General features: G+C 70.2%; 55 protein-coding genes (2 of these 55 only partly in view). 27 read left to right on the plus strand and 28 right to left on the minus strand.

Going from position 1 to position 55,772, the window contains the following annotated elements:
- Nucleotides 1-213: the start of a YsnF/AvaK domain-containing protein gene (locus ELI80_RS04555; protein WP_136649845.1), read on the minus strand. It extends 315 nt beyond the left edge of the window; only the first 213 of its 528 coding nucleotides appear in the window; the start codon lies at nucleotides 211-213; its stop codon lies beyond the left edge, outside the window.
- A gap of 129 nt (nucleotides 214-342) precedes the next feature.
- Nucleotides 343-1,671 (minus strand): FliI/YscN family ATPase, encoded by a 1,329-nt coding sequence (locus tag ELI80_RS04560; RefSeq protein WP_136649846.1) that lies wholly within the window; start codon nucleotides 1,669-1,671, stop codon nucleotides 343-345.
- Nucleotides 1,672-1,764: 93 nt separating this feature from the next.
- Here ELI80_RS04560 and ELI80_RS04565 point away from each other — a divergent pair, with 93 nt between their 5' ends.
- The 10 genes from ELI80_RS04565 (at nucleotide 1,765) to ELI80_RS04610 (ending at nucleotide 7,738) form a co-directional block, all read left to right on the plus strand.
- Complete coding sequence (locus ELI80_RS04565; protein WP_136649847.1) at nucleotides 1,765-2,148, plus strand: FlgB family protein; 384 nt, start codon at nucleotides 1,765-1,767, stop codon at nucleotides 2,146-2,148.
- A gap of 8 nt (nucleotides 2,149-2,156) precedes the next feature.
- Entirely contained in the window at nucleotides 2,157-2,546 is a 390-nt protein-coding gene (flgC, locus tag ELI80_RS04570; protein ID WP_136649848.1) for a flagellar basal body rod protein FlgC, read from the plus strand.
- Nucleotides 2,547-2,557: 11 nt separating this feature from the next.
- Nucleotides 2,558-2,842 carry a flagellar hook-basal body complex protein FliE gene (gene fliE, locus ELI80_RS04575; RefSeq protein ID WP_136649849.1) on the plus strand — a complete coding sequence of 95 codons (285 nt, stop codon included), beginning with the start codon at nucleotides 2,558-2,560 and terminating at the stop codon, nucleotides 2,840-2,842.
- A 5-nt stretch (nucleotides 2,843-2,847) separates the two neighbouring features.
- The gene (locus ELI80_RS04580; protein WP_136649850.1) at nucleotides 2,848-3,114 is read left to right on the plus strand and encodes a flagellar biosynthetic protein FliQ; all 267 of its coding nucleotides are present in this window, start codon (nucleotides 2,848-2,850) and stop codon (nucleotides 3,112-3,114) included.
- 1 nt (nucleotide 3,115) lies between these two features.
- Complete coding sequence (locus tag ELI80_RS04585; protein WP_136649851.1) at nucleotides 3,116-3,829, plus strand: flagellar hook-basal body complex protein; 714 nt, start codon at nucleotides 3,116-3,118, stop codon at nucleotides 3,827-3,829.
- A gap of 36 nt (nucleotides 3,830-3,865) precedes the next feature.
- The gene (gene flgG / locus ELI80_RS04590; RefSeq protein WP_136649852.1) at nucleotides 3,866-4,651 is read left to right on the plus strand and encodes a flagellar basal-body rod protein FlgG; all 786 of its coding nucleotides are present in this window, start codon (nucleotides 3,866-3,868) and stop codon (nucleotides 4,649-4,651) included.
- Nucleotides 4,651-5,067 carry a flagellar basal body P-ring formation chaperone FlgA gene (gene flgA / locus ELI80_RS04595; RefSeq protein ID WP_136649853.1) on the plus strand — a complete coding sequence of 139 codons (417 nt, stop codon included), beginning with the start codon at nucleotides 4,651-4,653 and terminating at the stop codon, nucleotides 5,065-5,067. The genes flgG and flgA overlap by 1 nt, the downstream gene beginning before the upstream one ends.
- 11 nt (nucleotides 5,068-5,078) lie before the next feature.
- Nucleotides 5,079-5,834, plus strand: coding sequence for a flagellar basal body L-ring protein FlgH (gene flgH / locus ELI80_RS04600; RefSeq protein ID WP_136649854.1), 756 nt, complete (start codon nucleotides 5,079-5,081; stop codon nucleotides 5,832-5,834).
- A 10-nt stretch (nucleotides 5,835-5,844) separates the two neighbouring features.
- Nucleotides 5,845-6,534: a hypothetical protein gene (locus ELI80_RS04605; protein WP_136649855.1), complete on the plus strand. Its 690-nt coding sequence runs from the start codon at nucleotides 5,845-5,847 to the stop codon at nucleotides 6,532-6,534.
- 82 nt (nucleotides 6,535-6,616) lie between these two features.
- Entirely contained in the window at nucleotides 6,617-7,738 is a 1,122-nt protein-coding gene (locus tag ELI80_RS04610; protein WP_136649856.1) for a glycosyltransferase, read from the plus strand.
- 155 nt (nucleotides 7,739-7,893) lie between these two features.
- Here the strand turns inward: ELI80_RS04610 and secA are convergent, their stop codons facing one another.
- On the minus strand, nucleotides 7,894-10,599 hold the full coding sequence (secA, locus tag ELI80_RS04615; RefSeq protein ID WP_136649857.1) for a preprotein translocase subunit SecA: 2,706 nt from the start codon (nucleotides 10,597-10,599) through the stop codon (nucleotides 7,894-7,896).
- Between the two features lie 226 nt (nucleotides 10,600-10,825).
- On the opposite strand from secA, the gene ELI80_RS04620 reads away from it, so the two are divergent.
- From ELI80_RS04620 to ELI80_RS04665, 11 genes are all read left to right on the plus strand, one after another.
- Entirely contained in the window at nucleotides 10,826-11,665 is an 840-nt protein-coding gene (locus ELI80_RS04620; RefSeq protein WP_136649858.1) for a peptidylprolyl isomerase, read from the plus strand.
- Nucleotides 11,666-11,677: 12 nt separating this feature from the next.
- Nucleotides 11,678-13,102 carry a bifunctional glutamate N-acetyltransferase/amino-acid acetyltransferase ArgJ gene (gene argJ / locus ELI80_RS04625; RefSeq protein WP_236641325.1) on the plus strand — a complete coding sequence of 475 codons (1,425 nt, stop codon included), beginning with the start codon at nucleotides 11,678-11,680 and terminating at the stop codon, nucleotides 13,100-13,102.
- 4 nt (nucleotides 13,103-13,106) lie between these two features.
- A complete protein-coding gene (gene mutT / locus ELI80_RS04630; RefSeq protein WP_136649859.1) occupies nucleotides 13,107-13,526 on the plus strand; it encodes an 8-oxo-dGTP diphosphatase MutT in 420 nt (139 codons plus the stop codon).
- Between the two features lie 147 nt (nucleotides 13,527-13,673).
- Complete coding sequence (locus ELI80_RS16510) at nucleotides 13,674-13,802, plus strand: hypothetical protein (protein ID WP_268939838.1); 129 nt, start codon at nucleotides 13,674-13,676, stop codon at nucleotides 13,800-13,802.
- Nucleotides 13,803-14,169: 367 nt separating this feature from the next.
- A complete protein-coding gene (locus ELI80_RS04635; protein WP_136649860.1) occupies nucleotides 14,170-15,798 on the plus strand; it encodes an amidohydrolase in 1,629 nt (542 codons plus the stop codon).
- Nucleotides 15,799-15,864: 66 nt separating this feature from the next.
- A complete protein-coding gene (locus ELI80_RS04640) occupies nucleotides 15,865-17,472 on the plus strand; it encodes an ABC transporter substrate-binding protein (RefSeq protein WP_136649861.1) in 1,608 nt (535 codons plus the stop codon).
- A 97-nt stretch (nucleotides 17,473-17,569) separates the two neighbouring features.
- Nucleotides 17,570-18,505: an ABC transporter permease gene (locus ELI80_RS04645; protein ID WP_136649862.1), complete on the plus strand. Its 936-nt coding sequence runs from the start codon at nucleotides 17,570-17,572 to the stop codon at nucleotides 18,503-18,505.
- A gap of 3 nt (nucleotides 18,506-18,508) precedes the next feature.
- Complete coding sequence (locus ELI80_RS04650) at nucleotides 18,509-19,324, plus strand: ABC transporter permease (RefSeq protein WP_136649863.1); 816 nt, start codon at nucleotides 18,509-18,511, stop codon at nucleotides 19,322-19,324.
- 43 nt (nucleotides 19,325-19,367) lie between these two features.
- Nucleotides 19,368-20,291: an ABC transporter ATP-binding protein gene (locus tag ELI80_RS04655; RefSeq protein WP_136649864.1), complete on the plus strand. Its 924-nt coding sequence runs from the start codon at nucleotides 19,368-19,370 to the stop codon at nucleotides 20,289-20,291.
- Nucleotides 20,288-21,253 carry an ATP-binding cassette domain-containing protein gene (locus ELI80_RS04660; protein WP_136649865.1) on the plus strand — a complete coding sequence of 322 codons (966 nt, stop codon included), beginning with the start codon at nucleotides 20,288-20,290 and terminating at the stop codon, nucleotides 21,251-21,253. Before ELI80_RS04655 ends, ELI80_RS04660 begins: the two co-directional genes overlap by 4 nt.
- The gene (locus ELI80_RS04665) at nucleotides 21,250-22,767 is read left to right on the plus strand and encodes a M81 family metallopeptidase (RefSeq protein ID WP_136649866.1); all 1,518 of its coding nucleotides are present in this window, start codon (nucleotides 21,250-21,252) and stop codon (nucleotides 22,765-22,767) included. Before ELI80_RS04660 ends, ELI80_RS04665 begins: the two co-directional genes overlap by 4 nt.
- A gap of 56 nt (nucleotides 22,768-22,823) precedes the next feature.
- Here the strand turns inward: ELI80_RS04665 and infB are convergent, their stop codons facing one another.
- The 6 genes from infB to pip form a co-directional block, all read right to left on the minus strand.
- Nucleotides 22,824-25,379, minus strand: coding sequence for a translation initiation factor IF-2 (infB, locus tag ELI80_RS04670; protein ID WP_136649867.1), 2,556 nt, complete (start codon nucleotides 25,377-25,379; stop codon nucleotides 22,824-22,826).
- Nucleotides 25,369-26,004: an RNA-binding protein gene (locus ELI80_RS04675; protein ID WP_136649868.1), complete on the minus strand. Its 636-nt coding sequence runs from the start codon at nucleotides 26,002-26,004 to the stop codon at nucleotides 25,369-25,371. The genes infB and ELI80_RS04675 overlap by 11 nt, the downstream gene beginning before the upstream one ends.
- A 15-nt stretch (nucleotides 26,005-26,019) precedes the next feature.
- Nucleotides 26,020-27,666: a transcription termination factor NusA gene (gene nusA, locus ELI80_RS04680; protein ID WP_136649869.1), complete on the minus strand. Its 1,647-nt coding sequence runs from the start codon at nucleotides 27,664-27,666 to the stop codon at nucleotides 26,020-26,022.
- A 3-nt stretch (nucleotides 27,667-27,669) separates the two neighbouring features.
- Nucleotides 27,670-28,389: a ribosome maturation factor RimP gene (gene rimP / locus ELI80_RS04685; RefSeq protein ID WP_136649870.1), complete on the minus strand. Its 720-nt coding sequence runs from the start codon at nucleotides 28,387-28,389 to the stop codon at nucleotides 27,670-27,672.
- Between the two features lie 202 nt (nucleotides 28,390-28,591).
- Entirely contained in the window at nucleotides 28,592-29,305 is a 714-nt protein-coding gene (locus ELI80_RS16180; protein WP_201740554.1) for a hypothetical protein, read from the minus strand.
- 34 nt (nucleotides 29,306-29,339) lie between these two features.
- On the minus strand, nucleotides 29,340-30,317 hold the full coding sequence (gene pip / locus ELI80_RS04695; protein WP_136649899.1) for a prolyl aminopeptidase: 978 nt from the start codon (nucleotides 30,315-30,317) through the stop codon (nucleotides 29,340-29,342).
- A gap of 64 nt (nucleotides 30,318-30,381) precedes the next feature.
- On the opposite strand from pip, the gene ubiG reads away from it, so the two are divergent.
- Nucleotides 30,382-31,122, plus strand: coding sequence for a bifunctional 2-polyprenyl-6-hydroxyphenol methylase/3-demethylubiquinol 3-O-methyltransferase UbiG (gene ubiG / locus ELI80_RS04700; RefSeq protein WP_136649900.1), 741 nt, complete (start codon nucleotides 30,382-30,384; stop codon nucleotides 31,120-31,122).
- Between the two features lie 56 nt (nucleotides 31,123-31,178).
- On the opposite strand, the gene ELI80_RS04705 is transcribed toward ubiG, so the two are convergent.
- The 5 genes from ELI80_RS04705 to ELI80_RS04725 all read right to left on the minus strand — a co-directional run bounded on the left by ELI80_RS04705 (nucleotide 31,179) and on the right by ELI80_RS04725 (nucleotide 34,254).
- Nucleotides 31,179-31,574 carry a MarR family winged helix-turn-helix transcriptional regulator gene (locus tag ELI80_RS04705; protein ID WP_136649901.1) on the minus strand — a complete coding sequence of 132 codons (396 nt, stop codon included), beginning with the start codon at nucleotides 31,572-31,574 and terminating at the stop codon, nucleotides 31,179-31,181.
- A gap of 50 nt (nucleotides 31,575-31,624) precedes the next feature.
- Nucleotides 31,625-32,497, minus strand: coding sequence for a carbon-nitrogen hydrolase family protein (locus ELI80_RS04710; RefSeq protein WP_136649902.1), 873 nt, complete (start codon nucleotides 32,495-32,497; stop codon nucleotides 31,625-31,627).
- A 36-nt stretch (nucleotides 32,498-32,533) separates the two neighbouring features.
- Entirely contained in the window at nucleotides 32,534-32,791 is a 258-nt protein-coding gene (grxC, locus tag ELI80_RS04715; protein ID WP_136649871.1) for a glutaredoxin 3, read from the minus strand.
- 77 nt (nucleotides 32,792-32,868) lie between these two features.
- Complete coding sequence (locus tag ELI80_RS04720; RefSeq protein ID WP_236641326.1) at nucleotides 32,869-33,702, minus strand: glucosamine kinase nucleotide-binding domain-containing protein; 834 nt, start codon at nucleotides 33,700-33,702, stop codon at nucleotides 32,869-32,871.
- A 105-nt stretch (nucleotides 33,703-33,807) separates the two neighbouring features.
- Nucleotides 33,808-34,254 (minus strand): pyridoxamine 5'-phosphate oxidase family protein, encoded by a 447-nt coding sequence (locus ELI80_RS04725; RefSeq protein ID WP_136649872.1) that lies wholly within the window; start codon nucleotides 34,252-34,254, stop codon nucleotides 33,808-33,810.
- A gap of 154 nt (nucleotides 34,255-34,408) precedes the next feature.
- On the opposite strand from ELI80_RS04725, the gene ELI80_RS04730 reads away from it, so the two are divergent.
- From ELI80_RS04730 to ELI80_RS04745, 4 genes are all read left to right on the plus strand, one after another.
- Entirely contained in the window at nucleotides 34,409-35,521 is a 1,113-nt protein-coding gene (locus tag ELI80_RS04730; RefSeq protein WP_136649873.1) for a carboxynorspermidine decarboxylase, read from the plus strand.
- Nucleotides 35,522-35,566: 45 nt separating this feature from the next.
- Nucleotides 35,567-36,796, plus strand: coding sequence for a saccharopine dehydrogenase family protein (locus ELI80_RS04735; protein ID WP_136649874.1), 1,230 nt, complete (start codon nucleotides 35,567-35,569; stop codon nucleotides 36,794-36,796).
- A gap of 103 nt (nucleotides 36,797-36,899) precedes the next feature.
- Complete coding sequence (locus ELI80_RS04740) at nucleotides 36,900-38,246, plus strand: AI-2E family transporter (RefSeq protein ID WP_236641327.1); 1,347 nt, start codon at nucleotides 36,900-36,902, stop codon at nucleotides 38,244-38,246.
- Between the two features lie 82 nt (nucleotides 38,247-38,328).
- Nucleotides 38,329-38,769 carry a cupin domain-containing protein gene (locus ELI80_RS04745; protein ID WP_136649875.1) on the plus strand — a complete coding sequence of 147 codons (441 nt, stop codon included), beginning with the start codon at nucleotides 38,329-38,331 and terminating at the stop codon, nucleotides 38,767-38,769.
- Nucleotides 38,770-38,772: 3 nt separating this feature from the next.
- On the opposite strand, the gene rpe is transcribed toward ELI80_RS04745, so the two are convergent.
- From rpe to ELI80_RS04805, 12 genes are all read right to left on the minus strand, one after another.
- Nucleotides 38,773-39,459 (minus strand): ribulose-phosphate 3-epimerase, encoded by a 687-nt coding sequence (gene rpe / locus ELI80_RS04750; protein ID WP_136649876.1) that lies wholly within the window; start codon nucleotides 39,457-39,459, stop codon nucleotides 38,773-38,775.
- A 142-nt stretch (nucleotides 39,460-39,601) separates the two neighbouring features.
- Nucleotides 39,602-40,660, minus strand: coding sequence for an AI-2E family transporter (locus ELI80_RS04755; RefSeq protein ID WP_136649877.1), 1,059 nt, complete (start codon nucleotides 40,658-40,660; stop codon nucleotides 39,602-39,604).
- A 191-nt stretch (nucleotides 40,661-40,851) separates the two neighbouring features.
- Nucleotides 40,852-42,372 carry a class I adenylate-forming enzyme family protein gene (locus tag ELI80_RS04760; protein WP_136649878.1) on the minus strand — a complete coding sequence of 507 codons (1,521 nt, stop codon included), beginning with the start codon at nucleotides 42,370-42,372 and terminating at the stop codon, nucleotides 40,852-40,854.
- Complete coding sequence (locus ELI80_RS04765) at nucleotides 42,369-42,809, minus strand: PaaI family thioesterase (protein WP_236641328.1); 441 nt, start codon at nucleotides 42,807-42,809, stop codon at nucleotides 42,369-42,371. The genes ELI80_RS04760 and ELI80_RS04765 overlap by 4 nt, the downstream gene beginning before the upstream one ends.
- Nucleotides 42,810-42,853: 44 nt before the next feature.
- On the minus strand, nucleotides 42,854-43,852 hold the full coding sequence (locus ELI80_RS04770; protein WP_136649880.1) for an acyl-CoA dehydrogenase family protein: 999 nt from the start codon (nucleotides 43,850-43,852) through the stop codon (nucleotides 42,854-42,856).
- A gap of 14 nt (nucleotides 43,853-43,866) precedes the next feature.
- On the minus strand, nucleotides 43,867-45,063 hold the full coding sequence (locus ELI80_RS04775; protein WP_136649881.1) for an acyl-CoA dehydrogenase family protein: 1,197 nt from the start codon (nucleotides 45,061-45,063) through the stop codon (nucleotides 43,867-43,869).
- Nucleotides 45,064-45,074: 11 nt separating this feature from the next.
- Entirely contained in the window at nucleotides 45,075-46,250 is a 1,176-nt protein-coding gene (locus ELI80_RS04780; protein ID WP_136649882.1) for an acetyl-CoA C-acyltransferase, read from the minus strand.
- Nucleotides 46,247-48,355 (minus strand): 3-hydroxyacyl-CoA dehydrogenase NAD-binding domain-containing protein, encoded by a 2,109-nt coding sequence (locus tag ELI80_RS04785; protein WP_136649883.1) that lies wholly within the window; start codon nucleotides 48,353-48,355, stop codon nucleotides 46,247-46,249. Before ELI80_RS04785 ends, ELI80_RS04780 begins: the two co-directional genes overlap by 4 nt.
- Nucleotides 48,356-48,357: 2 nt before the next feature.
- Complete coding sequence (locus ELI80_RS04790) at nucleotides 48,358-49,164, minus strand: IclR family transcriptional regulator (protein WP_136649884.1); 807 nt, start codon at nucleotides 49,162-49,164, stop codon at nucleotides 48,358-48,360.
- Between the two features lie 10 nt (nucleotides 49,165-49,174).
- Entirely contained in the window at nucleotides 49,175-50,512 is a 1,338-nt protein-coding gene (locus ELI80_RS04795) for a TRAP transporter large permease (RefSeq protein ID WP_136649885.1), read from the minus strand.
- Between the two features lies 1 nt (nucleotide 50,513).
- The gene (locus ELI80_RS04800; protein ID WP_136649886.1) at nucleotides 50,514-51,026 is read right to left on the minus strand and encodes a TRAP transporter small permease; all 513 of its coding nucleotides are present in this window, start codon (nucleotides 51,024-51,026) and stop codon (nucleotides 50,514-50,516) included.
- A 107-nt stretch (nucleotides 51,027-51,133) separates the two neighbouring features.
- Nucleotides 51,134-52,192, minus strand: a complete 1,059-nt coding sequence (locus ELI80_RS04805; RefSeq protein WP_136649887.1) for a C4-dicarboxylate TRAP transporter substrate-binding protein — start codon at nucleotides 52,190-52,192, stop codon at nucleotides 51,134-51,136.
- 223 nt (nucleotides 52,193-52,415) lie between these two features.
- Here ELI80_RS04805 and ELI80_RS04810 point away from each other — a divergent pair, with 223 nt between their 5' ends.
- Entirely contained in the window at nucleotides 52,416-52,715 is a 300-nt protein-coding gene (locus ELI80_RS04810) for a GNAT family N-acetyltransferase (RefSeq protein WP_136649888.1), read from the plus strand.
- Nucleotides 52,716-52,811: 96 nt separating this feature from the next.
- Here ELI80_RS04810 and ELI80_RS04815 read toward each other — a convergent pair whose 3' ends face one another.
- Entirely contained in the window at nucleotides 52,812-53,219 is a 408-nt protein-coding gene (locus ELI80_RS04815) for a hypothetical protein (protein ID WP_136649889.1), read from the minus strand.
- A 65-nt stretch (nucleotides 53,220-53,284) separates the two neighbouring features.
- On the minus strand, nucleotides 53,285-55,772 hold the 3' portion of the coding sequence (locus ELI80_RS16330; protein ID WP_136649890.1) for a M10 family metallopeptidase C-terminal domain-containing protein. The gene runs 833 nt beyond the window's last position; 2,488 of the gene's 3,321 nt are visible here — the last part of the coding sequence; the start codon falls outside the window, past its right edge; it ends in the stop codon at nucleotides 53,285-53,287.

A 55,772-nucleotide genomic window follows, 5' to 3' on the forward strand; every position in this document is an offset into this window, starting at 1 on the left:
GACGTCGTCGATGGAATCCGTCACCGTCCGCACCCGGACGAGGCCAAGCTCCTCGCGAACGATCTCGACGCTCGCGAACTCCTCGGCCAGCTCCAGCGTCTGGCGGGAGCCTTCCAGATCGGCGCGGTCGTGGATCCTTGCCGGGCTGTCCAGCCCCGTAGGAGTGGCCGTGTCCGCTACGCCTTGACGTGGATCGCGGGTAAGATCGGACATGGCCACCCCTTTGGGTAAAACTGTGATCGTCAACGTACCGGGCGCTGGTCCCGGTGTGCGCTTCCCAACCCCTTGAGCGGGTGAAAGTTCCGCCCGTCCGAAGGGTCGCGCGTGACTGCCCCCAGCGCATCAGCTTCGGGTCGCGGGCGGGGGACGCCGGCCGCCCTCCAGCGCCTGCGCGAGAAGGCGGAAGCTGTCGTCGGTGCCCGCCGCCGTCCGCGCGACGAAGGCATCGAGGGCGGGATAGAGCCGAACCGCCTCGTCCAAGGCCGCGTCGGTTCCCTGCGCGTAAAGACCCGCGCGGATCATCAGCTCGGATTCCGCATAGGCTCCCAGCGCCGCGCGGGCGCGGCCGATCAGCGCGTTCTCGGCCGGGGTGGCGGCGTGCGGCAGCGATCGCGACACCGACCGCAGCACGTCCACCGCGGGAAACCTGCCGCGTTCGGCGATCTTGCGGTCCAGGACGACGTGCCCGTCCAGGACGCCGCGCAGGATGTCGGCGACCGGCTCCTCCATGTCCGACCCCGCGACCAGCACGCTGAAGATCGCGGTGATGTCGCCCGACCTCTCCGGTCCCGGTCCCGACCGCTCGGCCAGGGCCATGATCATCTGCGAGGTCGAGGGCGGGAAACCGCGATAGCTCGGCGCCTCGCCCGCGGCGAGCGCGATTTCCCGGTGCGCCTCGGCAAAGCGGGTGATCGAATCGGCCAGGAACAGGACGTGGCGGCCCTGGTCGCGGAAATGCTCGGCCACCGCCATCGCCGCCCAGGCGCAGCGGCGGCGGATCAGCGGCGGCTGGTCCGAGGTCGCGGCGACCACGACCGCGCGCGCCATCCCCTGGGGGCCGAGCGTGGTTTCCACGAACTCGCGCAGCTCGCGGCCGCGCTCGCCGACCATGGCGATGACGACCACGTCCGCCTCCACCCCGCGCGCGAGGGCCGACAGGAGCGTCGACTTGCCCACGCCCGACCCGGCGAACAGCCCGATCCTCTGCCCCCGGACAAGCGGCAGCAGCGTGTCGAAGACGGCGAGGCCGGTCGACAGGCGACGGCCCAGCCGGTTGCGCCGGGCGGCAGGGGGTGGCGGGGTCTGGAACGCCCGCTCGACCCGGCCCGGCGGCAGCGGGCGGCCATCGAGGGGCCGCCCGAACGGATCGACGATGCGCCCGACCCACGCATCTGACGGCGCGATCGCGGGCGCGAACAGAAGCTCCGCCGCGGCGCCCACCGACAACCCGTCCGCCGCGCCCTCGGGCAGCACCTCGGCGTGATCGGATCCCAGCCCCACGATTTCGCCGCCCAGGGCCCCGTCCCCCATGCTCACCCGGTCGCCGATCGAGGCGTGGCGGCCGAGCCCGGTCACGACCACGATGCCCGCCCGGATCGCGCTGACCTGCCCGAAGACGCGCGCCACACGCAGGCGGCGGATGCGGGCGGCGACGGCTTCGGCTGCGTCCATGATCTGTCCTCTGGTTCGTGAATCCTGCGTCTCTCAACCGTTTGTAAACCATCCGCGGTTAAGACCCGGTTTATCGGACAAGAGGAGAAGCCCTTGCTGGACAGAATCGGGATCATGCGGATGGCGGGCCAGATGAGCGCCCATGCCGCCGCGCGCCAGGCGTCCGTCGCCCGCAACGTGGCGAACGCCGACACGCCCGGATACCGGGCGAAGGACCTTCGCGACTTCACCGAAAGCTACACCGCGCCCGGCGCGGCGATGCGCGCCACCCGGCCCCTGCACCTTGCGTCGGGTTCGGACGTCGGCGCGGGCCGCGCGCTGGTCGACGCGGGCGGCGAGCCCTCGCCCAACGGCAACACCGTCTCGATCGAGGACGAGCTCGTCCGCCAGGCCGACGCCAAACGCCAGTTCGACCTCTCGCTCTCCGTCTACCAGTCCGGGCTGTCGCTGTTGCGCACCAGCCTCGGCCGGCGCTGAGGCAGGTCATGGCCGAACTGACCGCCACCGCCATCGCCGCGTCTGGGATGAAGGCGCAGTCCGTGCGCCTGCGCCACATCTCGGAAAACATCGCCAACGCCGACACGCCCGGCTACCGCCGCAAGCTGGTCGAGTTCGAGCCCCAGCGCGCCCACGGCCGCGACACCGGCGCCGTGGCCGCCGGCCGCAGCCAGCACGACCGCGCCGCCCTGCCCGAGATCTACGATCCGGGCAACCCGATGGCGGGCGAGGACGGCTACTACCTCGGCTCGAACGTGGACCTCGTGGTCGAGATCGCCGATTCGCGCGAGGCGAGCCGCAGCTACGAGGCCAACCTCAAGGTGTTCGAGCAGTCGCGCCAGATGTCGTCCGCCCTTCTTGACCTGATCCGCCGCTGAGGAGCGTTGCCATGATCCAGAACGCCGTTTCCGCCTACACCGCCGCCCGCCCCGCCGTGGCACCCTCCGCGACGCCCGGCACCGGCCTGGGCCAGGCCTTGTCGGGGGCCGCCGCCGACTTCACCCAGGTCATGGCGCAGACCGACATCGCCGCGGAGGGCGCGATGACGGGGGCCACGGACACCCACCAGCTGGTCCAGTCCATCGCCGAGGCGCAGCTGGCGCTCGAGACGGCGGTGGCCATCCGCGACAAGGTGGTCGAGGCCTACCAGGACATCCTGCGGATGCCGGTCTGACGATCATGGACGAAACGCAGATCTTCGACATGATGCGGCAGGCGCTGTGGATTTCGGTGCAGATGTCGGCCCCGCTGCTGACGGTGGCGCTGGTCGCGGGGGTGGTGATCGGCCTGTTCCAGGCGCTGACCTCGGTGCAGGAGATGACGCTGACCTTCGTGCCCAAGGTCGGCCTGATGCTCGCCGTCTTCTGGGTCACGATGAGCTTCATGACGACGCTGCTGTCGGGGTTCTTCACCGACCAGATCCTGCCGCTGGTCGGGGGCGGCTGAGATGGACAACGCGATCTACGCCACGCTGACCCGGCAGTCCGGCCTCATGCGCGAACTGCGCGCGGTCGCCAACAACGTCGCCAACGCCGACACCACCGGCTTCCGGCGCGAGGGGGTGGTGTTTTCCGAGCACATGACCCCGCTCGACCGGCAGGGCGCGACGCTGTCGATGGCGAACGCGCGCGGCCGCGACGTGGACCTGCGCCCCGGCTCGCTGGCCGGGACCGGCGGAACCTGGGACCTCGGGCTCGAGGGCGAGGGCTTCTTCATGGTGGCGACGCCGCAGGGAAACCGGCTGACCCGCGCCGGGGCCTTCATGCCCTCGGCCGACGGGCAGGTCGTGAACGGCGACGGCCATCCCCTGCTCGACGACGGCCAGGCGCCGATCGCGATCCCGCCCGGCGCGCGCGCCGTCTCGGTCGCGCCCGACGGCACGGTCGCGGCGGACGGCGAGCCGGTGGGCCGGGTCGGCATCTTCGCCCCCGGCGCCGCCCGGGACATGCGCCACTACGGCGGCACGCTGTTCGGCGCGGACGGCGCCCGGCCCCTGCCCGAAGCGAAGCTGCGCCAGGGCTTCCTTGAAGGATCGAACGTCGATCCGATGCTGGAAATCGCCCGCATGGTCGAGGTCCAGCGCGCCTACGAACTCGGCCAGTCCTTCCTCGACGCCGAGGACCAGCGCATCCGCGCCGCCATCTCCTCGCTGACGCGATGACCCCGAACGCCCCCGATCAACCCGAAAGGTGACAGGATGAAGGCCCTTCACATCGCCGCCACCGGCATGAGCGCGCAACAGACGCGGGTCGAGGTGATCTCGAACAACCTCGCCAACATGTCGACCACCGGCTACAACGCCCGCCGCGCGGAATTCGCGGACCTCGCCTACCAGCAGGCCACCCGCCCCGGCACGATCACGGGCGCCGAGGGGACGATGGTCCCGGCCGGCGTCCAGCTCGGCTTGGGCGTGCGCCCGACCTCGGTCACGATCACGCTCGCGCAGGGCTCGCTCGCGCAGACCGGGGGCGATCTCGACATCGCGATGGACGGGCCGGGCTACCTGGAGGTGACGCTGCCCTCGGGCGGGTCGGCCTACACCCGCGACGGCGCGCTGAAACGCTCGGCCGACGGGCAGATCGTGACCTCGGACGGCTTCCCGCTCGCCCCCGGCATCACCATCCCGGCCGAGGCGCGCAGCATCTCGATCAGCGCCACGGGCGAGGTCAACGCCTTCTTCGACGGCCGGGTCGAGCCGGAGAACCTCGGCCAGATCACCCTCGCCGGCTTCGTCAACGAGAAGGGGCTGGAGGCGACGGGGTCGAACCTCTTCGTCGAAACGACCGCCTCGGGCGCCCCCACGATCGGGCTGCCGGGCGAACAGGGCCTCGGCACGCTGCGGCAGGGCTACCTGGAGGACAGCGCGGTGGACCCGGTGCGCGAGATCTCCGAGCTCATCAAGGCGCAGCGCGGCTACGAGCTGAACGCCAAGGTCATCACCGCCGCCGACCAGATGATGGGCGCAACGGTGCAGGTGCGCTGATGCTGCGTCTTGCGATCCTGCTGTCCCTCGCGCCTCTCGCCGTCCAGGCGGGCGGCACCATCGCCGGCCGGAACCTTCCCGCGGGCACGGTCCTGTCGGCCGCCGACATCGCGCTGGACCCTGCCGCGACCGGGATCGACCCGGCGCTCGCCGTGGGCCAGCAGACCCGCGTCGCCGTCTATGCCGGCCGACCCATCGGCGCGGGGCAGCTCGCGCCCCCGACCCTCGTCTCCCGCAACCAGGTCGTCACCCTGCGCTACGAGCGCGCGGGCCTGTCGATCGAGACCGAGGGCCGCGCCCTCGGCGCCGGGGGCGAGGGCGAGGTGATCCGGGTCATGAACCTGTCCTCGCGCGCCACGCTCAACGCGCGCGTCAACGCGGACGGAACCCTGTCCGTCGCCGAACGCCCGAACTGAAGGAAACTGCCATGCCCTGTCCCCGTACCCGCGCCGCCGCCCGGCTGCCGGTCCTGATCCTCTGCGCCGCGGCGGCCCTGTCGGGCTGCGCCCGCGTCGCCAATGTCGGCCAGCCGCCGCGCATGTCCGAGCCGCGCGCGACCGAGGAATTCCAGGCGATGACCGAACCGCAGATCATCTTCCCCGACCAGCCGGTCCGGCCCGACGCCTCGGCCTCGCTCTGGACCAACCAGCCCATGTCGCTGGTGGGCGACCGCCGCGCCTCGACCCGGGGCGACATCCTGACCGTGGTGATCGAGATCGACGACCGCGCCGAGATGTCGAACTCGAGCGGCCGCCAGCGCGCGGCGGGCGAGAAGGTCTCCATCCCCTCGCTCGCCGGCCTGCCGCAGCGGATCGACGAGATCCTGCCCGAAGGCGCCAGCATGGAGGAGCTGGCCGAGGCGAAGTCGTCGTCGTCCTACAAGGGCAGCGGCTCGATCTCGCGCCGTGACAAGCTGACGCTGCGGGTCGCCGCGACCATCGTGGACACGCTGCCGAACGGCATCCTGCGCATCCAGGGCACGCAGGAGGTGCGGGTGAACTACGAGATGCGTGAACTGACCGTGAGCGGCTTCGTCCGCCCCTCGGACGTCGACCGCCGGAACGAGATCGCCTACGACCGGATCGCGGGCGCGCGCATCTCCTATGGCGGGCGCGGCCAGATCAGCGACGTCCAGCAGCCGCGCTACGGCCAGCAGCTGGCCGACATCGCGCTGCCCTACTGAGGGCGCGGCGATGATCCGCAAGGTGATGGGCCTGGCGCTTCCCGTGGTCGCCTTCCTCGTCGGCGCGGGCGCCGGCGACTTCCTGAAGGGTGACGATGACGCCGGCGCCTCGGCCGGCGCGCATGCCACGGCCGAAGGGCCGGGGGGGCATGGACCGGGAGCGGCAGAAGCTGGCGGTGGCGGAAAGGACGAGGCGGCGGCCAACGCGCATGGGACCGCCGCGGAAACCCCTGAGGACGGCGGGGCCGAACCCGCCGGGGCAGAGGGTGGCCACGGCGGCAAGGCATCGGGGCACGGCGCGTCGGATGGCGGCGGGTCGCATGACGGGGCGTCGCACGGCGGCGGGTCGCATGGGGGCGGGTCGGCTGCGACCGGCGACACGACCTGGTTCCAGTTCCCGCAGCAGTTCTTCGTGCCGGTGATGAGGAACGGCCGCCTCGAGTCGACGATGGTGCTGAGCCTGTCGCTCGAGATTCCCGCGGCTGCCGCCGAGACGGCCTATGCTCACGAGATCAAGCTCCGCGACGCGATGCTGCGGCAGCTGCTGATCCACGCCAACACCGGCGGCTTCGACGGCAACTTCACCGCCGAGCCGCAGCTGCGGACGCTGCGGGCCGACCTCGTGAAGACGGCGCAGGCGACGATCCCCGAGGTCGGGGCCGTGCTGATCGGCGACATCGCGCGGCAGGACGCGCGCTAGGCGGCGGGTCGGCAGCCCGGCACGGCGGGGATGACGCGATCCGCCGCTGGCATGTTGCCCGGCCATTGGGTAGCGGGGCGTCATGGACAGAGGTTCGACCGATCCCGCCCAAGACCGCCGCTGCGCCCCGCACCGGCCGGCGGCGTCGACCGCCGTCACCGCGGCCGGCCTCGGCCGGGGCGAGGACGGGCCGGCAGCTGCGACGGTCGCCATCCTGCTCGCCTCGTTCAACGGGGCGCGCTACCTGCCGCGGCAGCTCGACAGCATCGCGGCGCAGGACTGGCCGGCGTGGCGGCTCGTCGTGTCGGACGACGGCTCGACCGACGCGACCCGCGACGTGGTGCGGGACTTCGCGAAGGCTCATCCGGGGCGCTGCATCGAACTGATCGAGGGACCGAGGCGGGGGGCCACGCAGAACTTCCTGTCGCTCATCGCGCAGGTGCGCCCGGGCGAATGGCTGGCGTTCTGCGACCAGGACGACGCATGGCTGCCGCATCGCCTGTCGCGGGGGATGCAGGTGATCGGAGGGTGTCCGGCCGGTGCAGGCGAGAACGAGGACGGGCCCGGCGCGGGGGACGGGGGGGAACGCGTCAATGCCGGTCCCGCCGCGACCTCGTCGCGGACGATCATCTGCGACGACGACCTTCGCCCCCTGACGCCTGCGCCGCTGTTCCGGCGGCCCCCGTCGTTTCGCAACGCCCTGGTGCAGGCCTGCATGCCGGGCAACACCTTTCTCGCCAACCCGGCGGCCGCGGCGCTGCTGCAGCAGGGCGCGGCGGCGGCCGCCCGGGCCGGCGTCGTCTCGCATGACTGGTGGGCCTACCAGCTTCTCGCCGGCGCCGGGGCGCGGCTCATCCGCGACCCCGAGCCGACGGTGCTCTACCGCCAGCACCGCGGCAACGTCATGGGGCGCAACGACACCCTGCGGGCGCGGCTCAGGCGCGTGGCGATGCTGGGGGCGGGCGATTTCGGCGGCTGGGTGCGCGACAACGTGACCGCCCTGCAGGGGGCGCGGCACCTGCTGACGGACGCCAACCTTGCGGCACTCGACGGGTTCGAGGCGGCGCTGCGCGCGCCGGGCCCCATCGCGGCGACGCGGCTGGCGCGGTTGGGAATGTACCGACAGACCAAGGCGGGAACGGCGGCGCTGCTGGCGGCAGCCGCGGCGGGGCGGCTGCGACCGATCGGTCCGCGTCAGGTGTAAAGCCACCGCGCCACATGATTCCGGCCGACGCGGCAAAGCCGGAACGGGCGAAGGGGAGAGGTCTGTTTCAAACCGTCTTCCTGCTGCCTTCCCGCTGCCGTCGCAGGCTGGCCGCTCCGCGCGGAGCGGGGCCGGGAAAACCCGGCCCCTTCCCCTCAGGCCAGACGGCCGTGGCAGTTCTTGAACCGCTCGCCCGAGCCGCACGGGCACGGGTCGTTGCGGGACGGGTTGCCCCAGGTCGCCGGGTCGCTCTCGTCGAAGCCGGGGGCGCGGGCCGATGGCTCGCCGCCGTCCGCGTCGGCGTGCTCGGGGCGCATGTCCGCCTGCGCCTGCGCGCGCTGGTCCTGGTACTGGCGCATCATCGCCTCGCGCTCGGCGTCCGTCAGCGGGCGGATCCGGGCGAGGTTCTGCGTCACGTCGCCGCGGAGCCCGTCGAGCAGCCCCTCGAACAGCTGGAACGCCTCGGTCTTGTATTCCGACAGCGGGTCGCGCTGCGCGTAGCCCCGGAAGCCCACGACCGAGCGCAGGTGCTCGAGCGTCACGAGGTGCTCGCGCCACTTGGCGTCGATCTGCTGCAGCAGCACCTGCTTTTCGATCTGGGCCATGCTCTCGGCCCCGAACTGCTCGGCCTTGCGGGCCATGTACGCGTCGGTCGCCTCGACGATGCGGGTCCGGATGGCGTCCTGGTCCACCCCCTCCTCGGCGCCCCACTCCATCACCGGCAGGTCCATGTTCAGCCGCTCGGCCAGCGCCGCCTTGAGACCGGCGAGGTCCCATTGCTCGGGGTAGCTGCGCGCGGGCATGTGATCGTCGATCAGGTCGTCGATGACCTGGGCGCGCATGTCGGCCGCGATGTCGCCCACGTCGCCCGATTCCATGATCTCGCGGCGCTGCGAGAAGATCGCCTTGCGCTGGTCGTTCATCACGTCGTCGAACTTCAGGAGCTGCTTGCGGATGTCGAAGTTGCGCCCCTCGACCTTGGCCTGCGCGCGCTCCAGCGACTTGTTCACCCACGGGTGGACGATCGCCTCGCCGTCCTTCATCCCGAGCGTCGACAGCACCTTGTCCAGCCGCTCGGACCCGAAGATCCGCATCAGGTCGTCTTCGAGGCTCAGGAAGAACAGTGACCGGCCGGGGTCGCCCTGACGGCCCGACCGGCCGCGCAGCTGGTTGTCGATCCGGCGGCTTTCGTGGCGTTCGGTGGCCAGCACGAACAGCCCGCCCGCGTTCAGGACCGCCTGCTTGTCGGCGGCGTGCTCGGCCTCGATCCGGGCGCGCAGCTCGTCGGGGTTGGCCTCGGGGTTCTCGGCCAGCGCCTGCATCACCTTCATCTCGACGTTGCCGCCAAGCTGGATGTCGGTGCCGCGCCCGGCCATGTTGGTCGCGATGGTGACCGCGCCGGGCTTGCCGGCCTCGGCCACGATATAGGCTTCCTGCTCGTGCTGGCGCGCGTTCAGGACGTTGTGCGCGATCCCCTCGCGCTTGAGCATGTCGGACAGCATCTCCGACTTCTCGATCGAGGTCGTGCCGACCAGCAGCGGCTGCCCGCGGCCGTGCGCCTCGCGGATCGCCTCGATCACGGCGGCGTATTTCTCGGCCGCGGTGCGATAGACGCGGTCGTGTTCGTCGACCCGCTGGATCGGGCGGTTGGTCGGCACCTCGACCACGCCCAGCTTGTAGATCTCGGCGAACTCGTCCGCCTCGGTCGCCGCCGTCCCGGTCATCCCGGCGAGCTTCTCGTACAGGCGGAAGTAGTTCTGGAACGTCACGCTGGCGAGCGTCACGTTCTCGGGCTGGATCTCGACGCCCTCCTTGGCCTCGATCGCCTGGTGAAGGCCGTCCGACAGCCGCCGCCCTGCCATCATCCGGCCGGTGAACTCGTCGATCAGCACCACCTCGCCGTCCTTGACGATGTAGTTCTGGTCCCGGTGGAACAGCTTGTGCGCACGCAGGCCCTGGTTGGCGTGGTGCACGATCGTGGTCGATTCCGGGTCATAGAGGGTCTGACCCTGGGGCAGGACGCCGGCCGCCTGCAGGCGGCGTTCCAGGAACTCGTTGCCTTCCTCGGTGAAGGTCGCGTTCCGGGTCTTCTCGTCGACCTTGTAATGCTCGGGCGCGAGTTCCGGCATGAAGGCGTCGAGCACGCGGTAAAGTTCGCTGCGATCCTGGCTCGGGCCCGAGATGATGAGCGGCGTCCGCGCCTCGTCGATGAGGATCGAGTCGACCTCGTCCACGATCGCGAAGAAATGGCCGCGCTGGCTCATCTCCTCGATCGAGCCCTTCATGTTGTCGCGAAGGTAGTCGAAGCCCAGTTCGTTGTTGGTGGCGTAGGTCACGTCGGCGCGATAGGCCGCGCGCTTTTCCGCCTCGTCCTGGAACGGGTAGACGACGCCGGTGGTCATGCCCAGCTGCGCGAAGACCTTGCCCATCCATTCGGCGTCGCGTTTCGCGAGGTAGTCGTTGACGGTGACGACGTGGACGCCCTTGCCCGCCAGCGCGTTGAGATAGGCCGGGAAGGTCGCGACCAGCGTCTTGCCCTCGCCCGTCTTCATCTCGGCGATGTTGCCTTCGTGCAGGAAGATCCCGCCCATCAGCTGGGTGTCGAAGGCGCGCAGGCCGAGCGCCCGGCGCGCGCCCTCGCGGCAGTTGGCGAAGGCTTCCGGCAGCAGCCGGTCGAGGCTTTCGCCCGACTGGGCGCGGCCCTGCAGCTCGCGCGTCTTGCCGATCAGGTCGTCGTCCAACATGGCCTGGAACCGGGGCTCGAGCGCGTTGACCTGCGCGACCAGCGGGCGCACCGATTTCACCTTGCGGTCGTTGGGAGTGCCAAAGACCTTCTTCGCCAGATTGCCGATGCCGAGCATGTTGTCCTTCGTGAGGGGAAGCGCAGGTGTTGCCACTTGCCCGCACCGATGGCCTTGCCCTATCAGAGGGCCGGAAAAAGCGGCGGCGGGCGCGCATGATTTCGGTTGCGCCGGATGTAGGCCCGCCCCGCCCCACTGTCAACGCCGCCGCCCGTGGCGGCCATCCGTGCGCCCGCGGGTTTCGTGATCGTCTCGTGATCCGCGGCCGTGCCTGAAAGGAAGACCCATGATCCGTCCGCTCCTTGCCGCGCTGGCCCTGTCCACCGCGATGATCGTCGCCCCCGCCGGCGCGCAGGACGCCGCGACCGTCGTCGCCACCGTGAACGGCGAGGCGATCACGCTGGGACAGATGGTCGCGATGAAGGATTCGCTCGACGAGCAGTCGAAGGCCGGGCTGGACGATGCCGCGCTGTGGAACCTGATGCTGGACCAGATGGTCCGCCAGACCGCCGTGGCGCAGGAAGGCGCGAAGGCCATGACCCCGCGCGACACCGCCGTCCTGGAACTGGAACGCCGCGGCTATCTGTCGACCGCCGCGCTGCAGCGCGTGGCCGAGGCCGAGCCGTCCGAGGCGGATCTGAAGGCCGCCTACGACAAGGCGTTCGGCGCAAGCGTCGCGCCCAAGACCGAATACAACGCGGCCCACATCCTCGTCGCGACCGAGGACGAGGCCAAGGCGATCGTGGCCGAGCTGGAAGGCGGCGCCGACTTCGGCACCGTCGCCGAGGAAAAGTCGTCCGACAACTCGTCGGCGAACAAGGGCGACCTCGGCTGGTTCACCCCCGACATGATGGTCGAGCCGTTCGCCAACGCCGTCGTCGCGCTGGAAAAGGGCCAGGTTTCGGCCCCCGTCCAGTCGCAGTTCGGCTGGCACGTCATCAAGCTGCTGGACGAGCGCACCCAGGCCGCCCCCGCCTTCGACGAGGTCCGCGACCAGCTGGCGACGCAGGTCCGCCGCGACCGCGTGGCGGCCGAGATCGACCGCCTGGCGGGCGCGGCCAAGGTCGAGAAGACCGAGGGGCTGGACCCCGCGCTTCTCGGCTCGACCGACATCACCGGGAACTGAGGCGGGCACGCGATGGCGAAGGACGGGAAGAAAGCCGACAAGAAGGCCGAGAAGGCCGCCCGGAAGGCTGCCGAGAAGGCCGCGAAGGTCGCGGCCGCAGCTGGCGGCAAGAAGGGCGGGTCAGGCAAGAAGGGCAAGTCGGGCGACAAGAACCGGGCGGGCAGCAAGGGCGGCGACGGGACGCCCGCCGCCAAGCAGGTCATCGTCTCGCCGCTCGACCCGGCCGTCTTCCCCGAGCTTCCCGTGATCGACGGGGTCGAGTTCGCCGCCGGCGCCGCCGGGGTGAAGTACCAGGGGCGCACGGACGTGATGCTCGTGCGGCTGGCGCCCGGCACCGCCATCGCGGGCGCGTTCACGAAGTCGTCGACCCGCGCCGCCTCGATCCTCGACTGCCAGGCCAAGCTGAAGGGTATCGCCGACAGCAGCACCGGGGCCGCGATCATCGTGAACTCGGGCAATGCCAATGCCTTCACCGGCGCCCAGGGGCAGAATGCCGTGGACACCGTCACCGCCGCCGTGGCCGAGGCGCTGAAGGTGCCCGCGAAGCGCGTCTTCTCCAGCTCGACCGGCGTGATCGGCGAGCCGCTGCCCGCCGCCCGCATCGCCGGGATCGTGGGCGACCTCGCGAAGGCGCTCGACGACGAGGGCATCGCCGCGGCCGCGCGCGCGATCATGACCACCGACACCTTTCCCAAGGGCGCCTCGGCCGAGATCGAGGGCGACGGCGGCATGATCCGCATCGCCGGCATCGCCAAGGGGTCGGGCATGATCGCGCCCGACATGGCGACGATGCTCGTCTACATCTTCACTGACGCGGCCGTCCCGGCGAACCTTCTGCAGCGGATGCTGTCGAACCAGCTGGACACGACCTTCAACGCGATCACGGTGGACAGCGACACCTCGACCTCGGACGCGCTGATCCTGGCGGCGACGGGGCGCTCGGCCGCGAAGCCCATCACCGACATGCGCGAAAAGCCCGCCCGCGACTTCCAGGCGGCGCTGCACGGCGTGATGCTGGACCTCGCGCAGCAGGTGGTGCGGGACGGCGAGGGCGCGACCAAGTTCGTCGAGGTGCAGGTCACGGGCGCGATGACGCAGGACGACGCGCACAAGGTCGCGATGGCGGTGGCGAACTCGCCGCTGGTCAAGACGGCGATCGCGGGCGAGGACGCGAACTGGGGCCGCGTGGTGGCGGCGGTCGGGAAATCCGGCGCGCAGGCCGAACGCGACAAGCTGTCGATCCGGTTCGGGGACATGGTGCTGGCGGAGAAGGGCTGGCGCTCGCCGTCCTACGACGAAGCCGAGGCAAGCGCCTACATGAAGCAGGATCGGCTGGTGATCGGCGTGGACCTGGGGCTCGGGCGGTTCCGGCGGACGGTGTGGACCTGCGACCTGACGCACCGCTACATCGACATCAACGCCGACTACCGGTCCTGACCCGATGGCGGACGCGCCTTTTCCGCGGCGGCTGCTGCTCGTCGCCGCCGTCGCGCTGATCGACGCCGACGGGCGGGTGCTTCTGGCGCAGCGCCCGGCGGGCAAGCAGCTGGCGGGGCTGTGGGAGTTTCCGGGCGGCAAGGTCGATCCGGGCGAGACGCCCGAGGCCGCGCTGATCCGCGAACTGGACGAGGAGCTGGGGATCGAGACGTGGAACTCGTGCCTCGCCCCCCTGACGTTCGCCAGCCACGCCTATGATGACTTCCACCTGCTGATGCCGCTGTTCGCCTGCCGGCGATGGTCGGGGGTGCCGCAGGGGCGCGAAGGGCAGGCGCTGGCCTGGGTGCCGGCGCGCAGGCTGGCCGAGTACCCCATGCCGCCCGCGGACCTGCCGCTGATCCCGATCCTGCGCGACTGGCTTTGAGCCGGCGTTGGGGGCTGTGCCCCCCGTGCAACATTTGTGCGAAGGCCGCGAGAAAAATTCACAGGAAGGTCGGCCAACCCGCCAGAAAGTAATTTGTTCCTCATCATATCGCGTCATAGTGGTGTCACACGAAGGAGGAGGACCGCCGTGATTCGAACCATAACCGTGGGCAGCTGCATTTCGGTACAGGGCCAGTTTGAAAGCGATCTTGGCGACGGCCGGATCGCCGTGCGGGTCGGCCAGCAGACCTACCTCGGCAAGCCCGTCCAGCGCTGAAGGCGCGCAAGCGCCAGGGCCTGAAAGACATAGTGTGGGGGCCGGACAATTGTCCGGCCTTCATGCGTTTCACAGCGTGCGGCCCCCGGTCGGAGATTCGCCCTGCCCCGCCGCTTGCGGGACGGATCTCGACCGCGAAGCCCTTGTGCAGCCCGCGGCGCGCCCATCCGCGCGGCCCGCGCCTGCTCCGCCCCGCCTCGCCCCGATGCCCGCAAACCAGGCCGCAGCCGTTCTGCCCGCGGCTTCCGCCAGATTGCCTGCCGAGCCCGCTTGACAGAAACCCGTCCCACCGCGGTAAGCTCGGATCCTGCGGCAGACGTTTCAATGGGGAGGGGAACGCTTTGACTTCCAAGTGGATTTCGCGCAGGTGAGCGTCGCGACGCTGGCCTTGAGGAACGGGCGCGTGTGGTGCGGCTACGGGCTTCCCATCGCGCAGGCGGTCGCCATCCACGGCAACCGGATCCTCGCAACCGGCAGCGATGACGAGATCGCGGCCCTGACCGGACCCGACACGAAAGTCGTCGATCTGGGCGGCAGGCTGGCAACGCCGGGGCTGAACGACGCCCACCTGCACCTGATCTCCACCGGGCTGATCCAGGGCTGGGTCGATGCGACCGCCGCCGCGGCGCCGACGCGGGATGCGCTTTACGACGCGCTGCGGAAGCGCGCGGCCGAGACCCCCAAGGGGGCTTGGGTGCTGGGGCGCGGCTTCGACCAGACCCGCTGGCCGGACGGGCAGATGCCCACCGCGGACGAACTGGACGCGGCCCTGCCCGACCACCCGGTCGCGCTGGTGCGGGCCTGCGGGCACATCACCATCGGGAACTCGGCGGCGCTGGCGCTGGCCGGGATCACCGCCGACACGCCCGACCCGGACGGCGGCGTGATCGGGCGCGCGGGCGGGCGCCTGACCGGGCTTCTGGCGGAAAACGCGGCCGACGCGCTGCGCGCCGCCCGCCCCGCGCCGACGCTCGAGGAAATCATCCGGGCGATCGAGGCCGGCGGGCAGCTGCTCGCCCGGTTCGGCATCACCTCGTGCATGGACGCCGCCGTCGGCCAGATCGACGGCATGACCGAAATCCGCGCCTATCACCTGGCAAGCCGTGACGGGCGGCTTCCGGTCCGCGTGTGGGCCACGCTGCTGGGCGATCCCGGATCGTCGATCGTGGAGCCGTGCCACGACGCGGGCCTCGTCACCGGGGTCGGCAACGACATGTTCCGCATCGGCGGGGTGAAGATCTTCACCGACGGATCGGCCGGCGGCCGCACCGCATGGATGACCAGGCCCTACGCCGGGCAGCCCGACAACTACGGCGTTCAGATGCTGCCGGATGACGAGCTGTTCGCGCTGGTCGACCGCTATCACGGCATGGGCTACACGCTCGTCTGCCACGGGATCGGGGACGCGGCGATCGATCAGCTGGTGCGCGCCTACGAACGGGTCCGCGCGGCCGATCCGGACCACGGCTTCCGCCACCGGATCGAGCATTGCGGCTATGTCGACGACGCGCTGAACCGGCGGATGATCGCGGCGGGCATCCTGCCCGCGCCGCAGCAGGTCTTCATCCACGATTTCGGCGACGGCTACGTTGCCGTGCTGGGGCCGGAGCGTGCGCTCAACAGCTATCCGATCGGGACCTGGGACCGGCTGGGGATGAAGCCGTCGACCGGCAGCGATTCCCCGGTGTGTTCCCCCGACCCGTTCCCGAACCTGCACGCGATGCTGACGCGGCAGACGATCAACGGGACCGTGCTGAACCCGGACGAGGCGCTGACCGCCGAGGCGGCGCTGCGCGCCTATACCGAGCACGGCGCCTATTCGACGGGCGACGAGGACGTGAAGGGGCGGCTTCTGCCGGGCATGCTCGCCGACATCGCCGTGTTCTCGCGCGACCTGCTGACCGCCCACCCCGGCGATATCCTCAACGACACGCGCTGCGAGCTGACCGTCCTCGACGGCCGGATCGTCCACGACCTGCTGGAGGGCGCCGCCTGAAGCCGGGGCCGGCCCACGGACCAACGTCAACGGGGACGCAAGGCCCCAACAGGGAGAGTATCGGACATGCTGAACAGACTGAGCCTCGCGGCCGCGCTGACACTGGCCACCGCGCTTGCCTCTGCGACCTCGGCGCTGGCGCAGGCGGACACGCCGCAGCCCGGCGGCAAGCTGGTCTTCGTGGCGCCCTACGGCGGGTCGATCACCTCGCTCGACATCACGGCGACCCCCCACGCCCAGGACGAGATCGTCGCCAAGGCGATGAACGCCTCGCTCTACAGCTGGAACGCGGACACGAACCAGCCCGAGCTCGAGCTGGCCGAGTCAGTCGAGAAGTCGGCGGATGGCAAGACCTACACCTACAAGCTGCGCGACGCGACCTTCCACAACGGCGCGAAGCTGACCGCCGACGACGTGATCTACAGCTACAACCGGCTGGGCGACCCCAAGCGCGCGCTGCCGGGCGCTGAGCAGATCCTGCGCATCGCGGGGGCCGCGGAGTACCAGGCCGGGACGGCGGACTCGATCTCGGGCCTGAAGAAGATCGACGACCGCACGGTCGAGATCACGATGACCGACATCAACGATCCGGGCTGGCAGCTGATGTCGAACTTCGCCCCCATCTACAGCAAGGACTACCCCGAGGATCAGCTGGCGTCGAAGCCGAACGGCCTGGGGCCGTTCAAGCTCGCGAACTACGTCCCCGGCGCCAAGGTCGAGCTGGAGAAGTTCGACGGCTACTACGAAGAGGGCAAGCCCTACCTCGACAGGCTCGACATCATGCTGATGGAGGAAGCGGCGGCCCGCGACGTGGCCTTCCGCAACGGCGAGATCGACGTGAACGTGCTGGGGCCGACGCAGTACGCGGCCTATCGGGCAGAGCCCGCGCTGGCCGAGAATCTGCTGGAGGTGGCCGAGGTCTATACCCGCAACATCGGCTTCAACCCCAAGGTCGAGGCGTTCAAGGACAAGCGCGTCCGGCAGGCGATCAACTACGCGATCGACAAGGACCTGATCGTCACGAAGCTTTTGAAGGACAAGGCCTATCCGGCCGTGTCGTGGCTGCCGGTGTCGTCGCCGGCCTTCGACAAGGACGCCAGGCCCTATCCGTTCGACCCCGAAAAGGCCAAGGCGCTGCTGGCCGAGGCGGGCTATGCCGACAACCTGTCGTTCTCGGTCACGGCGCAGCCCAACGAAAGCTGGGGGATCCCGATCGTCGAGGCGATCATCCCGATGCTGGCCCGCGTGGGGGTCACCGTGACGACCGACCCGGTGGACGGCTCTGTCTTCAGCGACAAGCTGCTGGCGGACGACTTCCAGGCCTACATCTGGTCGAACTCCTCGGGGCCCGACCCGCTGCACTACCTGCGCTGCTTCCATTCCAAGACGCCGCAGAGCGCCTGCAACTACGTCAAGTTCTCGAACCCCGAGTTCGACGCCCTGCTGGATCAGGCCGGGGCCGAGCCCGACCACGACAAGCAGACCGCGCTGCTGAAGCAGGCCAACAACATGCTGCAGGACGAAGCACCGGTCTGGTTCTTCAACTACAACAAGGCGGTGATGGGCGTGCAGCCGTGGGTGCACGGGCTCAAGCCGAACTCGGTCGAGCTGGCGATCCAGGACTACCAGGACGTCTGGATCGACGACACCGCGCCCGCGTCGCGCCGGCAGTGAGGGGCCGGCCCACCCTGCCGATGTCGGGGGCCGCTTGCCGGCCCCCTTCTGCCGATCGGCGCGCCCCGGCCCGGCACGCCGGGGGGAGTGACGGGCGATGATGGGGTTCGTCCTGCGCCGGGTACTGCAGATGATCCCGACGATCCTCGCGGTCGTGCTGATCATCTTCTTCATCTTCAGCGTCGTGCCCGGCAGCTTCCTCACCAGCCTGATGGCCGAGGGCCGCAACATGACGAACGCGGACGTGCTGGCGCAGATGAACGCGCAGTTCGGCCTGGACGACCCGATCCCGGTCCGGCTGTGGAACTATGTTTCGGGCCTGCTGCAGTTCGACCTCGGGATCTCGTACCGCACGCGCGAGCCGGTGACGTCGGTGCTTGGTCCCCGGCTCTGGCCCTCGGTCCAGCTGGCGATCGCCGCGATGACCTTTGCGGCCGCGGTGGGCATCCCGCTGGGCTTCATGGCCGCGCTGCGGCCGGGAAGCCTGTTCGACAGCCTGACGATGGTGACGGCCGTGTCCGGCCTGTCGGTGCCGGAGTTCTGGCTGGGCCTGCTTCTGATGTATGTCTTCGCGCTGCAGCTGGGCTGGCTGCCGAGCTTCGGCTACCAGGAAAACAGCCTGCGCCACCTGGTCCTGCCCGCCATCGCGCTGGGGGTGTCGCCGATGGCGCTGCTGGCGCGGACGACGCGGGCGGGCGTCCTCGACGTGATGAACGCCGACTTCGTCCGCACCGCGCGGGCCAAGGGCGTGAGCGAGCCGCGCCTCGTCCGCGCCCACATCACCCGCAACGTCCTCGTGCTGGTGCTGACGACGATGGGGCTGCAGATCGGGTCGCTGATGGGGCAGGCCATCGTGATCGAGAAGCTATTCTCGTGGCCCGGCATCGGGTCGCTGCTGGTCGATAGCGTGTCGGTCCGCGACATCCCGGTGGTGCAGGGCGCGGTGCTGGTGATCGTGCTGTGGTTCCTCGTGATCAACATGCTGGTGGACATCGCCTATGCGCTGATCGATCCGCGCATCAAGGTGGCCTGACGCATGCGCTTCAACTTCGTGTTCGGCCTTTTCCTGGTGTCCGTCGTGGTCCTCGCCGCACTGCTCGCCGGGCTGCTGGCGCCGTTCCATCCGATCATGGACGCGGACCTGATGTCGTCCGAGCTGCCCCCCGGCGCCCCGCACTGGATGGGCACCGACGCGCAGGGGCGCGACGTGCTATCGCGCATCCTCTACGGCGCGCGGGTGTCGCTGATGGTGGGGGTCGTGTCGCAGATCATCAATTCCACCATCGGCGCGGCGCTGGGGATCTCGGCGGGGTATTTCGGCGGCGTCTGGGACGATTTCGTCAACGGGCTGACGAACGTGATGCTGGCGATCCCGTCCCTGGTGTTCGCGCTGGCGATCATGGCGGTGCTGGGGCCGGGGCTGCCGAGCCTGCTGATCGCGCTTGGCCTCACCAACTGGTCCTGGACCTGCCGGATCGCCCGCGGGTCCACCCTGTCGCTGAAGTCGCAGAGCTTCGTGCTGGCGGCAAAGGCCGCGGGCTTCAGCGACTGGAACATCATGCGCACGCAGATCCTGCCCAACATCGTAGGGCCCCTGCTGGTCATCGGCACGCTGGGGATCGGCAGCGCCGTGCTGGCCGAGGCGGCGCTGTCGTTCCTGGGCATCGGCATCCGCCCGCCGACGCCCAGCTGGGGCAACATGCTGACCGACGCGCGCGAATTGCTGCGGACCGCGCCCTGGGCCGCGATCTTTCCCGGCCTTGCCATCTTCGTGACGGTGCTGGGCTTCAACCTGCTGGGGGACGGCCTGCGCGACATGCTGGACCCGCACATGCGGACCCGCCGGGAATGAGGGGGCGGCGATGAAGGCAGCGACAAGGACGAAGGACGGGCACATGCCCAACCCCGACCCGCTTCTGTCGGTGCGCGACCTGCGGGTGCAGGTCGGCCGGCGCGGGCCGCAGATCCTGCACGGCATCAACCTCGACATCCTGCCGGGCGAGACGTACGGCCTCGTCGGGGAATCCGGCAGCGGGAAAAGCGTCACTGGCCTGTCGATCATGGGGCTTCTGAAGCGGCCCCTGAACGTCAGCGCAGGCTCAATCCACTACCAGGACCAGAACCTGCTGAAGCTCGCGCCACGCGCGCGCAGGCGGCTGCGCGGCGACCGGATCGCGATGATCTTCCAGGAACCGATGACGGCGCTGAACCCGGTCGCGTCCATCGGCACCCAGATCGCCGAGATGTTCGTGATCCACCGCGGCCTGGACTGGCCCGCGGCCCGCAGGCGCGCGGTCGAGGCGCTGGACAGCGTGCAGGTCCCCTCGCCCGAGGAACGGGCCCGCGCCTATCCGCACCAGCTGTCGGGCGGCATGCGCCAGCGGGTGATGATCGCGATCGCGCTGGCCTGCCGCCCGGACCTCCTGATCGCGGACGAGCCGACGACGGCGCTCGACGTGACCGTGCAGGCGGGGGTCCTGAAGCTCATCGACGAACTGTGCCGGGCCGAGGGGACGGCGGTGCTGCTGGTCAGCCACGACCTTGGCGTGATCGCCAACATGTGCCAGCGCGTGGGCGTCATGGATCGCGGCCGGCTGATCGAGGAACAGGACACCGTCGCGCTGTTCTCGAACCCGCTCCACCCCTATACGCGCGGGCTGCTGGCGGCGCGCCCGCGCCTTGGCTCGCGGGTCGAGGGCGGGCGCAAGCGCCTGACCGAACTGGAGGAGATCGTGCCGCCGAACGCCCGCGGCCACGACGCGCCGACGCTGGTCACCCCCCGCGGCGTCAGGGCCGCGCGGGCGGAGGCGACGGCATGACCGGACCCGCCCCGCTGCTGGAGATCCGCGACCTGTCGGTCCACTTCGCCCGGCCCCGTCCGACGATCTTCCACCCGGCCGAGATGCTGCGCGCCGTCGACCATGTCGACCTGACGCTGCACGAGGGCGAGTGCCTCAGCATCGTGGGCGAATCCGGCTGCGGCAAGTCCACCACCGCGCTGGCGGTGATGGGGCTGCAGGAACCGACCGCCGGCACCGTCCTTTACCGCGGCAAGCCCCTGAACGGCCCCGGCGCGCCCGGCCGGAAGGAACGCGCGCGGATCGCGCAGATGGTGTTCCAGGACCCCTTCGCCTCGCTCAACCCGCGCATCAGCATCGGCCGGATGCTCCTGGCGCAGCTGTCGCTACACGGCATCGCCTCGGGGTCCGAGGCGCGCGACCGCGTCGCCGAGATGCTGACCCGCGTCGGCCTGTCGCCCGACCACGCCCGGCGCTTCCCGCACGAGTTTTCCGGCGGCCAGCGCCAGCGCATCGGGATCGCCCGCGCGCTGATGCTCGACCCGCGCATCCTCGTCCTTGACGAGCCGCTGTCGGCGCTCGACGTGTCGATCCAGGCGCAGATCATCAACCTGCTGATGGAACTGCAGGAACGGCTGAAGCTGTCCTACATCATGATCTCGCACGACCTCAGCGTGGTGGAACACGTGAGCGACCGCGTGGCCGTCATGTATTTCGGCCGCGTGGTCGAGGAAGGCGGCTGGAAGCAGGTCTTCACGACCCCGACCCACCCCTATACCCGCCGCCTGATCGACAGCGTGCCCGACATGGACGCGGTGCTGGCCCAGCGGCGCGAGCTGCCCCCGCCCGCGCCGGTCCCGGACGGGGCGCGCTTCTCGCCCGACATCTCGGCCCGGCCCGACCCGCGCACGATGCCGGAGCCGAGCCACCTCGCCACGATCGGCCCGGACCACCGGGTGCGGCTTGCGGGAAAGGCGCCGTGACCTTCACCGTCCTCACCGCCGAGTTCATGCACGAAAGCAACACCTTCTCGCGCCTGCCCACGGCCCTGGGGATGTTCCGCGCCGACACCCTGCTGATGGGCGACGAGGCGATCGCGGTGCGGCGGGAAGCGAACACCGAGCTTGCCGGCTTCCTGGACGTGGGCCGCGCGCGCGGCTGGTCGGTGATCCACGCGGTATCCGCCCACGCGACGCCCGGCGGTCGTGTGACGAAGGACGCCTATGACCACATCGCCGGCGCGATCCTGGCAGCGGCGCGGAACAACCGCGACCGGCTGGACGGGATCGCGCTGGGTCTGCACGGCGCGATGGTGCCGGATTTCACCGACGACGGCGAAGGCTGGCTGCTCGCCCGCCTGCGCGAGATCGTCGGCCCCGATCTGCCCATCGCGGTGACGCTGGACCTGCACGCGATGGTGTCGGCGGACATGGTGCGCGACGCGCAGATCCTCGTGTCCTATCGCACCTATCCGCACATCGACATGCGCGAGACCGGCGCCAAGGCGGCAGCGCTGCTGCACCGGACGATGGCGGGAAAGATCGCGCCCCGCACCTTGCGCGCCCATGTCCCGATGCTGGACGAAGCGAACGCGGGCCGTACCGACATCCCCGCGACACGCGCGCTGTATGACCGCGCCGCCGCGGCAGAGACGGGCGGCGTGCTGGCGGTGTCGGTCAATGCGGGCTTCACCGGCGCCGACGTCGCCTGTGTCGGGCCGACGGTTCTGGCGGTCCACGACAGGAACGACCCCTCCGCCGAGGCAAGGGCGCGCGAGGTGGCGCGCGATCTTGCGGCGCGGATCTGGGACGGGCGGCGCGCGGGCGGCAACGTGTTCCTGGACGTGGAACAGGCGGTCGCCGAGGCGGTCGCGTGGAACGGGGACGGCCCGCTGGTGATCGCCGACTACGCCGACAATCCCGGCGCGGGCGCCTATGGCGATGCCACCGCGCTGCTGGAAGGGCTGCTGGACGCGGGCGTCGATGGCGCGGTGTTCGCCCCCATGGTCGACGCGCAGGCGGCGGCGGAGCTGCACCGGCACGCCGAAGGCGACAGCGTGACGATCGACCTGGGCGGGAAGAACGATCCCGCCTTCGGCGGCGGGCCGCTGCGGCTGACGGGGGTGATCGAGCGTCTCTCCGATGGGGCCTACATCGGCGACGGCCCGATCCAGGGCGGTCTGCCGCACAGCTTCGGGCCGACCGCCGTCCTGCGGGTGGACGGCGTGCGGGTGCTGGTCGTGACCGAGACGATGCAGATGGTCGATCTTCAGCAGCTGCGCGCCTTCGGGATCGAGCCGGCGCAAGCGCGCGTGCTGGTCCTGAAGTCCATGCAGCATTTCCGCGCGGCGTATCAGCCGATCGCCAGTCGCGTGATCGTCTGCGACGCGGGCGGTCTTGCGACCCCGCAGGCAAGCCGCCGTTCCTATGTCCGCGCCCCGCGCCCGCTGTGGCCGCTGGACCGGGACTTCGACTTCACCGCGGCGACCGACCCCTGAGCCGGCATGAAAAAAGGGCCGCAACCGCGGCCCCTTTCGCTGTCTGGCGTGCGGGATCAGAGCTTCCGCTCGACCTCCTCGCGTTCGAAGATCTCGATGATGTCGCCCTTGCGGATGTCGTCGTAGTTCTCGAACGCCATGCCGCATTCCTGGCCGGACTGGACTTCCTTGACCTCGTCCTTGAAGCGCTTGAGCGTCTTCAGCGTGCCCTCGTGGATCACGACGTTGTCGCGCAGCAGGCGCACGCCCGCCGAACGGCGCGCCACGCCTTCGGTCACGAGACAGCCGGCGACGTTGCCGACGCCCGAGACGCGGAACACTTCGCGGATCTCGGCATAGCCGATGAAGTTCTCGCGCACCTCGGCCTTGAGCATCCCCGACGCCGCCGCCTTGATGTCGTCCACCAGGTCGTAGATGATCGAGTAGTAGCGGATCTCGACCCCCTTCTGGTTGGCGGAGTTGCGGGCCGGGGCGTTGGCGCGGACGTTGAAGCCGATGACCGGCGCGTTCGACGCCTCGGCCAGGCCCACGTCGCTCTCGGTGATCGCGCCGACGCCCGAGTGCAGCACGCGGACGCGCACCTCCTCGTTGCCGACCTTTTCCAGCGCCTGCACGATGGCCTCGGCCGAGCCCTGCACGTCGGCCTTCACGACCACGCCCAGTTCGGCCACGTTCAGGTCCGCCTTAGCCTTGGCCATCAGCTGTTCCAGCGTGGTCGCGGCACCGGCGGCGGCGCGCTTGTCCTTGGCGGCCGAGATCCGGTAGTCCGCGATCTCGCGGGCCTGCGCCTCGGTTTCCACGACGTTCAGCACGTCACCGGCCTCGGGCGTGCCGTTCAGGCCCAGCACCTCGACCGGGGCCGAGGGGCCGGCGGTCGGGACGCGCTCGCCCTTGTCGTTGATGAGCGCGCGGACCTTGCCCCACTGCTCGCCCACGACGAAGATGTCGCCCTGCTTCAGCGTCCCGTTCTGGACCAGGACCGTCGCGACCGGGCCGCGGCCGACGTCGAGCTTGGCCTCGATCACCGCGCCCATGGCGGCGCGATCGGGGTTGGCGCGCAGTTCCAGGATCTCGGCCTGCAGCGCGATCGCTTCCAGCAGTTCGTCCAGGCCCTGCCCGGTATGGGCCGACACCTCGACGTCCTGCACGTCGCCCGACATCTCCTCGACCACGACCTCGTGCTGCAGCAGGTCCGTGCGGACCTTCTGCGGGTTGGCCGAGGGCTTGTCGATCTTGTTGATCGCGACGATCATCGGGACGTTCGCGGCCTTGGCGTGGTTGATCGCCTCGACCGTCTGCGGCATCACCGCGTCGTCGGCGGCCACGACCAGGACGACGATGTCGGTCACGTTCGCGCCGCGCGCGCGCATCGAGGTGAAGGCCGCGTGGCCCGGCGTGTCGAGGAAGGTGAGCGTCGATCCCGAATCCGTCGCCACCTGGTAGGCGCCGATGTGCTGGGTGATCCCGCCCGCCTCGCCCGACACGACGTTCGCCTGCCGGATCTTGTCCAGAAGCGAGGTCTTGCCGTGGTCGACATGGCCCATGATCGTGACGATCGGGGCGCGCGGCTGCAGGTCGCCCGGCGCGTCGTCCTGGGTGTGCAGCGCCTGTTCGACGTCGGCGTCGCTGACGCGCACGGTCTTGTGGCCGAATTCCTCGATCACGAGTTCCGCGGTGTCCGCGTCGATGGTCTGGTTGGCCGTGACCATCATGCCCATCTTCATCAGCGACTTGATCACGTCGGCCACGCGCTCGGCCATCCGGTTCGCAAGCTCGCTGACCACGATCGTCTCGGGCAGCTGCACGTCGCGCACCTGCTTTTCGGCGCGCATCGACTGGCCCATCGCCTTGGCGCGGGCCTTTTCCTGCTTGCGCTTCATCGCGGCGAGCGACCGGGTGCGGCCCCCCTCGCCGCCGGCCAGCGCCTGCGTGAGCGACAGGCGGCCGGTGCGGCGGTTGTCGTCGGCCTTGGCCTTGGCCTTGGCGTCGCTGTCGCCACCCGCGTCGCGGCGGTCGCGATCGGTCTTGCGCGGCGCGGCCAAGGCCACGCCCTTGGTTTCCGCGCGCGAGGCGGCAGCCTCGGCCGCGGCACGGTCGGCGGGCGCGTCGGTGGCGGGCTTGGCCGTCACCTCGGCCTTCTTCTGGGCGCGCAGGCGGGCTTCCTCGGCCTTGCGGGCCTCTTCCTCTTCCTTGGCGCGCAGCGCCTCGACGCGCTCGCGCTCCTCGCGCTCCTTCGCCTCGATCTCGGCGCGGCGGCGTTCGCGTTCCTCTTCGCGGGCACGCTCCTCGGCGGCGCGGGCGGCGGCTTCGCCGGCCTCGCGGGCCTTGGCCGCGGCAAGCGCCTTGAGCCGGCGCTCCATCTCCGCCTCGGAGATCCCGGCCGGGCGCTTCGAGGGGTCGGAGGCCACGGCGGCGGGAGAGTTCGGACGCGGTGCCGCGCCCCCCGCGGCAGCTGCAGCGGACGGCTTGGGCACGACGACCCGCTTGCGCTTGGTCTCGACCACCACGTTGTGGGTGCGGCCGTGGCTGAAGCTCTGCTTCACCTGGCCCGGGCGCCCACCGCCAAGACCGCCACCAACACCCAGGGGTTTCTTTCCGTCTTTATCGCTCATCCGTTCTCGAATCCTTCCCGGCAACCGAATTGCCGTCATGCCCGCGCAGACCGTTCAGTCGTGCGGCGTCCCGTATCACCTTTTCGGTCAGGCCCCCCGGCGCAAGCGCGCTGTGTATGACATGCGCGCGGCCGAAAGCCAAACCCAATTCTGAAGCGGTGAGGCAGCCGAACCAGCGCCCGCCGGTCGGCGTCCACAGCTTGCCCTTGCCCCGGTCGGAGCCGTCGCTTGCCTGGAACAGCACCTTCGCCCGCCCGCCGGCGAGCCATTCCTTGACCTTCTCGAAGCCCGCCACGGCATTGCCCGACTTGCGCGTGAGCGAGATCAGCTCGACCACCCGCCGCGCAAGCGCGGCCTCGATCCCCGCGACCAGATCGGCCGGAGCAGTAACATGGGCCTTCGCCCCGCGCGAAAAAAGACCCTTGGCGGCAGCTTTGTGCAGCGCCGCCGGGTCGGCGGTGACCCAGAAGCCCCGGCCCGGCAGCTTTTCCGCGAGGTCCGGCACCACCATCCCGTCGGGGCCGGCGACGAAGCGGATGAGCTCCGCCTTCGGCTGCACCTCGCCGGTGACGAGGCACCGCCGTTCGGCGATCTCGCGGTCCTTGTCGCGACCCCCGCGTGTCAAGAGCGGTCCGGGGCGTTACACCCCGGCCTCCTTGGTCGCAGCGGTCTCGTCGTCGCCTTCGTCGGCGGCCGCATCCTCGTCGCCCTCGGCGACCGGGTGCAGCTCGTCGGGATCGACCCAGCCCAGCATGACGCGGGCGGTCATCACCATGTCCTGCGCCTCTTCCAGCGACACGTCGAACTTCTCCAGGATCCCGTCATCCTTGACGCGCTGGCCGTTCTGCGTGGTCCAGCCGCCGGCCAGTTCCCAGTCGGCGCAGGTCGCGAAGTCCTCCAGCGTCTTGACGCCGTCCTTCGCCAGCGCCTCGAGCATCTGCGGCGTCAGCCCCTCGAAGCCCACCAGCGTGTCGTCGATGCCGAGCGCGCGGGCGCTTTCCAGCGCCTTGGCGTTCTGCGCCTCGAGATAGTCGCGGGCGCGGGCCTGCAGCTCGTCCGCGGTCCCCTCGTCCACGCCGTCGATCGCCAGCAGCTCGCCCTGCTCGACATAGGCCACTTCCTCGAGGTTGGTGAAGCCTTCGGCGACCAGCAGCTGGGCGAAGAACTCGTCCAGGTCGAGGCTGTCCATGAACAGTTGCGTCCGGGCGTTGAACTCGGCCTGGCGGCGCTTGGATTCCTCTTCCTCGGTGAGGATGTCGATGTCGAGCCCGGTGAGCTGGCTCGCCAGCCGCACGTTCTGGCCGCGGCGGCCGATCGCGAGCGACAGCTGCTCCTCGGGCACCACGACCTCGATCCGGGTCGCCTCGGGGTCGAACACGACCTTGGCGACCTCGGCCGGCTGCAGCGCGTTCACGAGGAACGTCGCCTGCTCTTCCGACCACGGGATGATGTCGATCTTCTCGCCCTGCAGCTCGCCTACGACGGCCTGCACGCGGCTGCCGCGCATGCCGACGCAGGCGCCGACCGGGTCGATCGAGCTGTCGTAGCTGATGACGGCGATCTTGGCGCGGCTGCCCGGGTCGCGGGCCACGGCCTTGATCTCGATCACGCCGTCATAGATTTCCGGCACTTCCATCTTGAAGAGCTCGGCCATGAACTGCGGATCGGTGCGCGACAGGAAGATCTGCGGGCCGCGCGTCTCGCGGCGCACGTCCTTGACGTAGCAGCGGATGCGGTCGTTCGGGCGGTAGCTTTCGCGGCCGATCTTCTCGTTGCGGCGCAGGATCGCCTCGCCGCGGCCCACGTCCACGATGATGTTGCCGTATTCCTCGCGCTTGACGATGCCGTTGATGATCGTGCCGGCGCGGTCCTTGAACTCCTCGTACTGGCGGTCGCGCTCGGCCTCGCGGACGCGCTGCAGGATGACCTGCTTGGCCGACTGCGCGGCGATCCGGCCCAGTTCGACGGGCGGGACCTCGTCGATGATCTGGTCGCCCACGGCGGGGTTGTCGAGATAGGGGCGCGCCTGTTCGACCGTCAGTTCCGCCTGGTAGTTCTCGACCGCGTCGTCCTCGACCACGGTGCGGACGCGGGTGAACCTGGCATTGCCGGTCTTGCGGTCGATGCTGACGCGGATGTCCATCTCGGCGCCATAGCGGGACTTCGCGGCGCGGGCGAGGCTGTCCTCCATCGCCTCGATCACCAGACCGGGGTCGATCATCTTTTCGCGCGCGACCGCCTCGGCGGTCTGCAGCAGCTCAAGCTGGTTGGCAGAGGTGATGGCCATCAATCACTCCTTCGGCAGGTCGGCGCGGGTAGCGCCGTCGGTTTCGTTCGTGTCGGTGTCGTCGCCGTCATCGAAAGCCTCCTCGGTCTCGATGTCGTCGAATTCCTCGGGGTCGGCCATCTGTCCGTCGGCCAGCTGTCCCCGGACCACGCGCCCGTCGCCGATCCCGGCGCCGGCTTCCGCCCCTTCGGGCAGCGTGCCCGCTTCCTTGCGTTCCTTCAGCATCAGGGCGATCAGCTCGTCCGTCAGCAAAAGCTTCGCGTCGCTGAGCAGGTCGAAGGTCAGGCCGATGGTCTGCACCTCGCCCCCCTCCTCGATGTTCAGCAGCACCTCGTCGCCCTCGACGCCGGCGAGGACGCCCTTGAAGCGCCTGCGCCCGTCGATGGGCTGCGCGGTCTCCAGCCGGGCGTCATAGCCCTCGAACGTGGCGAAGTCCTTCAGCCGCGTCAGCGGCCGGTCGATGCCCGGGCTGGAAACCTCGAGATGGTAGGCGTCCTCCAGCGGGTCCTCGACGTCCAGCGCGGCGCTGACGGCGGTGGAGATCACGGCGCAGTCGTCGACGTTGATCCCGCCCTCGGGACGGTCGGCCATGATCTGCAGCGTGGCGGTGCGCCCGCCCTGCAGGCGCAGGCGGACCAGCTCGAACCCCAGATCCTCGATCACGGGCGTGATGATCCCGGAAAGGCGCTGGTCGATGGGTGTCTTGGCGATGAGGTCGGTCATGTCCGATCCCTGAAAATGAAAAACGGGCCCTGTGGCGGCCCGTGCGAGTTCGTCCGGTGGGCAGGGGGTGGAAGCCTGCGCCGCTGTCGGAGGGTATATAGATCGCAGAAATCGGAATGGCAAGGGCGTCAGGCAGGCCCTGCTTCGCCCCGGGAAAGACGTCGCAGGCGGCGCGGGGTATGGCCGGGCGTGGCGCCCCTCGTCACGCCGGGTTGGGCGGGTCGGGGTCGTCCCGCCCGCGACCGTGGCCCAGCCCCGTGCCCATGCCCATTCCGCCGCCGCCCATTCCGCCACCCATGCCGCCGCCGCCACCGCCGCCCCCGCGAGCGCCGCCGCCCCGGCCGCCGTCGCCCTTGCCGCCGCCTGACGGGCGCGCGGGTCCCTGGCGGGGGATCGCGAGGTTCGCCGGGATCGGGTCGAGGTCGAGCGCCGCCCGGATGAAATCACGAAGCGAGACGACCAGCGCGTCCATGTGGACCTCGCGCCCCGCGACCATGTCGCGCGCGGCGCGTTCGGCGAGCCGCACCTGCTCCTCGGTCCCCAGCAGCAGGATGTCGGACAGCGCCGCCTCGACCGCGTCGCGGATGCGGCGCCGGCGCTCGGCCGAGGGCGGTTCCGGGCGCGGCGCGGACGGGTCCGCGACAGCCTCGCCCGCCTCGGCTGCCGCCAGCTGGCGCAGGTCGCGCAGGTGCAGCGGGCTTACGCCCAGCTCGCCGGTGAACGACCCGCCCAGCACCTTGTAGGCGGCAATCAGGACCTTCAGCCGCTCGTTGATCTGCCGGTTCTGGCGTTCGCGGCGCTGCTGGTAGCGCATCATCACGATCAGCCGGATGCCGATCCCCACCAGCGCGAACAGGGCGATTCCCGCGAGCGTCGACAGGAGGCTCTGCCACGAGCTGAAGTCGATCATCCTCATGCCCCGTCCACGCCCCGGCCGGGCACCGACGCGATCATTCCTGCACGCTCAGGTCCGCGACGGCCCGCACCAGCTCGGCCGCGATCCGCGGCTCGCTCATGGCGTGGCCCGATGCGGGGACCATCCGCAGCTCGCAGCGGTGCCAGCCGTCGGCAAGCTCCCACGCGGCCCTGGGCGGGCAGACCATGTCGTAGCGGCCCTGCACCACGACCGCCGGAAGGTGGTGGATCCGGTGCCGGTCGCGCAGCAACTGGCCTTCGTCCAGGAAGCAGCCGTTGACGAAGTAGTGGCTTTCCAGCCGGGCGAAGGCGCGGGCGTAGTTCGGCGCGGACATGCCGCTCGACCCTGTCTCCAACGCCGCCAGCACGTTTTCCCAGGCGACCCAAGGCAGCGCGAAGCGGGTCTCGGTGTCCAGGTCGCCGCAGAACAGGCGGCGGTGATAGGCCGCGATCAGGTCGCCCTGCTCGTCCTTGGGGATCGGCCCCCGGAAACGGTTCCAGAGCTCCGGCCAGAACCGCCCCGCGCCGCCGCCGTAGAACCAGTCGAGTTCCTCCTGCCGGGCCAGGAACACGCCGCGCAGCACCAGCCCGCTGACGCGTCCGGGCCGCGCCTGCGCGTAGGCCAGCGCCAGCGTCGATCCCCAGCTGCCCCCGAACAGAAGCGCGGGGCCGAGGTCCAGCCGGTCCGCGATCAGGTCGATGTCGGCGATCAGGTGCTGGGTGGTGTTGTGGGCGATGTCCGCGTGCGGCCGCGACCGCCCGCAGCCGCGCTGGTCGAACAGGACCACGCGCCAGTGGTCGGGGTCGAAGAAGCGCCGCATGACCGGGCTGCAGCCGCCGCCCGGGCCCCCGTGCAGCACGATCGCGGGCCGGCCCTGCGGATTGCCGCATTGCTCGACATAGATCTGGTGGCCGTCGGGCGTGGACAGCATCTCGCGCGCGAACGGCTCGACCATCGGATAAAGCTGCCCCGAAGCCGATGCCGCGCCGATTTGCCCTGCCCGATGGTTCATGTTGCCGGTATACACGCGCCCGACAGGGCAGGCCAGAAGGGGCGAGACGATGACCATTTCAGGCATGGGCGCACGATCCAGCATCGATCCGGCCGAGATCGAGAAGTTCGAGGCGATGGCCGCCGAGTGGTGGGACATGGAGGGCAAGTTCAAGCCCCTGCACATGCTGAACCCGACCCGGCTCGACTACGTCACCGGCCAGATCGCGGCGGAGTTCTCGCGCGACCTGTCGGGCCCGCGCCCGTTCGAGGGGCTGCGGATCCTCGACATCGGCTGCGGCGGCGGGCTGATGGCGGAACCGATGGCGCGGCTCGGGGCCGAGGTCACGGGCGCGGACGCCGCCGACGGCAACATCGCGGTCGCGCGGCTTCACGCCGGGCAGTCGGGGCTTTCGATCGACTACCGCGCGACCACGGCCGAGGCGCTGGTGGACGAGAACCTGACCTTCGACGTCGTGATGGCGCTGGAGATCGTGGAACACGTCGCCGACCCGCAGGACTTCGTCGCGACCTGCACCCGGCTGTTGCGGCCGGGGGGCGTCCTGGTCATGTCCACGCTGAACCGCACCCCGCAGAGCTTCGGCGCGGCGATCATCGGGGCGGAGTGGGTGATGCGCTGGCTGCCGCGCGGCACCCACGACTGGAACCGCTTCATCAAGCCGGGCGAGCTTGCGGCAATGTTCGACGCGGCCGGGGCCAAGGTCGTGGACCGCGCGGGCATGGTGTTCAACCCGGTCCGCTGGTCATGGTCGCTGTCGCGGCGCGACCTGTCGGTGAACTACCTGATGACCGGCATCCGGTCCTGACGCGCCGGCCTGACACGCAGGCCCGACATCCGGGCAGAGGCTTGCGGCGGAAGCCGTCAGACCTCGTCCTCCAGCCTTTCGCGCAGGCGGCGCATCACCGGCATCATGGTCCGGACCTCGTCCACGCCGATGTCGCGCACGACGCATGCCAGGCGCGGCAGAAGCGACGCAAGCGCCGCGTCGCGCGCGGCGCGCCCAGCCGGGCTGATCGACACGAACTTGCGGCGCGCGTCGTCCCAGTCGGGGCGGATATGGATGTGCCCGGCCCATTCCAGCCGCGCCAGCGTGTTCGTCATCGCCCCGCGCGTCACGCGGAACGCCTGCGCGAGCTCCGCCGGTGTCCGCTCGCCGTTCAGATGCGCGAGCAGGTTCAGAACCGAGAAATGCGACAGCTGCATCCCCCGCGGCAGCGCGCGGGAAGCCATGCTGCGGGCCAGCTGCTCGCTGTTCATCAGCTCGGCGAACAGGGCAGCCGCCAGCGCCTTGGTGGCCGGGGCGTCGGTCACCGCGCGACGTCCGGCCCGGACAAGGCCGGCCCCCGGATCACCGGGTCGTGCCGCCACGCCGGCACCCGCCCCCGCGCGTCCGCCACGCGCGCGAGGTCGAGCCGGACCAGCGTCACCCCCGGTTCGGTCCCGCCATCGGCCAGCACCTCGCCCCACGGCGCCACGGCGAGCGAGTGGCCGTAACTCCGCCGGGGCCGCGCTTCGGGCGAATGGGGCGCGGCGTGCGTGCCGCACTGCGCGGCGGCGAGGACGAAGCACCCCGTCTCGATCGCGCGGGCGCGCAGCAGCACCTCCCAGTGCGCGGCTCCGGTGGTGTCGTTGAAGGCCGCGGGAACCAGGAGGATGCGCGCGCCCGCCACCGCGAGCCGGCGGTAGAGATGGGGAAAGCGGACGTCGTAGCAGACCGTCATCCCGATCGGCAGGTCATCCGGGCCGCGGGCGACGACGGCCGTGTCGCCGGCACGGAAGGCCGCGCTTTCGCGGTAGGATTCGTGTTCGGACACGGTCGCGTCGAACATGTGGATCTTGTCGTAGCAGCCTGCGATCCGCCCGTCGGGGCCGATCAGGAAACTGCGATTGACGAAACGGGTATCGGCCGGATCGTCGCCCTTGAGCGAGATCGACCCGATCGACAGCCACACCCGCAGCCGCGCCGCGTCCTCGCGCAGCGCCGCAAGCGTCGGGTCGTCGGCCTGGCAATGCAGCAGGCGGGCCTGCCGGGCGCGGTCGGGGGTCAGAAGGTTCGTGACCTCGGGCGTGCAGACCAGGGTCGCGCCCTGCCGTGCCGCCTCGGCCACCAGCCCGCGCGTCACGGGCAGGTTCGCGGCCGGGTCGTCGCCGACGCTCAGTTGCACCAGCGCGGCGGTCAGCACCCCGCCTTCGTCGTTCCCTGCCGCCTGCGCCATCTATTGCGCCAGCAACGCGTCCAGCTTGCCCTGCCGGTCAAGCGCGTGGATGTCGTCGGACCCGCCCATCGACTTCCCGTCGATGAAGATCTGCGGCACCGTGCGGCGGCCGTTGGCGCGCTGCGTCATCTCGGCCCGGCGCTCCGGCTCGGCCCCCACGTCGATGACGTCGTAGGTGACGCCCTTGCGGTCCAGAAGCCCGCGCGCGGCATGGCAGTAGGGGCAGCTGCGGGTAAGATAGACTTCGACCTTGGCCATGTCGTTTCCTCTGTTGCGGTTGTCATCAAACCTATGCACGGCGCCGGGGTTCCGCCAGTGCGCGGCAGGGCGGCGGGTCAGGCCAGCCTGAGGGCGAGGCTCAGCGCGCCGTCGAGCGGCGTTCCCTTCGGCGCGGAAAGCGGCCAGCGCCCGCCGCTGCGCGCCGCGAACAGGGGGCCGAGGCCGCCGGTGAAGGTGACCGGCAGCGGCTCGCCCGGCGGTTGCAGGCGCGCGACGTAGGCCGCGACGTGGCGATCGGCCCGATCCAGGACCGCCATCGCGGCGGGGTCGGCCGGGTTGTCTGCGAGGATCCGCGCACGGGCCGCGAAGTCGGCGCCGCTGGCGGTCCGGGCAAAGGCGATGATGCCGCCGACGCCCCCCATCCCGGCCAGAAGGGCGCGCGTGAGCGGGCTGTGATCCTCGACCCCGTCGGCGGCGCGCAGGGTCAGCGCCAGCAGCCGCTTGCCCAGCCAGGCGCCGCTCGCCTCGTCGCCCAGCACGGCGCCGCGGCCGCCGACGACCGTGACCTGCCCCTGCAGGCGACGCATGAACACCGACCCCGTCCCGATCGCCGCAACGATCCCGTCGGCATCGCCCAGCGCCCCCTGCAGGGCCGTCTGCGCGTCCTGCACGACCATAGCCCGCGCGAAGGGAAGGAAGGGCGGCAGCCACACGCCCGCGTCCGCCACCTCGGCCCCGGCAAGGCCGAGGCAGGCCACGCAGTCGGCCGGATCGCGCTCGGCCAGCGCCGCCTGCGTCACGCCGAGGATCGTCCGCACCGCCTCGTCCCGGTCGGACATGACGTTGGCGGGGCCGCCGTCGGCCCGCCCGATCACGCGGCCCGCGACATCGGCCAGCACGGCGCGGCAGCCGGTGCCGCCGCCGTCGATCCCCATCACCCAAGACGCCACGCATGCCTCCCCACCCCGTCTTGCGCGATATGCGGGCAAGCGCGGTCGGACGACAAGGGGCGCGGCTGCGGCGCAACTGTGGCGCCGCCGCAAGGGATCGGCCGATCAGCCCTTCAGGTCGATCGAACCGTTGCCGATGCGGCCCCACGCCTCGGCTTCCTGCGCGCTGACCTGGATCAGCGTCAGGCCCGGCGTGTCGATCCCCTCAGGGAACCAGCGGTCGAGGTCCTTGGTCCAGTGCTGCCTGAACAGCGCCTTGTCGCCCTGGTGCAACGTCGCCCGGCCGCGGAGCGAGATCCAGCTGTCCTTCGACTGGAAGTCCAGCGTCACCGCCGGATGGGCGCGAAGCTGGGCGACCTTGCGGGTGTCTCCGTTCGAGAAGAACCAGTTGTCGCCGTCCCAGTCGACTTGCGCGTTGTTCGACATCGGGCGGCTGCACATCCCGTCGTCCTCGCGGGTGACCATGATGCACAGGTCCATGTCGGCCATCGCGCGGGCCAGTTCCTCGCGCGTCGGCGGATCGTCGTGGTCGGTCTTGTTGCCAAACAGCATGCTGCCCCTCGTCCGGGTTCGGGTTTCCGGGGGCGAACGCCGCGACGGCGGCTGCCGTTCCGTCACCCTTCCGTCACGGCCGGTTGCCTAGGATGGTGCCCGGCCCTATATGCCGTTCTTCGCTTTTCGCCCGTCCGCCCCGGAGCTTACGCCCATGCAAGCCACCACCGCTGGCCCGCAGACGCCGTTCTACCTGATTGACCGCCGGAAACTGCAGGCGAACATGGACAAGATGGCGCGGCTGCGCGAACGGTCGGGCGCGAAGGTGCTGCTCGCGCTCAAGTGCTTCGCGACCTGGGGCGTGTTCGACCAGATGGCGCGATCCATGGACGGCACCACCTCGTCCTCGCTCTACGAGCTGCGACTGGGGCGCGAAAAGTTCGGGGGCGAGACGCACGCCTATTCCGTCGCCTGGGCCGACCACGAGATCGACGAGGCGGTGGGCCATGCCGACAAGATCATCTTCAACTCGCTTGGCCAGCTCGACCGCTTCGCCGACCGCGCGGCGGGGATCGCGCGCGGGCTGCGGCTGAACCCGCGCTTCTCCACCAGCGGCTTCGACCTCGCCGACCCGGCGCGCAAGTTCTCGCGCCTGGGCGAATGGGACATGGCGCGGCTGGAAAGCGCGCTCGACCGGATCAGCGGCGTGATGATCCACTACAACTGCGAGAACCGGGACTACCCGCTGTTCGCGGGCCAGCTGGACCGGATCGAGGCGGAGTTCGGCGGCTTCCTGGAAAAGCTGGACTGGGTGTCGCTCGGGGGCGGGATCCACTTCACGGGCGACGGCTATCCGCTGGACGACCTTGCCGACCGGCTCAGGGCGTTCTCGGACAGGTTCGGCGTGCAGGTCTACCTCGAGCCCGGCGAGGCCAGCATCACCGGCACGACGACGCTGGAGGTGTCGGTCCTCGACATCCTCGACAACGGCAAGAAGGTCGCGGTCGTGGATTCCAGCATCGAGGCGCACATGCTCGACCTGCTGATCTACCGCGAGAACGCCAAGCTGCCGCAGGCGGGCGCGCACGAATACCAGATCGCGGGAAAGTCCTGCCTCGCGGGCGACATCTTCGGCGACGCGCGCTTCGACCGGCCGCTGGCCGTGGGCGACCGGATCAGCGTCCAGGACGCAGCCGGCTATACCATGGTCAAGAAGAACTGGTTCAACGGCGTCGCGATGCCCGCCATCTGCATCCGCGAGCCGGACGGAACGATCACCGTCCAGCGGACCTTCGACTACGACGATTACCGCGACTCGCTGTCCTGATCGCGGCGACATCCCTGACCAGACCCTGAAAAGGAGACCGCTGCGGTGGAAAAACCCAACGTCCTCATCATCGGCGCCGGCGGCGTGGCGCAGGTCGTGGCCCACAAGGTCGCGGAATGGGCCGATGAATTCGGCGACATCCACATGGCGAACCGGACCCAGGCAAAGGCCGACGCCATCGTCGATTCGGTCAGGGACAAGGGGCGCGCCCACGGCCGCACGATCACGACCCACGCGCTGGACGGCATGGACACGGGCGCGGTCGCGGAGCTGATTCGCCGCACGGGGGCGCGCATCGTCATCAACGTCGGCTCGCCCTTCATCAACATGACCGTCCTGCAGGGCTGCATCGAAACCGGCGCGGCCTATATCGACACCGCGATCCACGAGGACCCGGCCAAGGTCTGCGAGACGCCGCCGTGGTACGGCAACTACGAATGGAAGCGGCGCGAGGCCTGCGCGGCCGCTGGCGTGACCGCGATCCTGGGCGCGGGCTTCGATCCGGGCGTCGTCAACGCCTATGCGCGGCTGGCCGAGGACGAGTACTTCGACAGGATCGAATCGATCGACATCGTCGACATCAACGCGGGCTCGCACGGGCGCTACTTCGCGACCAACTTCGACCCCGAGATCAACTTCCGCGAATTCACCGGCACCGTCTATTCCTGGCAGGGCGGCCAGTGGCGCGAGAACGAGATGTTCGAGGTCGGGCGCGAATGGGATCTGCCCGTCGTCGGCAAGCAGACCGCCTACCTGTCGGGCCATGACGAGGTTCACAGCCTGTCGGCGCGCTACCGGGACGCGGACGTGCGGTTCTGGATGGGCTTCGGCGCGCACTACATCAACGTGTTCAGCGTGCTGAAGAACCTCGGGCTGCTGTCCGAACATCCGGTCAGCGTCGAAGGGCAGCAGGTCGTGCCGCTGAAGCTGGTGAAGGCCGTGCTGCCCGATCCGGCGACGCTCGCCCCGGACTACACCGGCAAGACCTGCATCGGCGATCTGGTCAAGGGAACCCGCGACGGCAAGCCGGGCGAGGTCTTCATCTACAACGTGGCCGACCATGCCGAGGCGTTCGCGGAAGTCGGCAGCCAGGGCATCAGCTACACCGCGGGCGTGCCGCCGGTCGCGGCCGCGATCCTGATCGCGCGGGGCGACTGGGACGTGAAGCGGATGGCCAATGTCGAAGACCTGCCCGCGCGGCCGTTCCTTGAACTGCTGGGCGACATGGGCCTGCCCACGCGGGTGATCGACGCGAAGGGCGACCGCCCGATCTGACGAGGCGGGACGGCGCCGGGCGCTGCCCGTCCGGACGAGCCCGCGCGGAACTGCCACCGCAGGGGGCGCGTTCTGCAGCGGCCTCGTCACGGAAGGAACGCAGTTGCCCCCGTCCTCCCCGCCCGGCCGCAAGCCCCAGGACCCGCCCCGGCGGACATTCGGCGCCGGCGCGGGCTGGCCCGTGATCGGGATCTTCCTGATCCTCGCCTTCGGGTTCGTGGCAGAGGCGCGCGCCTTTCTCATGCCGGCGACGCTGGCGATGCTGCTGTTCTTCGTCTTCGTCCCGTTTCGCCGGGTGATGGCCCGGATCGGCATCGGTCCGGGCTGGTCGGCGGGGATCGTCAGCCTCGGGCTGGTCGCGGCGGTGCTGGGGCTCGGCTATGCGCTGTGGAGCCCGGTCAGCTCGCTCATCGCCAACAGCGACACGATCGGCGCGCAGGTCGAGCGCCGCTACGACGAGATCCGTGAAAGCTTTCGCGGCCTCGAGAAGGCGACTGCGCGCATCGACGAGCTGGCCGAGGGCGCGGCGACCGCGACGTCTTCGCCCGCGCCGGGCGATGCCACCCCCGCCACCCCCGCCACCGTCGGCGTCGCGCCGGACCCTGCGGACGCCGCGGCGGGCGCGCCCCAGCCGATCACCGTCCAGGTGGAACCCCAGAACGGCCCCGGCATGCTGCGGCAGGCGCTGACGCTGGGCCCCGAAATCGTCAGCCAGATCGTCTTCACGCTGGTCCTGCTGTTCTTCCTGCTCAGCTCGGGCGATCTGATGTACCTCAAGATCGTGCAAAGCTTCAATTCCATCACCGACAAGCGGGCGGCCTACCTGACGCTGCGCGAGATCGAGGACAGTCTCGGCCGCTATCTCGGCTCCATCACCATCATCAACGTGGGGCTGGGGGTCGCGATCGGGCTGGCGATGTGGGCGTGGGGGATGCCCGGCCCGCTGCTGTGGGGCGTGGCGGGGTTCGTCCTGAACTACATCCCCTATATCGGCGCGATGATGGGGACGATCGGGGGGATGCTGGTCGCGCTTCTGGTGTTCGACGACCTGCAGCGCCCGGTGCTCGTCGGGCTCACCTTCCTCGCGCTGACGTCGCTCGAAGGGCAGTTCGTGACGCCGCGGTTCGTCTCGAAGCGTCTGCAGCTGAACGAGGTCGTGGTATTCCTGACCGTCGCGCTGTGGGCGTGGCTGTGGTCGGTGCTGGGCATGATCGTCGCGGTGCCGACGCTGGTCGTGCTGCGCGTCCTCTGCGACCACATTCCGCAACTGGAGAAGCTCGGCAACTTCCTCGCCGGCGAAGCGCCGCCGCAGCTCGAGGACGAGTCCGAGGATCAGGCCCGCGAGATCGTCGAGGCGGGCGAGGAAGCCCCCGCCCCGGAAGATGCGGTCGTGGCAACGGCCGAGGTCGTCGTCGAGCACGCGCAGGCGGAACCCGCGCCGAAGCCCTGAGCGGCCGTCGGCGGGCGTTTGCATCGTCGCGCCCCCATGGCCTACGCTGCGCGGCAGACCGGCAGCACGAGAAACGCAGCCCATGACCGCGAAGGACTGGAAGACCGAAGGCATCCGGGTCGTCACCCCGATGGGGCGGACGCTCGACACGCCCGACACGCGCGGCATGAACCGTCAGGCCGCGATATCCGGCAACCGCACCGGATCGCAGGCGCTGTGGGCAGGCACGAACCATATCCGCCCCGGCACGATCACCGGGCCGCACCACCACGGCCCGCTGGAAAGCGTGATCTACGTCGTCAGCGGCACCGCGCTGATGCGCTGGGGCGAGCGGCTCGAGTTCATCACCAAGGCCGGTCCCGGATCGTTCCTGCTGGTCCCGCCCTTCATGCCGCACCAGGAACTGAACGCATCCGACAGCGAGAATCTTCACTGCGCGCTGGTCCGCAGCGGGCCCGAGGAGATCGTGGTCAACCTGCCCGACATCGAGATCGAGCCCGACCCCGAGTGGATCGAGTTCTGACGCTCAGCCCGCCGTCGCGGCGTCCCGGATCGCGCGCATGTTCCGGCCATAGACCTCGGGCGCGTCCGCGGACCCGCCGCTGAACACGGCCGATCCCGCGACCAGCACGTCGGCCCCCGCCGCCACGACCAGCGGCGCGGTCACCGGATCGACGCCGCCGTCCACCTGGATGTGGATCGGCCGGTCGCCGATCATCGCGCGGAGCGCGGCGATCTTTTCCACCTGCGAATGGATGAACTTCTGCCCGCCGAAGCCGGGGTTCACGCTCATCACCACGACCATGTCGCAGAGATCGAGCACGTGGCGCACCGCCTCGGCGGGCGTGCCGGGGTTCAGCGCGACCCCCGACATCCTGCCGGTGGCGCGGATCGCCTGCAGCGTGCGGTGGATATGCGGCCCGGCCTCGACGTGGGCCGAGATCAGGTCGGCCCCCGCGTCGGCATAGGCCTGGATGAACGGATCGACCGGCGCGATCATCAGGTGCACGTCCATGAAGGTCGTGACGTGGCGGCGGAACGCCTTCACCGCCGGGGGGCCGAAGGTCAGGTTCGGGACGAAATGCCCGTCCATCACGTCGACATGCACCCAGTCGGCGCCCTGCTCCTCGATCGCGCGGATCTCGCGCCCGAAATCGGCGAAGTCGGCGGACAGGATCGACGGCGCGATCCGGATGCGGCGGTCGAAGGTCATGGCCGGGTCCTTTCAGCGGCAGCGCGGCCTCGCGATAGGACGGTCCGGCCGGAAACGGAAGCCCGGAAACCAAGGATCCGAAACCTGAACCTCATGGACGGCAGCCCGGCCGGACCGGGATCGCGAAAGGCGGCCGCCCGTCTCAGGCCTTCGCCTTCTCGTTCCGTTTCTGCTCCAGCTCCTCGTGCATGGCGACGGTCGGATCCTCGAGCACGTCCTCGACGTAGATCATCCGCACCAGGATCATCAGCACCAGCAGCAGGGGCGTCGCGACAAGGATGCCCGCGAAGCCGAACAGCACCCCGAAGGCGATCACCGAAAGGACCGTCAGCACCGGCGGCATGGAATTGGCGCGCTTCTGGATGATGGGCTGCAGGACGTTGCCTTCGAGCTGCTGGATGATGACGAACAGGATGGCGGTGTAGACGGCGGTCTGCGGGCCTTCCGAAAACGCCAGCAGCACCGCGGGCGCGGCCCCCAGCCACGGACCGACATAGGGGATGAAGTCGGCAATGCCCGCGATGACGCCGAGCGTCAGCCACAGCGGGATGCCCAGCATCCACAGCCCCCCGGCGGTCAGCAGCGCCACGAACAGCATCGACAGCCCCTGCCCCAGCAGCCAGCGCCACAGCCCGTTCCCCAGCGCGTCCATGATCTCGACGGCGCGCGGGCGCTTGTCCATCGGGATCAGGTGCAGGACGCCGCGGCGGTAGAGCTGCGGATCGCCCGCAAGGAAGATCGCGATCGTCGCCACCACGACCACGTTGGCCAGGATGCCGATGGCGATCGACACGGTGCCCCGCAGCGCGCCGAAGATGTTCCATTCCGGCGCCGCATCCTGGACCGGCATCATCTCGAGCAGCCTCTGGATCAGCGCCTGCCCTTCCAGCGCGACCCTCACGTTCTCGACCGCGAGGGGCAATGAATCGGCAAGCAGGCTGATCTGGCCCGCGATCTGCGCGCCCAGGTAGTAGATCCCGAGGCCGATAAGCGTCAGCAGCGCCAGCACCACGATCCCCAGCGCCGCACTGGCCGACAGCGAGGTGTGCCCGGAAATCATCAGCGCCATGTGCCGCAGCAGGACGGCGATCAGCAGTCCGAAGAAGGCGAGCAGCAGAACGAACGACAGGTGCCAAAGCGCGAGCGCCAGCGCGAGCATCACGAGGGTAACGAAGATGACGGCGGGAATGGCTCTGGGCATGGCTGGCCTTCGATCGGGTTGCCGGACGGCGCGGACGCGAGAGGGTGACGGGCCGCAACCGCACAAATCGCTGCGAGCAGGACGACACCTCACGCGGGCGCGAGACAGAACACCTATGCCTGCGTGAGCCCGCAAGTTCCTCGAATGGCAGGAAATCCCCGGGCCGCGCCGCCGCGGGCGCCGGCCTGTGTCTATTCTGCCGCGCCGGCCGCCAGTTCCCGCGCGAAGGTCTCGACCAGCCGGGTCTTGAGGATCTTTCCCGTCGGCGCCGCGGGCAGCAGGGCCGCGACGATGATCCGCGACGGAAGCTTGTAGGGCGACAGCCGTTCGGCCGCGAAGGCACGCAGCTGGGCCTCGTCGACGCCGGCCGGGTCGCGGACCTGGCAGAAGGCCAGCACCTCCTCGTTCCCGGCCTCGACCGTGCGGCCGATCACGGCCGTCTGCACGACCGCCGGATGCTCATTCAGCGCGGCCTCGACCTCGGGCGGGTAGACGTTGAAGCCGCCGCGGATGATCAGCTCGCGCGCGCGGCCCGCAATGTGCAGGTTTCCGTCCGCGTCGAGCCGGCCCAGGTCGCCGGTGCAGAAGAACCCGTCGGGATCGAAGGCGGCGGCGGTCGCCTCGGCGTTGCGGAAGTACCCCGGCGTGATGTTGGGCCCGCGAACGATGATCTCGCCCACCGCGTCCGCGCCGACGTTGCGCAGCCGCACCTCGACGCCGGGCAGCGGGCGTCCGACGCTCACGTCCGGGACGCCCGGCGCGTTGGTGGTCAGCGTGACGCCGGCCGTCGTCTCGGTCAGGCCGTAGCCGTTCTGCAGCGCGGTGCCGTAGAACGCCTCGGCCCGCCGCTTCCACTCGGGATCCAGCGGCGCGGCGCCCGACGAGACGTAGCGCAGAAGGCCGTTTTCCAGGCGCGGGATGCCCCGTGCCGTCGCCTCGGCCATGATGAGCGCGTGCATCTGCGGGACGGCCGGCAGCACCGTCACGCCCTCGCCCAGCGCCGCGACGACGGCGGCGGCGGAAAAGCGCGGCGACAGGCGCAACTCGGCCCCGGCCACCAGCCCCGCGACCATCATCGAGGTCAGGCCGAACACATGGGTCATCGGCAGCACGCCCAGGATCACGTCGGCGGACGTCATCTCGCGCATCCGGGCAGAGGAATTGCCGCCGAACAGCAGGTTCGCGTGGCTCAGCATGACGCCCTTGGGCGTCCCCGTCGTGCCGGTGGTATAAAGGATCACGGCGGTCTGGCCCGCGTCCGCCCGCACCGGGTCCGCCACGGATTGCGGGCGGGGACCGGCGAGGTGCAGGGCCCCGAGAGGCGTGGCCCACGGCTCGGCCCCTGCAGCGGCGGCGTGTTCCGCCGCCTGCGGCGAGACGTTCGACAGGTAGACCGTCAGCCGCGGATCGGCGTGGGCGGCGATGCGGGCGAGTTCGTGTTCGGTCATCCGCGCGTTGATCGGGACCGCGACCGCGTCCAGCCGGGACGCGGCGAGGATCAGCCCGACCAGCGCCGCCGCGTTCTCCGACAGGACCAGCAGCCGGTCGCCCGGCCCCAGGCCGCGCGCCGACAGGTCGGCGGCCAGCGCATCGACCGCCGCCGCCAGCGCGCCGAAGGTCACGCGGGTGCCGTCGTGATCGCGCAGCGCGGGGTCGTCGGGTCGTGCGCCCCGCTGGACGTCCAGCACCTCGTGGACGCGGGTCATGGTCATGCTTCGGTCCTTTCCGGCGCGCGCGGCGACGACGCGCCGTCGGGCACGCGCTTGAACACGCCCGACGCGGTCGCGATCAGCGTGCCGTCGTCGTGAAGAAGCTCGCCCGCGACGAACAGAAGGCTGCGCCCGCCGCCGGTGACGCGTCCCGTGGCGGTGACGCCGCCCGCCCGCCCCGCCGCGATGAAGTCGATGGTAAGCGAGATGGTCAGGAACGGCCGCAGCCCGGTGTCGTCCACCGTCAGGCTCGCGGTCGCCCCGCAGGCGCTGTCGAGAAGCGTCGCGGCGATGCCGCCGTGCAGGACGCCGTGGCGGTTGGTGTGGCGGTCGTCCAGGACGAGCCGGCAGCGGGCGCGGCGGTCGGGCTGGCCCACGTCGAGGCGATAGCCGATCAGCCGCTGGGTGCCGGTCTCGTTCTCGATCAAGCCGGCCGCCATGCTGTCCGTCATACCGCCAGTCATACCGCCAGTCATCCCGCCCGTCATGCCGCCGTCAGCGCGATGAAGCGTTCCAGGTGGTGGTCGCTGTCGCCGAAGCGCGCATCCGCGGCGATCAGGCGGCGGGCCATCGGGGCAAGCTCGTATTCCTCGGTCATGCCGATGCCGCCGTGCAGCTGGATGGTTTCCTCGGCCACGTACAGCGCGACCCGGCCCACCAGCGACTTCGTCGCGGCGACGTGCCGGTCGCGGTCGGGGGTGTCGAGGTTGCCGGCCAGGTTCCACACGGCCGAACGCGCCTGCTCGACCTCTGTCAACAGATCCGCCATCCGGTGCTGGATCGCCTGGAACGACCCGATCGGGCGGCCGAACTGCTTGCGGGTCTTGAGGTATTCGGTCGTCAGCTCGACGCTGCGTTCCATCACCCCCAGCGCGTCGGCGCACAGGGCGAGCATCGCGGCGGCGCGAGGCGCGTCCAGGAGGGACGCATCCCCGATCCGGCGGGCGGGGGTGCCGGCAAGGATCACCTCGGCCGCGCGCCCGCCGTCCATCAGGGGATAGCCGCGCATGGCCAGCCCGTCTGCGGGCACGTCCACCAGGTACAGCCCGTCGGTCGCCAGCACGATCAGGTGGGTCGCATCCTCGGCCCCCGCGACCACGGTCTTTTCGCCGGTCAGCAGCCCGTCCCGCGCCGTGGTCCGCACGGTGCCGTCGAACCGCTGCCCGGGCTCGTCCAGCGCGACCGCGATCCGGGCGGCGCCGGTGGACGCAGCCTCGGCAAGATCGCCCTCGCCCGCCGCGGCAAGGATGCCCGCACCCAGCACGACGCCATCCAGGAGCGGCGTCACCGCCACGGCGCGGCCCAGCGTGCGGAACACCATCAGGATGTCCGGCCCGGTGCCCCCGAAGCCGCCCGCATCCTCGGGCAGAAGCGCGGCGCCCGCGCCCAGTTCGAACAGCGCGGCGGCGTCGCTGCCGCGGTCCAGCGTGCGCGCCAGGCTTTCGCCCAGCATCGCCTGTTCCTCGGTGAATGCAAAATCCATGGCCGGCGGTCCCTTCAAAGCCCCAGCAGGGATTTCGCGATGATCCCCCGCTGGATTTCGTTCGAGCCGCCATAGATCGACAGCTTGCGGTTGTTGAGATAGGCGCGGGTCGCCCCCGCAGCCTCGGCGGGGCCCGGAGCGGCGTCGTCGTTGGCGCCCTCGACCGCCTCGGACGGGAAGGCGAGCGCCCAGGGACCGACGGCGCGGCGCGCGAGGTCGTTGATCGCCTGCCGGATCTGCGTGCCCTTCAGCTTCAGCATCGAGCTTTCGGCGCCGGGCGCCTGGCCGGCCGCCGCCTGCGCCAGCATCCGCAGGTTGGTCGTCGACATGGCCATCAGGTCGATCTCGACCGCGGCCATCCGTGCCGCGAACAGCGGGTTTTCCGACAGCGGCCGCCCGTTCGCCACCTGCGCCCGCGCGATCCGCTTAAGCGACGCCATCGCCGCCGTCGCGAAGCCCACGCCCGCGATGTTGGTCCGTTCATGCGTCAGCAGGTACTTGGCGTAGGTCCAGCCCTTGTTCTCCTCGCCCACGAGGTTCTCGACCGGCACCCTCACGTCGTCGAAGAACACCTCGTTCACCTCGGGCGTGCCTTCCAGCAGCACGATGGGGCGCACGGTGATGCCGGGGCTGTTCATGTCGATCAGAAGGAAGCTGATGCCCTCCTGCGCCTTGGCGGCCGGGTCGGTGCGGACGAGGCAGAAGATCCAGTTCGCGTGCTGGCCGAGCGTCGTCCAGGTCTTCTGCCCGTTGACGACGTACGTGTCGCCGTCGCGGACCGCCGTCGTCTTGACCGATGCGAGATCGGACCCCGCGCCCGGTTCCGAATAGCCCTGGCACCACCAGTCCTGCCCGTTCAGGATCCGCGGCAGGAATCGGTCCTGCTGTTCCTTCGACCCGAACTTCTGCAGCACCGGCCCCAGCATGGCGATGCCGAAGGGCAGGACGCGGGGGGCGTGGGCAAGCGCGCTTTCCTCTTCGAAGATGTGGCGCTGGATCGCGGTCCAGCCGGCGCCGCCGAACTGGACCGGCCAGTTCCCGGCAAGCCAGCTGCGTTCGTTGAGTATGGCGTGCCATTCCTCGATCTCGGCCTTGGTCAGTTCCTCGTGCAGGCGGACCTTCTCGGACAGGCGCGCGGGCAGGCGGTCGTGCAGGAACTTGCGGACGTCGGCGCGGAACGCCTCGTCCTCGGGGGTGAAGCTCATGTCCATGACGGACCCTTTCAGAAGATTTCGATGAGGCCCGCGGCACCCTGGCCGCCGCCGATGCACATGGTCACGACGCCCCACTTCGCGCCGCGCCGCCTGCCTTCCAGCAGCAGGTGCCCGGCCATCCGCGCGCCCGTCATGCCGAACGGGTGGCCGATCGCGATGGAGCCGCCGTTGACGTTGTATTTCTCGGGATCGATCCCCAGCCGGTCGCGGCAATAGAGCGCCTGGCTCGCGAACGCCTCGTTCAGTTCCCACAGGTCGATGTCGTCCACCGTCAGCCCCGCGCGTTCCAGCAGGCGCGGGACGGCGAAGACGGGGCCGATCCCCATCTCGTCGGGCTCGCAGCCGGCGACGGCGAAGCCGCGGAAGGCGCCGAGCGGGGCCAGCCCCTCGCGCGCGGCGCGGTCCCCGTCCATGACGACCAGCGCGGCGGCGCCGTCGGAAAGCTGGCTCGCGTTGCCCGCGGTGATGAACTTGTCCTCGCCCTTGACCGGCTTCAGCGCGGCCAGCCCCTCGAGCGTCGTCGAGGGCCGGTTGCATTCGTCGCCGGTCAGGGTGAAGTCCTCGGGCGTCGTCTCGTTCGTCGCCTTGTCGATCACGGCGCGGGTGACGTCGATCGGCACGATCTCGTCGGCGAACTTGCCCGCCTGCTGCGCCGCCGCGATCCGCTGCTGGGACCGCAGCGCATATTCGTCCTGCGCCTCGCGGCTGACGCCGTAGCGCGCCGCCACGATGTCGGCGGTGTCGATCATCGGCAGGTACAGGTCGGGCTTGTGCTCCTCGATCCACGCCTCGCGCGAGTTGCGCGGCGGCGGCTGCACCAGGCTGATGGATTCCACCCCGCCCGCGAGGATCGCCTGCGCGCCCTCGACCCGGACCATGTGCGCGGCCATCGCGAGCGCCTGCAGGCCCGAGGCGCAGAAGCGGTTGACCGTCACGCCGGCGATGCCGATGGGCAGGCCCGCGCGGACGACAATCTGGCGGGCGATGTTCCCGCCGGTGACGTATTCGGGATAGCCGCAGCCCCAGACCGAATCCTCGACCAGCGCGGGGTCGATGCCCGCGCGCTCGACCGCGATGCGGGCGACGTGGCCGCCCATCGTGGCGCCGTGGGTCAGGTTCAGGCTGCCGCGCCCGGCCTTGCCGATGCCGGTGCGGGCGGTGGAAACGATGACGGCGTCGGTCATTTGGCGTCCTTTCCAAGATCGGCGAAGCGGCCGCCCTGCTGGGCGAGCCGGGTCAGCAGCGGGGCTGCCTGCCAGAAATACGGGTCTTCCTCGCCGTAGCGCGCGATGTCGGCGGAGATGGCGGCCGCGCCCTGGGCGTCCGCCCAGTGCATCGGCCCGCCCTTCCCGCGCGGGAAGCCGTAGCCGTGCAGCAGCACCACGTCGATGTCCGAGGCGCGGGCGGCGATCCCCTCGTCCAGGATCTTCGCGCCCTCGTTCACCATCGCGGCCATGTAGCGCGAGCGGATCTCGTCGTCGGTGAAGTCGCGCGGCGTGATCCCGAGATCGGCGCGGATCGCGTCCAGCATCGGCTCAAGCTCGGGGTCGGGGCGGCCCTGCGGCGACTGCTCGTCGTAGATGTAGTAGCCGCGCCCGGTCTTGCGGCCAAGCCGCCCGGCCTCGGCCAGCCGGTCGGCGAAGACCGGCACCCGCTCGCGGGCATCCCGCGTCGCCGCCTTGCGCTGCCGGGTGGCGTAGCCGATGTCGAGCCCGGCGAGGTCGCCGACCTGGTACGGTCCCATCGGAAAGCCGAAGCCCGCGATCGCGCGGTCCACCTGGTAGGGCGAGGCGCCGTCCAGCACCATGTGGTCGGCGGCGGTGCGATAGGCCGAAAGCATGCGGTTGCCGATGAAGCCGTCGCAGACACCCGAGCGGACGCCGATCTTGCCCATGCGCTTCGCCAAGGCGAAGGCGGTCGCCACAACATCGGGGGCGGTGCGGTCCGCGACCACGATCTCGAGCAGCCGCATGACGTTCGCGGGCGAGAAGAAGTGAAGCCCGATCACGTCCTCGGGCCGGCTGGTCGCGGCCGCGATCTCGTTCACGTCGAGATAGGAGGTGTTCGTCGCCAGCACCGCGCCGGGGCGGCAGATGCCGCCGAGCCTGGCGAAGACCTCGCGCTTCACGTCCATGCTCTCGAACACCGCCTCGATCACCAGATCGGCGTCGGCGAGCGCCTGGTAGTCCGTCACGGCGCGGAAGCGATCGGCCATCATCGTGTCACGGTCGGCCTGGGACAGCTTGCCGCGCTTTACCGCGCCGTCCTGCATCCGGGCGATACCGGCGGCGGCCTTGGCGGCGGCCGCGTCGTCGCGTTCGACCAGCGTCACGTCGAGGCCCGCGCTCAGCGCCGACGCCGCGATGCCCTGGCCCATCGTGCCCCCGCCGATCACGCCGATCCGGTTCACCTCGCGCGGGGTCACGCCCTTCAGGTCGTCCTGCTGCGCCGCGCGGCGTTCCGAGAAGAAGGCGTGGATCATCGCCGCGCGCTCGGGCGTCTGCATCAGGTCCATGAAGGCGCGGCGTTCCAGCGCCAGGCCTTCGGCGAAGGGCAGCGCCAGCCCCTTTGCGATGGTGTCGAGCGCGCGAAGCGGCGCGACCTGCCCGCGCGAGGACCGCGCGACCTTCGCGCGCCAGCTTTCCACGACCTGCGGATCGACCGCGGGCGCCTCGGCGTCCGACAGCCGCCGCCCGGCATGGCCTTGGGCCAACAGCTCGCGCGCATGGGCGATCCCCGCCTCGCGCGGGTCGCCGCCATCGGCCAGCGCGTCGATCAGGTTCATCCGCAGCGCCTCGTCCGCGCCGATCTGGCGTCCGGACGTCACCATGTCGATCGCCGCCTCCAGCCCCACCGCGCGCGGCAGGCGCTGCGTCCCGCCCGCGCCGGGCAGCAGGCCCAGCGTCACCTCGGGCAGGCCCATGCGCGTCCCCGCGACGGCGACGCGGGCATGGGCGCCGAGCGCCACCTCCAGCCCGCCGCCCAGCACCGTGCCGTGCAGCGCGGCGACGACCGGCTTTTCGGACGCCTCGATGGCATTGATGACGTCCGGCAGGAACGGCGGGACGGGCGGCTTTCCGAATTCGGATATGTCGGCGCCGGCGATGAAGGTGCGGCCGGCGCAGCAGAGGACCGCGATCCGCGCATCCGCGTCGGCGTCGAACCGCGCCATCGCCTCTGACAGGCCCTGCCGCACCGCTGCGGAGAGCGCGTTCACGGGCGGGTTGTCGATTTCGATCACGGCGATCTCGCCCTCGCGGTCGTAGCACACGGGATTGTCGACGGTCATGGTCATGCCTCTCTGCGGGACAGGGTGGACGCGCGCCCGGTCATGGTTTCCAGCGAACGGACGGCGGCGGCAAGGCGCGGCCCCACCTCGGTCTGCATCCGCAGGGCGTCCGCGGCGTCGGGCAGCGCGCCGCAGGTGAAGATCACCGGCTCGGCCAGGTCAGGACCGCGGAACGGGACCGACACGGCGTTGTAGGGCGCGGCCTCGTCCGGCCCGCCGGGGGTGAAGACGAAGCCGCGCGCCACCAGCTCGGCATGGGCGCGGTCGCGAAGCTCGCCCAGGTTGCCGAACTGCGCCGTGTCGGACGGCGGCAGCAGCGCGGCGAGCGCGCCCAGTTCGGCCGGCGTGATGGCCGCGACGAAGGCGCGCGCCGACGAAAACCCCTTCAGCCCCAGCCGCTGCCCGACGTCGAGCCAGATGGAACTGACATTGCGGGGCCGCCAGGTGCGGATCAGCACCAGCCGGGTTCCGTCGCGCACGGCCAGCACGACCAGCGTGCCGGTCTCGTCCGCGAGCCGCGCCATGAGATCGTGCGCGGGCACGAGGAACGACAGCGAGGCCGCCGCGACGTGCCCCACCGCGACCAGCGTCGGACCGGGGCGGAAGCGGTCGTCCCGGTCCGACTGCGCGAGATAGCCAAGCGCGCCCAGCGTCCAGGTCAGCCGCGACACGGTCGACTTGGGCAGCCCCGTCCGCTGCGCGATCTCGGCGTTGCTCAGGCCGTCGTCGCTGGTGCGGAAGGCGCGCAGCACCGACAGCCCCCGGGCGAGCGTGGTGGCGTAGCGCGGATCGTGCTCGGGCCGGGACATGCGCGTGTCCTCACATGCCGTTCGGGATGAAGGTCGAGATGGCGGGCACCAGCACCAGGATCGCCAGCACCACGATATCCATCGCGAGGAACCGCATCACGCCCACGAAGATCTGGTCCACCGTGATCCCGCGCCCGGCGACGTTGCCGATCACGAACACGTTGAGCCCGACAGGGGGCGTGATGAGCCCGATCTCCAGCAGCTTGACGACGATCACCCCGAACCAGATCAGGTCCATGCCCATGCTGTCGACCAGCGGGATGACGAACGGCAGCGTCAGCACGATGATGCCGATGGGGTCGAGGAACATCCCGAGGAACAGGTACAGGACCACGATCGCCAGCATCAGCATCATCGGCGGCAGCCCGGCGTCGGCCACGAAGGATGCCACCGCCCCCGCCGCCCCGGTCAGCGCCACGAACGACACGAAGATCTTGGCGCAGGCGGCGATCAGGAAGATGGCCGAGGTCTGGACCAGGCTCTCCCTCACGGCGATCCACACCTTGCCCAGCGTAAGCGTGCGCTGCAGGAAGCCGATCACGATGGTCGCGACGACGCTGATCGCGGCGGCTTCGGTCGCGGTGAACAGGCCCCCGTAGATGCCGCCGATGATGATGGCGAACAGGACCAGCGCGGGCCAGGACGCCAGCGCCGCCGCGAGCCGCGCGCCCTTGGGCAGCGGCGTCGGATCGGTCGGCGCGGCCGAGGGATCGCGCGCCACCCACCACAGGATGACGAGGATGTAGCCCGCGAGGCTCAGAAGCCCCGGCAGGATTCCCGCGAGGAACAGCTTGCTGATCGAGGTCTCGGTGAAGATGCCGTAGAGGATGAACAGCACAGACGGCGGGATCAGCGATCCGAGCGTCCCGCCCGCGGCCACGCTCGCCGTGGCAAGGCGCGGGTTGTAGCCCAGGCGCAGCATCTCGGGCACGCAGATGCGGCCCATCGTGGACGCGCAGGCGATCGACGATCCCGAGATCGCCGAAAAGCCGCCGCAGCCCATGACGGACGCCACGCCGACGCCGCCCGGCACCCGCCGAAGCCAGACGTTCGCCGCATCGTAGATGCGGGTGGTGATGCCGGCTTGGAAGGCGATGTTGCCCAGCGCCACGAACAGCGGGATCATCGACAGGTCGTAGGAATGGATCAGCTCGAAGAAGCTGTTCACCACCAGCGAGGTTGTGGGGTTGATCGCCCGTTCCGGCGAGAAGGTGCCGGAGCGCAGCGCATAGACGAAGAAGGTGCCGACGCTCGCGACCGCCGCAAGGACGAAGGCGATCGGAACCCGCAGCGCCAGCAGCAGGATGACGAGGCCGAAGGCGATGATGCCAATGGTGGATGCGTCCATCTCAGACGGCCTCCTCTTCGGCGTGGGAGCGGTTGAGTACGGTGCCGGTGCGGCGAAGCTCGGCCATGTCGTGCGCGGCGACCATCGCCAGGCGCACCCACATCGCGACGAGGCCCAGCAGGAACACCAGCCGCATCGGCCAGCGCGGGATGCCCAGCAGACCGTCGTAGAACTCGCCCGACGACCAGGCCGCGGACAGGTCGCGCCAGCTCGCGTAGAGCAGCGGCAGCACGGCGATGAGCCCGACGATCCAGCCAAGCACGATCATCCGCCCGCGCCAGCCGGGCGACATCCGGTCGGTGACGAACGTCACCGCGATATGCGCGCGGTTCGCCGTCGCCGCCGCCAGCGGCAGCATGATCGTGGGGATCATCAGCTCGCGCACGAGCACCACGACATCGGGGATGGTCCAGCCGAACACTTGCCGGCCGATGACGTTGACGGTGATCATCAGCGCAAGCGCGAGGGCGGCCACGACCGCCAGTTCCAGCATGATGCGTTCGATGGCCTTCATGGCCCGGCCCCTCCCAAGGCTGCGTCCCGATGCACGGGGCGCGCCCGTGCATCCGATGTCGGCAACGGCACGGCGCGATCGGGCGCCGTGCCGGTCATCCCGTGGCGTCAGCCCTTGGGCGCCCAGGGATACCCCTTCTCGTCGCGCTCCCGGGTGTACTCGACGACGAGCGCCTTGTACTCGTCCACCATCGCCTGCCCGTCGAGGCCCGCGGCGTCGGCGCGGGTGATCCATTCCTGGACGTAGGGCTCGCCGGCCGCGATCAGCTTCTCGCGGTCCGCGTCCGAGATCGTGTTGATCTCCTTGTTCTCGTCCTTGAGGATCTGGACCGACTCCTCGTTGGCGGCCCCCAGGATGCGGCCGAACTCGTCCGCCAGCCCCTCGCCCGCGGTCATCAGCGCCTGCTGTTCCTCGGGCGAAAGCGCGTCGAAGCTGTCCTTGTTCATCAGGATGCCCAGCGCGCCGATCTGGCCCCAGTCCAGCACGGTGTAGCTGTCGAACACCTCGTCGAACTTCAGCGCCTTCACGAGATAGGGATAGGTCTGGGTGCAGTCGATCAGCCCGGTCTCGAGGCCCTGGTAGGCTTCGTAGACGCTCATGTCGACGGGCGTGGCGCCGAGGTCGTTGAAGACCTTGCCGTAGGCGCCGACGCCCCGGACCTTGAGACCCTTCAGGTCGTCCAGCGTCTTGATCGACTTGCCCTTGCAGCCGACCTGCACGGCCGAGGTCGTGTAGGTGCCGACATAGACGAGGTTCTGGTCGGCCAGGTTCTTGGTCACGGCGGGGTTCGTCCGCATGATCCGGTCGATGGCCTTCATCCCGACCCACGGGTCAGGGTTCGGGATCGGCAGGTCGGCCAGGCCGTAGGCGATCATGTCCTGCGGGAAATAGACACCGATGACGCTGCCCATGTCAGCCACGCCGTCGCGCAGCGACTGCACCGCCGCCTTTTCCGAGAACAGCGCCCCGCCCCAGTTCACGTCGATGACGAGCTCGCCATTCGTCAGCTTCTCGACTTCGTCGACGAGCCACTGCGTCCCTTCGGCGCGAACGCCTCGGTTCGGCCCGGCCTCGCCGTAGATGAGCGTGGTCGCGGCGCCCGCGCCGGTTGCCGCCGCCGCGCAGACCGCCGCAGCCATGAGTGACGTGGTGATGAGATTACGCATGATGATTCCCCCTCTGTTCCAGAGAGTGGCACAGCATGCCGTATGTTGGAACACTTAATGTCGCCGAGCGCGACTTGCCGCCGGCGGATGGGTGAGCCGCCGCATTGCTGCCAGACCAGCAACGCCGGTGCGGGGCGTTCCGCGGTCCACCACCCTGCGGGGCTGGATCGGGACGGCGCGATCGGGCATCCTCGTCCTCGACGCCCCCGAACGAAGGTCGCACATGCCCGATTTCACGATCACCCGCGAAGACCCTGACCCGCGGCGCGGCCGCTACGTCGCCCGCATCGACGGGCAGGAAGCCGAGCTGGTCTACACCCGCGAGGGCGACGTCGTCAGCGCCGACCACACCGGCGTCCCGAAGGAACTGGAAGGCCGGGGCATCGGCTCGGCCCTGCTCGACGCCCTTCTGGAGGACGCGCGGACGCTGGGCTTCCGCATCCTGCCGCGCTGCCGGTTCGTTGCCGTGCAGGCCGGGCGTCACCCCGAATGGGCGAACCTGTTCGTGCAGGGGTCGGATTGAAGCGGCGACGCATTTTTGGTGACCGGCTGGCCTTCGGCTGAAGGCCTCGGGCCGCTGGGCCGTCGGTGTCGGCAGCCCTCAAGCCGCCAGCCCGCGTCAGTACATCGCGGTGAACAGCGTGATGCTGATGTCGCCAGCGGGGTCGATCTCCGCGCTTCCGCGCGCAAGCAGCCAGCCGTCCTCGCGTTCCAGCCGGGCGACGATCTCGGCGGGCGACGCCGCCCGCGCCGTTTGCGAAGCCTGCGGCGGAAGGACGAAGTCCAGGGACTTCGATTTCCCGTCGCTTTCGATGCCGGTCCCGGCGGCGGTGCGCTGAACCTCGTTCTTGGCGGCGGGATCGTCGATATAGACCTGGATCCGGCCCTTCGGGATCACCGCGCCGTTCTCGAACCGGATGGTGCCGCGCATGTCCATCGTCTCCGCGAATGCCGGGGCTGCGAAAGCGGCGAAGGCCGCCGTTCCGGCGGCCAGCAGGGTCGTGCGGCGAATGGCAGGACGCTTCATCACGCTTTCCCTTCGATGCAGTGCCGTGGGTGGAAGGGGCGCCGCGAAGCGCCCCTTCCGGTTCGTCAGATCAGGTAGAAGTCGGCAGCCGAGATGGACAGCCCCGCGCTCAGCTGCGCGAAGCGCACCGCCGCACCCGCGCCCGACCCGTCCGCGTCATAGAACAGGTCGCCGCTGTCGGTGTCGTAGATGATGCGGTCGTTCGCGTCCTGGGCCGTGCCCGCCGCACTTCTGTGGAACGCGCCGAGCGACAGGGCGCCGGCCCCGCCGATGTCGGTGAACACGTCCCGGTCGAGCAGGATCGTGTCGTCCTGGACCCGGAAGTCGAGGATCCGGTCGACGTTGCCGTTACCCAGCGCCGTGGAGAAGACGAAGAAGTCGTCCCCGCCGCCCCCGGTCAGCGCGTCGGCCCCGAGGCCGCCGTCCAGCCGGTCGTTGCCCGCGCCCCCCGCGAGCCAGTCGGAACCGGCCACGCCGGGCCGGACCGGCGGCGGCGGGAACTCGACCGACACGTTCAGCTCGTAGGTGGACCCCGCCGGCACCTCGTCCACGAAGCCGTCGCCCGGAGCGGTTTCCGACCAGCGGCCTTCCTGGATGTAGTAGGTTCCGGTTTCGAGGACCGTGAAGACGAGGCTCGAGTCGCGGCTGGTGGACGAGCCGGGATCGCTGCCGCCGTCGTCGTTCTGGGCGACGATCGCGCCGCTGGCGTCGAGCAGCCGGACCCAGCTGTCATGGACGTTCGGGTCGGCGATGTGGTCGATGTCGATCGTGATCACCGTCCCGGCCGCCAGCTCGATCCCGTAGTATCCGCCCTGCCCGTTCCCCGTCGCGTTGACCGTGGTGTGAAGCACGGTCGTCGAGTCGAAGATGTCGGGGTCGGCGGTGAGCGAGAAGTTGTCCGAGATGTCGAACGCGGTCGCGATCGAGTTGTTGGTCGCATCCGCCCCCAGCGTGGCGTAGCCGGTCCCCATCCCCGGGCGCGGCGGGGTGCCGGCCCGCTCGTCGAAGTCGCCCATCAGCGTGTCGTCGCCGGCACCGCCCAGGATCGTGTCGTTCCCGCCCTGCCCGATCAGCAGGTTGGCGCTGCGGTCGCCGGTCATGATGTCCGCGTAGCCCGACCCGGCGAGGTTCTCGATCGAGTTGTAGGTGTCACCCTCGGACCCGCGCGCGGCCAGGACCAGCGTGACCGCGCTGGTGCTGTTGCTGTAGTCCGCGGTGTCGCTGCCGGCGCCGCCATACAGCGCGTCGGTGCCGCGGCCGCCAGTCAGGGTGTCGTTGCCGGCGCCTCCGTAAAGCTGGTTGGACTGGTGGTTCCCGATCAGGTGGTCGTCGTTGTACGACCCGACGACGTTCTCGAAGCCCACGAGGATGTCGTGGCGGATGACCGTGCCGCGTCCGACGATCTGCACCGGCCCGTCCGCATCGCCGCCCCTCGCCGTCCCGCTGGACAGGTCGACCGTCACCCCGGCCGAGCTGTTGGTGTAGTCGACCGTGTCGTTGCCGGCACCGCCGTTCATGTAGTCCTGGCCGGCGCCGCCGATGATCGTGTCGTTGCCGCCTTCGCCATACAGGATGTCGCCGTCCCGGCCGCCATCGAGGATGTCGTTGCCGCCGCGGCCGTTGAAGTAGTCGCCGCCGCCCTGGCCCCAGAAGTGGTTCGCCGCCGAGGTGCCGATGAAGCGGTCGATGCGGTCGTCCGATCCGATCAGGTTCTCGATGCTGTAGAACGTGTCGCCCGACGCAGTACCGCCGTTGGCCACGTTGGTCTGCAGGTTGACGAGCAGCTGGAACGGGCTTTCCTGGCTGTAGTCGACCGTGTCGATCCCCGCCCCGCCCCGGAAGACGTCGACGCCGTCCTGGCCGCGCAGCAGGTCGTTGCCGTCGCCTCCATCCACCGTGTCGTCGCCGGCGCCGCCGTTGATGGTGTCGTCGCCGCGCCCGCCGTAGAGCGCGTCGTTGCCGTCGTCGCTCTCGGTCTGGTCCTCGAGGTTCGCGATCGGGATCGTGTTGTTGATGTCGCGGCTGGCCAGCGAGTCGCGGCCGCCGATGATCAGGTCGTCCCCGTCAAGGCCGAGGATCGTCTGCCCGCCGCCGCCGCCGTCGAGCGTGTTGTTGCCGGCGTCGCCGACGATGATCTCGGACGGGGCCGCGGTGCCCGGCGCGGGCCCCGCGACAGGGGGCGGCGGCAGGGCGGAGCCGCCTGCGTAGATGACGTTCTCGACGTTGGCGACGGTGCCGATGTTGATGCCGCTGGTCAGCACGATGATCGTGTCGTTGCCGCCGTCCGCCGTCTCGCGCACGACGTCGTCGACGGAATCGACGAAATAGGTGTCGTCGCCGCCGTTGCCGGCCATGCTGTCATTGCCGCCGCGACCGTCCAGCACGTTGCCGCCATCGTTGCCGATCAGCACGTCGTTGTAGGCGCTGCCGATCCCGTTCTCGATGTAGTACTCGGTCTGGTCGGCGTTGTGCCCGGCAAAGATCGAGACGTTGTTGCTGTGCCCGTTCACGCTGGAGAACTGGCCGGCCCGCAGGTCGAGGATCGTGCCGGCG

Origin of the sequence: Paracoccus aeridis (assembly GCF_004923205.2) — a bacterium.
In the GTDB taxonomy this organism is placed as follows: domain Bacteria; phylum Pseudomonadota; class Alphaproteobacteria; order Rhodobacterales; family Rhodobacteraceae; genus Paracoccus; species Paracoccus aeridis.

What these genes read in the sequence shown, in the direction of transcription:
- ELI80_RS04560 (WP_136649846.1), bottom strand. Translation starts at nt 1,671, where the DNA reads ATGGACGCAGCCGAAGCCGTCGCCGCCCGCATCCGCCGCCTGCGTGTG.
- flgC (WP_136649848.1), top strand. Translation starts at nt 2,157, where the DNA reads ATGGCCGAACTGACCGCCACCGCCATCGCCGCGTCTGGGATGAAGGCG.
- fliE (WP_136649849.1), top strand. Translation starts at nt 2,558, where the DNA reads ATGATCCAGAACGCCGTTTCCGCCTACACCGCCGCCCGCCCCGCCGTG.
- ELI80_RS04580 (WP_136649850.1), top strand. Translation starts at nt 2,848, where the DNA reads ATGGACGAAACGCAGATCTTCGACATGATGCGGCAGGCGCTGTGGATT.
- ELI80_RS04585 (WP_136649851.1), top strand. Translation starts at nt 3,116, where the DNA reads ATGGACAACGCGATCTACGCCACGCTGACCCGGCAGTCCGGCCTCATG.
- flgG (WP_136649852.1), top strand. Translation starts at nt 3,866, where the DNA reads ATGAAGGCCCTTCACATCGCCGCCACCGGCATGAGCGCGCAACAGACG.
- flgA (WP_136649853.1), top strand. Translation starts at nt 4,651, where the DNA reads ATGCTGCGTCTTGCGATCCTGCTGTCCCTCGCGCCTCTCGCCGTCCAG.
- flgH (WP_136649854.1), top strand. Translation starts at nt 5,079, where the DNA reads ATGCCCTGTCCCCGTACCCGCGCCGCCGCCCGGCTGCCGGTCCTGATC.
- ELI80_RS04605 (WP_136649855.1), top strand. Translation starts at nt 5,845, where the DNA reads ATGATCCGCAAGGTGATGGGCCTGGCGCTTCCCGTGGTCGCCTTCCTC.
- ELI80_RS04610 (WP_136649856.1), top strand. Translation starts at nt 6,617, where the DNA reads ATGGACAGAGGTTCGACCGATCCCGCCCAAGACCGCCGCTGCGCCCCG.
- secA (WP_136649857.1), bottom strand. Translation starts at nt 10,599, where the DNA reads ATGCTCGGCATCGGCAATCTGGCGAAGAAGGTCTTTGGCACTCCCAAC.
- ELI80_RS04620 (WP_136649858.1), top strand. Translation starts at nt 10,826, where the DNA reads ATGATCCGTCCGCTCCTTGCCGCGCTGGCCCTGTCCACCGCGATGATC.
- argJ (WP_236641325.1), top strand. Translation starts at nt 11,678, where the DNA reads ATGGCGAAGGACGGGAAGAAAGCCGACAAGAAGGCCGAGAAGGCCGCC.
- mutT (WP_136649859.1), top strand. Translation starts at nt 13,107, where the DNA reads ATGGCGGACGCGCCTTTTCCGCGGCGGCTGCTGCTCGTCGCCGCCGTC.
- ELI80_RS04640 (WP_136649861.1), top strand. Translation starts at nt 15,865, where the DNA reads ATGCTGAACAGACTGAGCCTCGCGGCCGCGCTGACACTGGCCACCGCG.
- ELI80_RS04645 (WP_136649862.1), top strand. Translation starts at nt 17,570, where the DNA reads ATGATGGGGTTCGTCCTGCGCCGGGTACTGCAGATGATCCCGACGATC.
- ELI80_RS04650 (WP_136649863.1), top strand. Translation starts at nt 18,509, where the DNA reads ATGCGCTTCAACTTCGTGTTCGGCCTTTTCCTGGTGTCCGTCGTGGTC.
- ELI80_RS04655 (WP_136649864.1), top strand. Translation starts at nt 19,368, where the DNA reads ATGCCCAACCCCGACCCGCTTCTGTCGGTGCGCGACCTGCGGGTGCAG.
- ELI80_RS04660 (WP_136649865.1), top strand. Translation starts at nt 20,288, where the DNA reads ATGACCGGACCCGCCCCGCTGCTGGAGATCCGCGACCTGTCGGTCCAC.
- infB (WP_136649867.1), bottom strand. Translation starts at nt 25,379, where the DNA reads ATGAGCGATAAAGACGGAAAGAAACCCCTGGGTGTTGGTGGCGGTCTT.
- nusA (WP_136649869.1), bottom strand. Translation starts at nt 27,666, where the DNA reads ATGGCCATCACCTCTGCCAACCAGCTTGAGCTGCTGCAGACCGCCGAG.
- rimP (WP_136649870.1), bottom strand. Translation starts at nt 28,389, where the DNA reads ATGACCGACCTCATCGCCAAGACACCCATCGACCAGCGCCTTTCCGGG.
- ELI80_RS16180 (WP_201740554.1), bottom strand. Translation starts at nt 29,305, where the DNA reads ATGAGGATGATCGACTTCAGCTCGTGGCAGAGCCTCCTGTCGACGCTC.
- pip (WP_136649899.1), bottom strand. Translation starts at nt 30,317, where the DNA reads ATGAACCATCGGGCAGGGCAAATCGGCGCGGCATCGGCTTCGGGGCAG.
- ubiG (WP_136649900.1), top strand. Translation starts at nt 30,382, where the DNA reads ATGGGCGCACGATCCAGCATCGATCCGGCCGAGATCGAGAAGTTCGAG.
- ELI80_RS04705 (WP_136649901.1), bottom strand. Translation starts at nt 31,574, where the DNA reads ATGAACAGCGAGCAGCTGGCCCGCAGCATGGCTTCCCGCGCGCTGCCG.
- grxC (WP_136649871.1), bottom strand. Translation starts at nt 32,791, where the DNA reads ATGGCCAAGGTCGAAGTCTATCTTACCCGCAGCTGCCCCTACTGCCAT.
- ELI80_RS04725 (WP_136649872.1), bottom strand. Translation starts at nt 34,254, where the DNA reads ATGCTGTTTGGCAACAAGACCGACCACGACGATCCGCCGACGCGCGAG.
- ELI80_RS04730 (WP_136649873.1), top strand. Translation starts at nt 34,409, where the DNA reads ATGCAAGCCACCACCGCTGGCCCGCAGACGCCGTTCTACCTGATTGAC.
- ELI80_RS04745 (WP_136649875.1), top strand. Translation starts at nt 38,329, where the DNA reads ATGACCGCGAAGGACTGGAAGACCGAAGGCATCCGGGTCGTCACCCCG.
- rpe (WP_136649876.1), bottom strand. Translation starts at nt 39,459, where the DNA reads ATGACCTTCGACCGCCGCATCCGGATCGCGCCGTCGATCCTGTCCGCC.
- ELI80_RS04755 (WP_136649877.1), bottom strand. Translation starts at nt 40,660, where the DNA reads ATGCCCAGAGCCATTCCCGCCGTCATCTTCGTTACCCTCGTGATGCTC.
- ELI80_RS04760 (WP_136649878.1), bottom strand. Translation starts at nt 42,372, where the DNA reads ATGACCATGACCCGCGTCCACGAGGTGCTGGACGTCCAGCGGGGCGCA.
- ELI80_RS04765 (WP_236641328.1), bottom strand. Translation starts at nt 42,809, where the DNA reads ATGGCGGCCGGCTTGATCGAGAACGAGACCGGCACCCAGCGGCTGATC.
- ELI80_RS04770 (WP_136649880.1), bottom strand. Translation starts at nt 43,852, where the DNA reads ATGGATTTTGCATTCACCGAGGAACAGGCGATGCTGGGCGAAAGCCTG.
- ELI80_RS04775 (WP_136649881.1), bottom strand. Translation starts at nt 45,063, where the DNA reads ATGGACATGAGCTTCACCCCCGAGGACGAGGCGTTCCGCGCCGACGTC.
- ELI80_RS04780 (WP_136649882.1), bottom strand. Translation starts at nt 46,250, where the DNA reads ATGACCGACGCCGTCATCGTTTCCACCGCCCGCACCGGCATCGGCAAG.
- ELI80_RS04785 (WP_136649883.1), bottom strand. Translation starts at nt 48,355, where the DNA reads ATGACCGTCGACAATCCCGTGTGCTACGACCGCGAGGGCGAGATCGCC.
- ELI80_RS04790 (WP_136649884.1), bottom strand. Translation starts at nt 49,164, where the DNA reads ATGTCCCGGCCCGAGCACGATCCGCGCTACGCCACCACGCTCGCCCGG.
- ELI80_RS04795 (WP_136649885.1), bottom strand. Translation starts at nt 50,512, where the DNA reads ATGGACGCATCCACCATTGGCATCATCGCCTTCGGCCTCGTCATCCTG.
- ELI80_RS04800 (WP_136649886.1), bottom strand. Translation starts at nt 51,026, where the DNA reads ATGAAGGCCATCGAACGCATCATGCTGGAACTGGCGGTCGTGGCCGCC.
- ELI80_RS04805 (WP_136649887.1), bottom strand. Translation starts at nt 52,192, where the DNA reads ATGCGTAATCTCATCACCACGTCACTCATGGCTGCGGCGGTCTGCGCG.
- ELI80_RS04810 (WP_136649888.1), top strand. Translation starts at nt 52,416, where the DNA reads ATGCCCGATTTCACGATCACCCGCGAAGACCCTGACCCGCGGCGCGGC.
- ELI80_RS04815 (WP_136649889.1), bottom strand. Translation starts at nt 53,219, where the DNA reads ATGAAGCGTCCTGCCATTCGCCGCACGACCCTGCTGGCCGCCGGAACG.